Genomic DNA, 57,103 nt, shown 5'->3' with positions numbered 1-57,103 from the left:
CCGCACGTCCTGGAAGGCCAGCATGACGGCCCACAGCAGCGGCAGCACGACCACGACCAGGGTGATGACCAGGGTGGGCGAGATCAACGCCAGCCCCGCCCGTCCCTCCTGTTTTTGAAGGGTGAGGCTCACTGGCGGATCCCGCGCTTGATGGTCTCGACGTCCTTCTTGGCCTGGGCGGCGGCCTGCTCGGGCGTCAGCGAGCCGTCCACGACCTGGCTGAGCGCCTTCGGCACCGGCAGCTCGCCCATCGTGGCGCCCACCAGCTTGCCCTGGCCCTGCGTGATGCCCCAGCGGGCGAAGCTGTCGGGGCCGGCGCGCAGCGCGTCCAGCACGGCGGCCGGGTAGACCTCGGCCAGCGGCTTCTTCGTGTCGACGCCGGCGGGCAGCTTGTTCCAGGCGGCGGCGTAGCTCTTGCGGGTGGGGAACTTGCCCTCCGGCGCCATCCCGATCCACCGCTCGTAGCCCTCGTTCATGGCGTACGCGACGAACTTGGCGGCGGGGTCCTTGGCCGCGTCGCGGGTGACGACCCACGAGACGATCTCCCCGTACTGGGCGGGCGCGCTGCCGTCCGGCCCCTTCAGGGCGGTGACGACGCCCGTGTTCTTCGCCAGCCATCCCGGGTCGTCCTTGCACTGCGCGCAGCTCGGCAGCGCGTCCTTGCGCAGCCCCGCCAGCTCGTCGAGGATGAACGACGACCAGATGACCATGGCCGCCTTGCCGGAGAAGTAGGTGGCGCGGGTCGAGTCGACGTCCTGCTTGCCCTTGACCGAGTAGTTCTTGACCAGCCCGGCGTAGAAGCCGAACGCCTTCACGCACTGCGGCGAGTCGAGCGTGACGTTGCCGGAGGCGTCCACGAGCTGGCAGCCGTTGGCCAGGGCCACGTGCTCGAAGCTCTGCGCGGTGAAGGAGTCCTTGGGCGCGATGGCCAGCGTGATGCCGGCGACGCCGCCGGTGTTGAGCTTGCGCGCCGCCGCCTCCAGCGCCTCGTACGTGTCGGGCGGCGCCAGGCCCGCCTTGTCGAACAGGTCCTTGCGGTAGAGGACGAGCTGGGCCCAGCCGTCGCTGGGCACGGCCAGCAGCTTCCCGCCGGAGCTGTCGAGGTCGAGGGCGCGCCGCGAGAACGAGTCGCGGCCGAGCTGGTCGACGACCTTGGCCGGGGTGTCGGTGTCGAGCAGGTCGTCGGCCTCCAGCTCGCGCACCGACGACAGCGGGAGGGCCCCGATGACGTCGGGCAGCTTGCCGGCGGCCGCGGCCGAGGTGACGATCTGGCTGAACTGGTCCTCGGCCACTCCGACCAGGTTCACCTTGATCCCGGTCTTCTTGGTGAAGTCGGCGGCGATCCGCTGCTGCACGGCCATCCGGTCCGGGAGGTTCTCCTCGGTCCAGACGGTGATCTCGTTGGCCGCCCTCTCGTTCCCGCCGCCGCACGCGGTCAGCGTGGCGGCGGCCATCAGGGTGACACTCGTGGCGGCAGCCATCAGGGTGACACTGAGGACGGCGGTGGTGCTCTTCGGCATGGCGCGCTCCTCGTCCACGGGGATATGCCGCCCTTACCCCCGCACAAGGTGACGCAACGTCCGGTACGCGATACCGAGACCGCTCTGTACCCTCTCCGTGCTGCCGGTCCACTCGGGGTCCTCGTGCTCGACCGAGACCACCCCGTCGTAGCCGCCCCGGCGCAGCGCGCCGATCACCTCGCCCCACTGGATCTGCCCCAGCCCCGGCACCCGGAAGCGGTACCAGCCCTTCTCGCCGCTGATCGGGCCGTAGTAGCCGAAGCGGTTGATGGTGCCCGGCAGCAGCTCGACGTCCTTGGCCTGCACGTGCGCGATCTGCGACACGTACGGCATGGCCGCCGCGACGGGGTCGATGCCGAGCGCCACCAGGTGCGAGGGGTCGTAGTTGAGCCGCAGCCCGAGCGTGAACATCCACTCCCACAGCTCGGGGGAGTAGGCCAGGTTGCCCGGGTAGCCGTCGGGATGCCAGCTCTTCATCAGGCAGTTCTCGATGACCAGGTCCACGCCGTGGTCGCGGGCGTAGGCGACGAGGGGGCGGAAGACGCCGTCGGCGCGTTCGAGGTTGTCGCGGACCGACAGGCCGGGGTCGCGGCCGACGAACGTGCCGACCGTGGGGCAGCCGAGCGCCGCGGCGGCGTCCACGCAGCGGCGCACGTGCGCGTTCACCTCCGCCCCTGCGCGAGGGTGCAGATTGTTCTCGTAATAGGCGATCGAGGAAAGGGTGAGTCCGGTCTCTGCGAAGATTCGCCCGACCCGCTCGCATTCGGCGCCGTCGAAACGGTCCACTCTGATGTGATTTCGGGTATCCGTCGACGGCCATCCGGCGACTTCGAGCGCCTCGTAACCCTGCTCGACGGCCCACCGGGCGACATCCACGAGATCGAGCTCGGGAAGACAGGCGGTCAGGAAACCCAATTTCATTCTTACCTCCTAACGAAGTCCTAGACTTAAGAGTGCTATCCGCTCAACTATGGTCTGCATGTTCGTACTAATTCCTTGACTTCCGTTTGATCAATAATCGTAAGCGTGGGGGAATGCGCGTCATCACGTTTGAAGGGCCGGGCCGTGTCCTTGTCGGCTCCGAGCCGCCCGCCGCTCTCGACCCGGGCTCCGTCCGGGTCCGCACGCTCTACTCCGGGGTTTCGGCCGGTACCGAACTCACCGCCTACCGCGGGACCAACCCGTACCTCACCCGCCGCTGGGACGTCGGGCGCCGGCTCTTCGTGGACGGCCGCACCCACGCCTACCCCCTCACGGGCTGGGGCTACCAGGAGGTCGGCGAGGTCGTCGAGGCCGCGCCCGACGTCGCCGACCCGCCCGTCGGCAGCCTCGTGTGGGGCATCTGGGGCCACCGGGCCGAGGCCGTCGTGCCCGCCGAGCGGCTGGCCGGTCACGTGCTGCCGCCCTCCGCCGACCCGCTGACCGGCGTGTTCGCCCGCGTCGGCGCCATCGCGCTCAACGCCGTCCACGCCGCCGACGTCCATCTCGGCGACCAGCTCGCCGTCTTCGGACAGGGCGTCATCGGCCTGCTCGCCACCCGGCTGGCCGTGCTCAGCGGCGCCCGGGTCGTCGCGGCCGACGCCATCCCCGCCCGGCTGGAGCTGGCCCGCGCCTTCGGCGCCGCCGAGACCTTCGACGTACGCGCCGGCTCGGTCGCCGAGCTGGTCCGCAAGCGCGTCGAGGGCGCCGACGCCGCCATCGAGCTGAGCGGCAGCCACCTGGGCCTGCACGAGGCCATCCGGACCGTGCGCAGGGGCGGCCGGGTCGTCGCCGCCGGCTTCTACCAGGGCGACGCGACCGGCCTGCGGCTCGGCGAGGAGTTCCACCACAACCAGGTGCAGCTCGTCTCCTCGCAGATCGGCGGCGTCGCCTCCTGGCTGTCGCACCGCTGGGACGTCGAGCGGCTCCAGCGCACGTTCATGGAGCTCGTCCACCGGGCCGAGGTGGGCGTGCTCGGGCTGGTCAGCCACGTGGTCCCGGCCGGCGACGCCGCCGCGGCCTTCGAGCTGCTCGACCACCGGCAGGCGGACGTCCTCCAGCTCGTCTTCCGATTCGAGGAGTGAGACAGTGCAGCTTTCCGTCCAGGAGCAGCTTCTGCCCGGCCGCACCCTGCAGGAGAAGTTCGCCTTCGCGCTCGACGCCGGCTTCGACGCCATCGAGCTGCGCGGCAAGGGCGACTTCCACTTCGCCACCCGCCTCACCGAGCTCAAGCGGGCCCGCGCCGACGGCGTCGTGATGCCGACCGTGTGCGTGGACATGCCGCACTTCATCGGCGACTTCGACCCGGTCCTGCGCAAGGACGCCATCCAGCAGCTCAGGTCCCAGCTCACCGTGATCGCCGAGCTGGGCGGCATCGGCGTCATGACCCCGGCCTCCTGGGGGCAGTTCTCGCGCCGGCTGCCGCCGTTCGAGCCGCCCCGCGGCCCCGACGAGGACCGCGAGGTGCTGGCCGAGGCGCTGGCCACGCTGGGCGAGCACGCCCAGCGCAACGGCGTGCTCATCATGCTGGAGCCGCTCAACCGGTACGAGAACCACATGGTGAACACGCTGGCCGAGGCGGTGTCGTACTGTTCGATGGACACGATCCGGGTGGCAGGTGACACGTACCACATGAACATCGAGGAGGACGATCCCTGCCGCTCGATCCTGGAGGCCGCCCCCTACCTCGCGCACATGCAGGTCAGCGAGTCCAACCGCAACCAGCCCGGCACCGGCCACCTCGACTGGGCGGCGCAGCTCGCCGCCCTCGACGCCGCCGGCTACGACGGCTATCTCGCGCTGGAATGCCGCCTTCGGGGTGAGCCGGAGATCGTCCTTCCCCAGACCGCCTCCTTCATCAGGAAATTCCTATGATCCTCCGCGACGCCGTCCGCGTGCTCGTCGCCAACTGGGACGGCAGCTACACGGTCCCCTCCCGCACCCTCTACCCCCACCAGTGGAGCTGGGACTCCGCCTTCATCGCGATCGGCAACGCCCGGTGGTCGCCGCGCCGGGCCCGCTCGGAGCTGCTGACGCTGTTCGGCGCGCAGTGGCGCGACGGCCGGGTGCCGCACATCGTGTTCAACCCGGCGGTGCCCGAGGGCGCCTACTTCCCCGGCCCGGAGTTCTGGCAGGTCAGCGCCCCGTCCGGGGTCAGGACCTCGGGGATCGTGCAGCCGCCCGTCCACGCGCTGGCCGCCTGGCGCGTCCACCTGGCCGAGCCCGACCCGGCCTTCCTGCGGCGGATCTATCCGCGCCTGGTCGCCCAGCAGGAGTTCCTGCGCTCGGCCCGGCGCTCGCCCGAGGGGCTGATCTCGATCGTGCACCCCTGGGAGTCGGGCATGGACAACAGCCCGGCCTGGGACCTGCCACTGGCCGTCGTCGAGCCCGAGCCGTCCGCGTTCGTGCGCCGCGACACCACCCACGTCAGCGTGGAGGAGCGGCCCACCGACCGCGACTACGCGCGCTACACCTCCCTCGCCCGCGCCTACCGCGACACCGGCTACCGCCGCTCCGACGCCTTCCGGGTGGAGGACCCGCTGTTCAACGCCGCGTACGGTGTGGCGGAGGTGGCGCTGGGGCGGATCGCGCGGGTGATCGGGCTCGACCCCGAGCCGCACGCCCGGGAGGCCGCCGCCGTCACCTCCGCGATGGCCGAGCACCTCTACGACGACGGCCTCTTCCACGCCCGCGACGTGCTCACCGGCTGCCTCGTGCGCTCCAACAGCGCCGCCGGACTGACCCCGCTCATGCTGCCCGGCCTGCCCCGTGAGCTGGTCAACGAGCTGATCGGCACCGGGCTCGACCGGTTCGGGCTCAAGGACGGCGTCGTGCCCAGCTTCGCCCCGGCCGCGCCCGAGTTCGACCCGGTGCGCTACTGGCGGGGCCCCGCCTGGATCAACCTCACCTGGCTGATCTGGCGGGGCCTGCGGCGACGCCGGCCCGACCTGGCCGCGCCGCTGGCCGAGGGCATGGTCAGGGCCGTCACCGCGTCCGGGTTCCGCGAGTACTTCGACCCGTTCACGCTGGAAGGGCACGGCTGCCACGACTTCAGCTGGTCAGCCGCCCTCATCCTGGACGTCGCCGCGCAGGACGGCCTGGACGGAGTGACGCCGGCGGGCGGCCAGATCCGCGAGGAGGCGCGGCGCCTCGGCGAAGCCGGCGACCTCGGTGACGAGGTGCTCGCGTAGCGCCGCACCACGCCGTTCGAGCAGGGCGACCGTCTCGTACGACAGCCGCTCCCGGTCCCAGGCGTGGGCGAGCCCGCGCGGCACCCGGCCGATCTGCGCGCACCGCAGCGACAGCCCGTTGTGGTGGAACTCCTCGCCGAGCCGCACCTCGTCCGCCCCCTGGGTGTAGAAGGCGAGGTCCACGACCGTGCCCTGCGGGCGCAGCATCCGCAGGGCCAGCGCGAGCGCCCTGGCCTGCCCGCGGCACTGGAACACCACGTCGGCGCCCCGGTCGTCGGGGCCGTGCCGCCAGCGGCGCTTCAGCTCCGCCGCCGGGTCGCCGTCGCCCGCGTTCACGGCCAGCGGGCGGGCGCCCAGGGCTTCGGCGATCAGCAGCCGCTCGGGCGTCTCGTCGGCCACCACGACCTCCGCCGCGCCGTGCTCCAGCGCGAACGAGGCCGTCAGCAGCCCCACCACGCCCGCCCCGACGACGGCCACGCGCCGCCCGCGCACGCCGTCCCCCAGGTCACGCACGGCCGGCCCGTGCAGATCGGCGGCGGCGTGCAGCAGCCCGTTGGCGCAGATCGGCCCCATGTGGGCGACGTAGACGCCGAGCACCGGGTCGAGGCCGGGCGGCAGCTCCACGAAGCGGTCCGCCAGCGGGTCGGCCACGTAGCCGGTGCGGTGGCCGTAGGCCATGGCCACCAGCGCGCCCTCGCGCACGGCCCCGGTGCGGGTCTCGGCCACCCGGCCGACCTGCATGTACCCGATGCCGCGCACGGGATAGGCGAGCGCCGGGGCGCCCGGCCGGAACAGGCCGAGCGCCCGGTCCCACGAGGCGGCCAGGTACGGGTTGGTGCCCTTGACGTAGGTCAGCTCGGTGCCGGCGGAGATCCCGCTGTAGACGGTCTCCACCCGGAAGCCGCCCTCGGGCACCGCGGGCAGCTCCTCCTCGACCAGCGTGACCTCGCCGGGCGCCGCCACACAGAGCACGCTGCTGCGGACTGTCGCATCGGTCGCTTGGGTCGCTTGGGTCGCTTCCGTCGGGTCGGTCGCGGGGTCAGCCATCGAGCGTCACCGGCCTTCCCAGCGTCGCCGACCGGGCCAGCGCGAGCGCCAGCCGGTGGGTGCGCAGCGCCTCGTCGTACGGCACCCGCACGTCGCCCTCCCCGTCGCGCACGGCGTCGATGAACGCCCGGTCGACCAGCGTCTTCGCCCGGCCCGCGTCCTCGACCACCTCGGTGCCGTTGACGGTCAGCGAGGTCTCGGTCAGCTCCAGGGCGACGCCGTCCGCGTACACCTCCAGGCCGGCCCGGTGCTTGTGGCGCAGCAGGCTCGTCGTGGCCAGCGTGCCCGTGGCGCCGTCCGCGAAGCGCAGCACGGCGGCCACGGCCCGATCCACCTCCCCGTCGGCGGGACCGTCGCCCGCGGCGGGCACGGAGTGCACCATGGCGACCTCGCCGACCAGGACCCGGGCCAGATCCAGGACGTGGACCGCCTGCTCCACGACCTGGCCGCCCGAGCGGGCCGGATCCAGCCACCAGCCGACCGGGGGCACCTTGTCGAGCCAGTGGCCGAGCGCCAGCCGTACCGGCCGGTCGGCCAGCAGATCCCGCGCCCGGTCGAGAACGTCCAGGTAGCGCCAGTGATGGCCGACCGCCGACGGCAGGCCGCGCCGCCGAATTTCGGACGCGATGTTTTCCGCGGTCTCCAGGTCGAGTGCGAGGGGTTTTTCGACAAAAATCGGGAGATTGCACGACAGGACATCTTGCTCGGGCTTACCGTGCGCGAATGGGGGCACACAGACGTATACTGCGTCGAGTCCGCCCGCCTCCAACAGCCCGGCGTGGCCGTCAAAAGCCGGGACTCCATGACGCTCCGCGAGCGCCTCGGCCTTCAGGGGATCGACGTCGGCGATTCCGGTGATCACCACGTCGGGAAAACCTGACAGCACGTCCGCGTGACGCGCAGCGACATTTCCGGCACCGATGATGCCTACACGGGTGATTGAGGACACATCTCGCATATCCCACTTTTACGCAAAATCAAACAACACGTTCAAACTCCCGGCAATAGGGAACATATGCGCGACCGTGACCCCCTAAACAGAACGGGGCTGAGTGCATGGAGACAGATCTGCGGGCCTTGGCCAGGGCTCGGGAATGGTACGGTCCCCACTCGAGCACCGCGGCCGAGTGGGCTCCCGATGCCCTGCTCCTCGCCAAGGGAACGACCACGGTCAGCGTCGTCCTGCCGGCGCGCGACGAGGAGCCGACAGTCGGCGACATCGTCACCGTGATCCGCCGCGAACTCGTCGAGCGGATCCCGCTCGTGGACGAGATTCTCGTGGTCGACTCCAACTCCACCGACGCGACGGCCGAGCGGGCCGCCGCGGCGGGAGCCCGCGTCGTGGCGCAGAACGCGGTGCTCTCCCACCTGCCGCCCCTCACCGGGAAGGGCGAGGCCCTCTGGAAGGGACTGGCGGCCTCCAGCGGGGACATCGTCGTCTTCGTCGACGCCGACCTGCGTGACTTCGGCGCGCACTTCGTCACCGGCCTGCTCGGGCCGCTGCTGACCGACCCCGGCATCCAGTTCGTCAAGGGCGCCTTCGAGCGGCCGTTCACCGGAGCCGACGGGGTGAGGCTGCGGGGAGGCGGCGGACGGGTCACCGAGCTGGTGGCCCGCCCGATCCTCAACATGTTCTGGCCCGAGCTGGCCGGGTTCCACCAGCCGCTCGGCGGTGAGTACGCCGCTCGGCGCGAGACCCTGGAGCAGGTCCCGTTCGTCACCGAGTACGGCGTCGAGCTGGGACTCCTGGTGGACCTGCTGGAGCTCGTCGGCCTCGACGCCATGGCCCAGGTCGACCTGGGCGTGCGCGTCCACTCCCACCAGTCCACCGCCGCGCTCGGCCGCATGTCCGGGCAGATCCTGCACACCGCCTGGACCCGGCTCGAACGTCAGGGACGGGTCGTGGCCGCCCAGCCCCCGGCCCGCACGCTCCTGCAGTTCGGGCTCGACGGGCAGGCATCGCTCATGAACGTCGTCGTGGCCGAGCGTCCCCCGCTCGCCTCGCTGCTCGCCGAGGAGGACGTCGCATGAACGTGCTGGTCAACACGGGCCCGTGGCTGCCGGTGCCGCCCCCCGGCTACGGCGGCATCGAGAACGTCGTGGCCACGCTCGTGCCCGCGCTGCGCGAGCGCGGGGTGCGGGTCGTCCTCGCCTCCGTCGGGTCGAGCACGCTGGAGGTGGACGAGCTGGTCAGCGTCTACGACGCCGGCCAGTTCGCGGAGCTGCAGAAACCGTACAACCAGGTCATGGGCGTCGCGCACGCCCACCAGGCGATGGTGGCGCGCGAGGTGCGGCGCCGCGACGACGTGGACCTCGTCCACGACCACCTGGAGGTGGTCGGCCCGGCCGTCCTCTCCGCCCTCGGCGGTCCGCCCGTGCTGCACACCCTCCACTGGGACCTGCGCAAGCACCCCGCGTTCTACGGCGCCTTCCCCAGCTCGATCGCGGTCAACGGCGTGTCGGAGTCGCAGCTCCGCCTCGCGCCGGCCGCCCTGCGCTCGGCGGCGCTCGGCGCGGTCCACCTGGCCACCCCACTCGCCGGGGCCGCCCCCCGGGCCGAGCCCGGCGAGCACCTGGTGGTCATGGGGCGGGTCTGCCGGCTCAAGGGGCAGCACATCGCGGCCCGGATCTGCCAGAAGCTCGGCCTGCCGCTCGTGCTCGCCGGGCCGGTGAGCGGCCTCGGCACGGCGGCCGAGCTCGACGCCGTCGCCCAGGACCCGTACCACCCGCTGCACGGCCACCCGGACGTCCGCTACCACCTGGAGGCGGTCGGCCCCTACCTCGACGGCGACCTGGTCCGCTGGGTGGGGACCGTCGAGGGCCGGTTACGCGACGAGCTGTACGGCTCGGCGCGGGCCGCCCTGTTCCCCGTCCAGTGGGACGAGCCGGGCGGCACCGCCGTGGTCGAGGCGCTGGCGCTCGGCGTGCCCGTCGTGGGGCTGCGCCGGGGCTGCCTGGCCGAGCTGATCGACCACGGCCGCACCGGATGGCTCGCCGACACCGAGGAGGAACTGGCCGAGTACGTGCTGCGGGTGGACGAGATCGACCCGGAGGAGTGCCGCGCGGAGGCGGCCCGCCGCTTCACGCCCGGCGTCATGGCCGAGCGCTACCTGGAGCTGTACGAGGCGACGATGAGGAGGTGGCGCCTCGGCGTCTGATCCCGGCCTCCCACGGACGCGGCCCGCGGTCACGGCGGGCGCGGGCCGCGTCCGGTGGGGATCCGTCAGTCGAAGCCGCGGGGCAGCACGGTGACCGGGCACGGCGCCGCCCGCAGCACCTTCATGGCCAGCTCCCCGAGGAAGACCCGGTGCGGCTGCGCGTCCTCGCTCGCCGCGCACACCAGCAGCTCGCCCGGCTCCCACTCCAGCGTCGCCAGCGCCTCCGCCACGTCGTGCCCCTCGGCGATCTCCGCCCCGGCCTCGATGCCGGTGGTCTCCCACGCCAGCCGTACGGCGAGGGCCAGGTCGTCGCGGAGCCGGCCGGGATCGTCCGTGCGCAGGTCGAGCGTGATGAGCCGCAGCGGCACGCCCAGCCGCAGCGCCGTTTGCGCCACCCGTTCGACGGCCGCGTCGCACTGGGGCCGGTGGACGTAGGCGAGCGTCAGCCGGCCCGCCTCCTCGGGCGGGCGGTAGCCGGCGGGCGCCAGCATCACCGCCTCCGGTGACAGGTGCAGCAGGTGGTCCGAGGTGGAGCCGATCCCGATGCGCCCCCGCTGCCCGCCGTCCGCCGAACCGGCCACGATGAGGTCGGCGCGGATGCGGCTGGCCAGCACCGACAGCCCGCGTCCCACGCCCCGGCTCTCGTAGGTGACGTACTCGGCGGGCAGGCCGTTCAGCTCCTCGGCCGCGTGCGCCAGGTTCGCCTGCGCCTCCACGGCCTCGCCGGGACTGCCGGGCGGGTAGATCGTCGCCACGGTCAGCTCGCCGCCGGTGACCCGCGAGATCGCGGCGCCGAGGGCGAGAGCGTCACGTCCACCGGCGTCGGCGGTGTAGCCGACGATCACGTGCTCTCCGATCACGCATGCCTCTCTACCCGGCCCGTCCTCGCCCTACCCCGCCCATCCGGCGGGTCGGCCGATCGGACGAGGGCGGCACCAGGGAATCGGCCGGGAGTCCGACGCGAGCACCGATGATCTTCCGTAAGGTCGTGTCACTGCTCGTTCACCGATTGGACACGTGTGTACCGCGACATCGTCGACTTCGCTCTCAGCACGCCCGGATGGCTGCACGGCCTCGCCGAGGTCGGCACCGACGCCGGCCTGTTCCTGTTCGCGGCGTTGTTCGTCCTGTGCTGGTGGCGGGCCCGCAACGGGCCCGCGCGCGACCTGGCGATCGCGATCGCCGGACCGGCCGGTGTGGTGTGCGCGTACGTCTTCAGCGAGGTCCTCAAGACCGTCGTCAGGGAGGACCGGCCGTGCCGGGGCGGGATCGCGACGATCGCCGCGTGCCCGCCGCCGGACGACTGGTCGTTCCCCAGCAACCACTCCGTGATCGCCGCCGGCGCCGCGGGCGCGCTCGTGCTGGCCTGGCGCTCCCTCGCCTGGGTGGTGCTGCCGCTGGCGGCGGTCATGGCGTTCTCACGCGTGTTCGTCGGCGTCCACTACCCGCACGACGTGGCGGGGGGCTTCCTCATCGGGGTGACGCTGGCTCCGCTGTGCACGCTGCTGCTGGTCGGCGCGGTCACGCCGATGGTACGCCTCGCGCGAAGCCGTCTGTCGCCGCGATGAGCCGGTCCACGATGCCCGGCTCGGTGGCGGCGTGCCCCGCGTCCGCCACCACGTGGAACTCCGCCTCGGGCCAGGCCCGGTGCAGGTCCCAGGCCGTGGCCATGGGCGTGCAGGCGTCGTAGCGGCCCTGCACGATGACGGCCGGGATGTGGCGGATCTTGCCGACGTCGCGGATGAGCTGCTCGGGCTCGAACCAGCCCAGGTGGGCGAAGTAGTGGTTCTCGATCCGGGAGAAGGCCACCGCCATGCGCTCCTCGCCGAACTCCGCGACGAGCTGCTCGTCCGGCAGCAGCGTGATCGTGGACGCCTCCCACTGGGCCCACGCCCGGGCCGCCGCCAGCCGCTGCTCGGGGTCGTCGCCCTCCAGGCGGCGGCGGAAGGCGGCCATGAGGTCGCCCCGCTCCTCCTCGGGGATCGGCGCCAGGTACGTCTCCCACCGGTCGGGGAACAGGAAGGAGGCCCCCTCCTGGTAGAACCAGCGCAGCTCGTGGGGGCGCAGCGTGAAGATGCCGCGCAGCACCAGCTCGGTCGTCCGCTCGGGGTGGGTCTGGGCGTACGCCAGGGCGAGCGCGCTGCCCCACGACCCGCCGAACACCTGCCAGGCCTCGATGCCGAGGTGCTCGCGCAGGCGTTCCATGTCGGCGACGAGGTGCCAGGTGGTGTTGTGCTCCAGCGACGTGGCGGCGTCGGCGGCGTGGGGACGGCTGCGCCCGCAGTTGCGCTGGTCGAACAGCACGACCTTGTACAGGTCGGGGTTCCACTGCCGGCGGTGCTTGGCGGTGCAGCCGCCGCCGGGGCCGCCGTGCAGCATGACCGCGGGCTTGCCGTCCGGGTTGCCGACGACCTCCCAGTAGATCTCGTTGCCGTCGCCCACGTCGAGGAAGCCGGAGTCGTAGGGCTCGATGGGCGGGTAATGGGTTCTCATCCCGCCGATCCTGCCACCGCCACGCGCCGCCGCGACCGGTGAGGAGGTCACGAAGACCAGTCGTGACGCGTGAGGAAGGCGCGCTCGCCCGTGGCGTACTCGTGGAAGGCCTGTCGCACGTCGTCGAGGCGCGGCATCAGCGTCCGCACCATGTGCCCTTCCTTGTACTCCACCTCGTAGCCGGCCGGCGCGGTGGGTTCGGCGGGCTCGGCCGGCTCGGCCGGTGAGACCTGGATGAAGTGGTGCCCGAACGTCACCAGCGCGGCGAACGGGTTCTGCGCCGACAGGGTGGCCAGGACGTCGTGGACCAGCCCCAGGTCGGGATCATGGACGATCATGCCGTCACCGGTGTGGAGCTGCATGCCCTGGTACACGCCGAGCGGCCCGACGTTGTGGACGAGGTCGCGCTGCGGGTCGTAGCAGACCAGCCCGTGGGCCCGGGCGATGGCGAACACCTGGGCGGACATCTCGTCCATCGACTCCGGGTCCATCGTCACCAGCACGTGCCCGGGGAACACCGTGACCAGCCCCGGCAGCTCCTTGGCCACCTGCGGCAGCTCGCCCTGGACCGGCCTGCCCTTCTTCGCGGCCAGGTACGCGGCCCGCGCCTCGTCCCTGGAGATCGGCACGGGCTCGTCCCAGACCATCAACTCAACGCTCACCCGCCCATCTTGCCCAACCGGCGGCACCCTTGAAGCCCACAACCTGCCAAAACCCCACAGCCCATGCGTACTGGGCACCCCGGTGACTTCCGCCCTCCTGTGCCCCGATCTGTGCCCTGTTCGCCCCAAGCCTCGCCCAATGCCGGGGATGTTCTTCCCAGACTCCGGCGGCTACCGCGGGTCGGCGATCGCGGGCTTCTCGGAGTCGGGCACCAGCACGACGGTGCAGTGCGCGCACCGGCGCGCCTCGGCCAGGATGTCGCTCAGGCACTCCGGGCACTGCTTGGTCGTCGCCTCCTTGTGATGGTCGAACAGGCTGACCAGCCGGGTCATGGGCAGGACCACGAGCCAGTACACGACGGCCGCGATGATGAGGAAGCTGATGAGGTGGTTGAGGAAGTCGCCGTACTTGAACTGGCTGCCGTTGACCGTGAAGGAGAAGTCGGCGAAGTCGGGCTGCCGCCCGCCGGTCACGGCGCCGATCAGCGGGGTGATGAGGTCGGCGACCAGCGCCTGCACGAGCCCGCTGAACGTGGCCCCCACGATCACCGCGACGGCCAGCTCCACGATGTTGCCCCGTAAGAGGAACTTCTTGAATCCACCCATGGAACGCCTACATGACCCGGGAGCGGGCGGTCAAACGCTTCACCTGCTCCTCGCGCGAAGCGGCAGGTGAAAGCGGGCCCAAACCGGTGCCCGGCGGCGGGCTAAGGCCGCGATCTGTGGGAAGGACCTGATCCGTCCACGGGGACCGCGCCCGGCCGGTGGCGCTCGCCGGATGGCGCCGGTCCGGTGGTGCTTGTCCGGCAGGGCGGGGGAACGCAACATGGGGAAGAGCCGCAAGGGAGCCTTGATGATCGAAGTCTGGCCGGGAGACCCCTATCCGCTCGGGGCCACCTACGACGGCGCGGGCACCAACTTCTCGCTCTACACCGAGGCCGCCGACAAGGTGGAGCTGTGCCTGTTCGACGAGCAGGGGCAGGAGACCCGCGTGGCGCTGCCGGAGGTGGACGGCTTCATCTGGCACGGTTACCTGCCCGGGGTGAATCCCGGCCAGCGTTACGGCTACCGCGTGCACGGCCCGTACGACCCGGCCAAGGGGCTGCGGTGCAACCCGGCCAAGCTGCTGCTCGACCCGTACGCGATGGCCATCGAGGGCGACGTGAAGTGGAACGAGGCGGTGTACGGCTATCGGTTCGGCCAGCCCGACTCGCGCAACGACATGGACTCCGCCCCGTACATGCCGCGCTCCATCGTGATCAACCCGTTCTTCGGGTGGGGCCACGACCGGCCGCCCGCCACGCCGTACCACGACACCGTGATCTACGAGGCGCACGTGCGCGGGCTCACCGTGCGGCACCCGAAGATCCCCGAGCACCTGCGCGGCACGTACGCGGCCCTGGGCCACCCCGAGATCCTGGACCACCTGACCAAGCTCGGCGTGACGGCCGTCGAGCTGATGCCGGTCCACCAGTTCGTCACCGACCACGTGCTGGAGGAGCGCGGGCTGGCGAACTACTGGGGCTACAACTCGATCGGCTTCTTCGCCCCGCACAACCGCTACTCCAGCCAGGGGCAGCGCGGCGGGCAGGTCCTGGAGTTCAAGGCCATGGTGCGCGCCCTGCACGAGGCGGGCATCGAGGTCATCCTGGACGTCGTCTACAACCACACGGCCGAGGGCAACCACCTGGGGCCCACACTGGGGTTCAAGGGGATCGACAACCCCAACTACTACCGGCTCGTCGACGGCGACCCGCGCTACTACATGGACACCACGGGCACCGGCAACAGCCTGCTCATGCGCTCACCGCACGTCCTTCAGATGATCATGGACTCGCTCCGCTACTGGGTGACGGAGATGCACGTCGACGGCTTCCGCTTCGACCTCGCCTCGACGCTGGCGCGCGAGCTGCACGAGGTGGACCGGCTGAGCGCCTTCTTCGACCTGGTGCAGCAGGACCCGGTGCTCTCGCAGGTCAAGCTCATCGCCGAGCCGTGGGACGTCGGCCCCGGCGGCTACCAGGTGGGCAACTTCCCCTCGCGCTGGACCGAGTGGAACGGCCGCTACCGCGACACCATCCGCGACCTGTGGCGCGGCCAGCCGGCGACGCTGCCCGAGTTCGCCTCCCGGCTCACCGGCTCCAGCGACCTCTACCAGGACGACAGCCGCCGCCCCGCCGCCTCCATCAACTTCGTCACCTGCCACGACGGCTTCACCCTGCAGGACCTCGTCTCCTACGACCACAAGCACAACGAGGCCAACAAGGAGGGCAACCGCGACGGCAGCGACGACAACCGGTCCTGGAACTGCGGCGCCGAGGGCCCGGCCGACCTGGCCGTCGAGTCGCTGCGCGAGCAGCAGAAGCGCAACTTCCTGACCACGCTGTTCCTGTCGCAGGGCGTGCCGATGCTGTCGCACGGCGACGAACTGGGGCGCACGCAGCGGGGCAACAACAACGGCTACTGCCAGGACAACGAGCTGACCTGGGTCGACTGGTCCGACGTGCGGGAGAACTGGCTGCTGCTGGAGTTCACGCAGAGCCTGGCCGCGCTGCGCAAGAAACACCCGGTGTTCCGGCGCAGGAGGTTCTTCTACGGCCGGCCGGTGCGCGGTCTGAGCGACATCGCCTGGCTCACCCCGGCCGGGGAGGAGATGATCGACGCAGACTGGAACGTCGGATACGCCAAGTCGCTGGCCGTGTTCCTGAACGGCGACGCCATCACCGAGCCCGACCGGCGCGGCCGGCCCATCCGCGACGACTCGTTCCTGCTGCTGTTCAACGCCCACCACGAGCCCATCAGGTTCACGATCCCCAAGGACTACGGAGAGATGTGGCAGACCGAGATCGACACGGCGATGCCGATCAGCCTGGACATCCGGATCTGCCGGGCCGGTGAGAGCGTGGACGTCCCCGGCCGCAGCGTGAGGGTGCTGCGCCGTGTCTAGGCCCCTGTCGACCTACCGCGTCCAGCTCACCCCCGACTTCGGGTTCGCCCAGGTGGGGGAGATCGCCGGCTACCTGCGCGACCTGGGGGTCACCCACGTCTACCTGTCGCCGATCCTGCAGGCGACGCCCGGCTCGCTGCACGGCTACGACGTCACCGACCACTCGCGCATCCGCGAGGAGTTCGGCGGCGCCAAGGGCTTCCGGGAGATGGCCGAACGGCTCGCCGCCCACGACCTGGGCATCGTCGTGGACATCGTGCCCAACCACATGAACACCGTCAACGCCGCGTTCTGGTCGGTGCTGCGCGACGGCGCAGCCTCGCCGTACGCGCGCTGGTTCGACATCGAGTGGGACGACGACGGGAAGGTGGCGCTCCCGGTCCTGGGCGACGACACCGAGCCCGTCGTGGACGGCGACGTGCTGCGCTACCACGAGCACGCGTTCCCGTACCCCGGCCACTACCGGCTGGTCGACTGGCGCGAGGGGCCGGGATACCGGCGCTTCTTCGACGTCTCCACGCTGATCGGGCTGCGCGTCGAGGACCCCGAGGTGCTCTTCGCCACCCACGAGGTGATCTTCTGGCTGCTCGACGAGGGACTCGTCGACGGGCTGCGCGTCGACCACCCCGACGGGCTCGCCGATCCCCGCGGCTATCTCGAACGGCTGCGCGCCAGGACCGGCGACACGTGGACCGTCGTGGAGAAGATCCTCATCGGCCACGAGCGGCTGCCGGACGACTGGCCGTGCGACGGCACCACCGGCTACGAGGTGCTCAACCGCGTCAACGGCCTGTTCGTGGATCCGGCGGGCAGGCAGCCGCTGCTGGAGCTGTTCACGCGCCTGACCGGGCAGCCGGCCGACTACGGGGAGGTGGTGGCGCGCTCCAAGCGCGAGGTGCTGGACCTCTTCTTCGGCGCCGAGGTCAGGCGCCTGGCCGCGGCGACCGGTTCCGAGCCGGAGACCGTGGCCGAACTGCTGGCCGCGATGCCGGTCTACCGGGCGTACGTGGTGCCGGGGGAGCCGGTGCCGCCCGAGTCGGCCGAGATCGTCGAGACGGCCGCCGCGGCCTGCGCGCCCGCCGCGCGGCGGCTCGCCCACGAGGTCCTGCACGGCACGCCCGAGGTCGTCGTCCGCTTCCAGCAGGCGTGCGGGCCGGTCATGGCCAAGGGCGTCGAGGACACCGCGCTGTACCGGTGGTTCCCGCTGTCGTGCCTGAACGAGGTGGGCGGCGAGCCGGACGTGTTCGGGGTTCCGGTCGAGGAGTTCCACGCGTACTGCGCGGACATGCGGCCGCACGCGATGACCACGCTGTCCACCCACGACACCAAGCGCTCGGAGGACGTGCGGGCCCGCCTGTCGGTGCTGTCGGAGCTGCCCGCCGAGTGGGAGGAGGCGGTCGCCGCCTGGTCGTCGGCGGTGTCCCACGACCCCCACCTCGACTACCTGGCCTGGCAGAACCTCATGGCCTCCTGGCCCATCTCCGCCGAGCGCTTCGCCGGCTACCTGCTCAAGGCCGCCCGCGAGGCCAAGACCGCGATCTCGTGGGTGAATCCCGATCCCGGCTACGAGCAGCGGCTGCGCGACTTCGCCGAGGCCGCCGTGAAGCTGCCGGTCGGGGAGTTCACCGAGCGGATCGATCGCTACGCGGTGTCCAACTCGCTGGGCGCCAAGCTGGTGCAGCTCATGATGCCGGGCGTCCCCGACGTCTACCAGGGCAACGAGACGACCGACTTCTCCCTGGTGGACCCGGACAACCGGCGGCCCGTGAGCTACCCGCGCGCCCCGGCCTCCGAGTGGGACGCGGCCAAGCTGCTGGTCACCACGCAGGCGCTCCGGCTGCGCCGCCGGCTGGGCGCCGACGCCGCGTACACGCCGCTCGCGGCCGACGGCGAGGCGGCCGAGCATGTGATCGCGTTCGCGCGGGGCGGCGGCGCGTTCGCCGGCCCGGTCACCGGCGGCGCGGTCACGGCGGGCGGCCCCGCGGCGGCGGGCGGAACCGGCGCCCCGGGCGACGAGGGCCGGGCCCGGGCCGTCGCGATCGCCACCCGTCTGCCGGTGGGCCTGGAACGGCGCGGCGGCTGGGGCGCCACGTCGCTGACGCTGCCCGCCGGATCCTGGCGCGATCTGCTCACCGGCGCGGTCCACACGGGCCGCGTCCCTCTGGCGCATCTGCTCAACCGGCATCCCGTCGCACTTCTGGAGAGACATGATCTTTGAGGTCTGGGCACCGAAGGCCACGGCTGTCGAGGTCGACGTCCTCGGCGGCCGGCGTCCCATGGAGCAGCGGCCGGGCGGCTGGTGGAGGGCCGACGTGCCGGAGGCCGGCCACGGGACGCGGTACGCGTACGTGGTGGACGGCGGCGGGCCGTACCCCGACCCGCGCTCGCGGCGGCAGCCCGAGGGCATCTTCGGCCCGAGCGCCGTCTACGATCACGGCCACTTCACCTGGTCCGACGAGCGGTGGACCGGCCGTGACCTGCGCGGATCGGTCATCTACGAGCTGCACGTCGGCACGTTCACCCAGGAGGGGACGTTCGAGGCGGCCATCGAGCGGCTCGGCCACCTGTCGGAGCTGTGCGTCGACTTCGTGGAGATCATGCCGGTCGCGCCGGTCCCGGGCGGGCGCAACTGGGGGTACGACGGGGTCGACCTGTACGCGGTCAACGAGACGTACGGCGGGCCCGACGGGCTCAAGTCGTTCGTCGACGCCTGCCACCGGGAGGGCATCGGGGTCATCCTCGACGTGGTCTACAACCACCTGGGCCCGTCGGGGAACTTCCTGCACCCGTTCGGCCCGTACTTCGGCGGCTTCGAGGGCAGCTACTGGGGCGAGGCGGTCAACCTCGACGGACCCGGCTCCGACGAGGTGCGCCGCTACTTCATCGAGAACGCGCTGCAGTGGCTGCGCGACTACCACATCGACGGCCTGCGCCTCGACGCCGTCCACGCCCTGCACGACAAGCGGGCCACGCACCTGCTGGCCGAGCTGTCGGCCGAGGTGGACACGCTGGCCTGCGCCGTGGGCCGGCCGCTGTCGCTCATCGCCGAGTCCGACCTCAACGACCCGCGCATGGTGCGCTCGCTCGACGCCGGCGGCCTCGGCATGACCGCGCAGTGGAACGACGACGTCCACCACGCCCTGCACACCGCGGTCAGCGGCGAGACCCACGGCTACTACGAGGACTTCTCCGGCCTGCGGGCCCTGGCCAAGGTGCTGACGCATGGCGTCTTCCACGACGGGGGCCATTCCACGTTCCGGGAACGCGCGCACGGCAGCCCGTACACGGGGGTGCCCGGCCACCGGCTCGTGGCCTGCGTCCAGAACCACGACCAGGTCGGCAACCGCCCGGCGGGCGACCGGCTGCCCATGCCCGCGCTCAAGCTCGGGGCGGGCCTGCTGCTGACCTCGCCGTTCACGCCCATGCTGTTCATGGGGGAGGAGTGGGGGGCGCGCACGCCGTTCCCGTTCTTCTCCGACCACGTGGAGCCGGAGCTGCGCGACACGGAGGGCGGGCGCAGGGAGAAGGAGTTCGACGGGTTCGGCTACGCGTGGGAGGCGCCCAACCCGTCGGACGAGCAGACGTTCCTGAACGCCAAGCTGGACTGGGGGGAGCTGAAGGAGGAGGCGCACTGGTCGCTGCTGTGCTGGTACCGCGACCTGATCGCGCTGCGCAAGGCGCTGCCCGAGCTGTCGGACCCGCGCTTCGACCGGGTGCGGGTGACGTACGACCGGGAGGGCGGCGACTGGCTCGTCATGTGGCGGGGCGAGTCGGTGTGCGTGGCGGTCAACTTCAGCGGGGAGACGGTGACGCTGCCGGTACGGGTGAGCACGGTCCTGCTGGCGGCGGACGACAACGTGACGGCGGGCCCCGACGGGCTGCGACTGCCACCCCAGAGCCTCGCCATCTGCCGCGCCACCCAAGACCCGGACACATGACCGGAGACTCCCGGGACGCCTGACCGGGACTCCCAGGACATCCGACCAGGACTCCCAGGCGACCAGGACTCCCAGGACATCCGACCAGGACTCCCAGGACGCCCGCGCGACTCCCGGGATGCGCGGGACTCCCGGGACGCGCCCGGGGCTCCTGGGACAAGGAGTCATCCACGGACGCCGGGGCCTGCATCCACAGACCCCGGCGAGACAATCCCCACCCTCCACAGACCTCTGTGAGAGAGCCCCCACCATCCACGGAACCCGGCCAGAGAACCCCCACCATCCACAGATCCCGGCCAGAGAACCCCCACCATCCACAGATCCCGGCCAGAGAACCCCCACCATCCACAGAACCGCGCTCGGCACCCCTGCCCCTCCCACCCCTTCGCCAAGCTGAGGGCCTCACCCACCCCGGAGGCCCTCATGAAGATCCCCCTGCCGCTGCCCGTGGCTCTGACGAGCCGGTTCGTCGTCGCCATCGAGCGCCTGCCGTGCCCGATCCCCGACCTGGTGCCGTGGCGGGTCGCCAAGCCGTACCGCAAGGCCGCCATGACCGCCTACGGCACGCCCGGCCTGGAGGTCACGCACCACCCGACCCCGTGGAGAGGCGTCACCACCCCACCGGGGAGCAGAGCGCCCCGGCGGCCGACCCCACCGCCGCACAGAGCCGGCTCGCCCCACCCCGACGCACGCCAGAGTGGGTCGTATGCCGGACGGCGGATCCCGGGCGCCGACGAACGCCAGGCCGCTCACCACCCCGCTCACCACCCCGAGCACCGAATCCCCGGCGCCGACCCACGGTTCCCCCTGCCCCAAGAGCACGGAACGCCGCACCCTGACGAGCGTCGGAGCGGACACCCTGACGAGGACGGACGCTGGCACCCGAACAAGGGCCGCCTCTCGCACCACGACGAGGGCCGGCTCCCAAACCACGACGAGCGCTGGATCTCGCACCACGACGGATGCCGCTTCCTGCACCACGACGAACGCCGGCTGCTGCGGCGCGCCAAACAGCACCTCGTCGTCTCCTCGACCGCGCCCCCGCACCAGCTCCCCGGCAGCGCCCAGACCGCCCGCGCCACGGCCCGTGCCCTGGCCCGGCAGTGCGGCGGCCTGGTCGTCGACCCGCTGACGGGGTCGACGGTGCCGAGCTGTGACCGGTGCCCCGACGAGCCCGTGGTCTTCCGGCTCGCCGACGACTGGCTGGGCTGGGACGTCCAGGTCCACGACGACGCCACCTGCCCGCCGTGGGACCCGGCGGACACGGCGGCGTGCGACTGCCTGCGGGTCACCTCGCGAGGGCTGCGCCGCTTCGCGCTGCCGGAGATCACCATCGACGGCGCCGCCTGCGCCCACACGCTGTGCGCCACCAACCTTCTGCGTACGGTGGCGCACCATCTGCTGGCCGACCACATGGCGTTCCTCGCGACACACCCGAGAGCCGACGTCCGTCTGATCGACGACCACCTGCACATCAGCCCGCCAGGCGACCCCATGGCGTGGAGCGAACCGCCCGAGACGACCGACCCGGCGGCGACATCGTCACACCGCCAAGCCCCGTGGACCGCAGGAGTCTCCTCCGCCATCACCGCCTCGCGGTCCGCCACCTCGTCCGCCCTCGCCGGGCCGTCGTTCGACGTACGCCTGACGCCCTGCGAAACGGAGCCCCCCGCCATGGGCAGACCGGGAAGCGTCCGCCGCCTCAAAGTCGCCCCGGTCTCAGGAACAGGCCAGGCGACCTGCCTCAAGCTCGGCCCGCCTTCGGGCTTCACCGGCTCACTGAACGACTGGCTCTGCGCCACCCAGGAGGCAAGCCCACCCCGGCCCGGCACCACCCCGTACCCCCTCGCAGCCTGACCCGCCACGCGGCGCGGTCCGCCACGCGGCGCAGCTCGCTCTGCGTCGCTGGCTCACCGTGGATCCCCGTGGGGTGTTGCTTACCGGCGCCAGAGCATTACGCGGCGACTTGAGCTGCCCACCTTGTGGCGCCAGCTCACCTTGGCTGCTCATCTGGTGGCGCGAGCTCACCACGAGGGGCCGGCCCACCTGAGCAGAGGCCACATGTCCTGGGCGCAGGCCCTAACTCTGAGGAGGAGCCCCAGCATGAACAAGGCCCCGGCATGAGCGCACCAGGATGCGGGGCCGCGTCAAGATGCGAGCGGGCTGCGCCAAGGTGTGAGCGGGCTGCGCCAAGGCGCGAGGGGGCCGGCGCGCCCGGCAGGCTGGCCAAGGTGCGAGAAAGGCACCCTTCCTGATTCGCCCACGATCTGCCCGGTGACGCCCCCACGACCTCCTCGATGATGAGATGAGCCCCCGAGACAGTGTGGAGAAGACGTGGCAGAAGACATCGTGCGGGGCGCGGAAGAGGACGACATGCCCGCCGTGCGGGCGGTGGCCAAGCGGTTCGGGCTGCTACGGGGCTGGCCCTCGGCCCCGGACTTCCTCGACGCCGAACGGGCCTTCGGCAAGCTCGTCCTCGCCCCCACGGCGAACGGGCAGGCCCGGGGTTTCGGCGGCACGCTGCGCCGCGGCGCCGTCACGCACCTGGGCGACCTGTTCGTGCTGCCCGAGCACCAGTCGTCCGGCGTGGGGCGCAGCCTCCTCGCGGAGCTGCTGGGAGGAGACGGACCGAAAGTCACCTTCGCCTCCTCGGACCCCCGCGCCATGAGCCTGTACATCCGGTACGGCCTGCGCCCCTGGTGCCCACTGCTCTACCTGACCGGCCCTGCCTCAGGATTGCCCGGTCCCGCCTCAGGGCTGATCGGTCCCGCCTCAGGGCTGATCGGTCCCGCCTCAGGGCTGATCGGTCCCGCCTCAGGGCTGATCGGCCCTTCCTCGGGGCTGCCCGGTTCCGCCTCAGGGCTGCCTGGCCCTGTCTCAGGAGTGTCCGGCTCCGCCTCAGGATTGTCCGGCCCTGCCTCAGGGCTGCCCAGCTCCGCCTCAGGACCGCCCAGCTCGGCCTCTGGACTCGTTGGCCTGCCGGTCGAGGAGGCGCGCCCGGAGGACGTCGCGGAGCTCGACGCGCGCGCCGGAGGCGGGTCGCGGACGGGCACACTCGCCTGGTATGCCTCCATACCGGGCGTCACCCTCTACACGACCGGCCACGGGTACGCCTTCGTCAGGGTGAGCGGCGGCGACGTCGAGATCGGCCCGGCCGGCGGTGCGACGCCACGAGACTGCACGGAGGCGGTGCTCGGCGCGCTCGCCGCGACGGCCCTGGCGAGCAGTGCTGAGAGGGCGCCAAAAGTGGCCCGGATCGAAGAGACGCCGGAAGTGGCTCGCGCCGGAGGGGCGTCGCAAGTGGCTCGGGGCGAAGGGACGCCACAACCGGCCCCGGCCGAAGGGGCGCCACAACAGGCCCGGATCGCGGTGCCGGGCGTGCACCCGCTCGTGTCGCTGCTGGTCGAGGCCGGGTGGAGGATCGGCGACCTGGACACGTTCATGGCCGACGACGGCGCCCTCTCCCTGATCCGTCCCGACCGTTACGTCCCTCATCCCGACCTCGGCTGAAGCTCGATCGCCGGCATGCGTTCCCGCAGGGCGTCGACGAGCGCGCTGAGGGCGCCGCCATAGGCGTGTTCGGCTGGGGTCGCGTAGCCGATGACGATGGCGAGCGGGGACTGCTCCGGCCGCTGGTAGAAGGGCGAGATGCCTTCGACATGGATGCCGCGTGCGGCCAGGTGGCCGAGAAGCGGGCCCTCGTGGTCCGACCCGGCGGGGAGGCGGAGGACGGCGTGCAGGCCGGCGGCGATGCCGGAGAGACGTCCGTGCGGCAGGTGCCGGGCGACGGCCTGGCCGAGGAGGTCGCGTCGCCGGCGGTAGCGGGCTCGGCAGCGGCGCACGTGCCGGTCGAGTTCGCCCGTCTGGACGAGCCGCGCGAGCACGAGCTGGTCGATGACGTTGACCGAGGACTCGTCCCAGCGCGTCGCCTCCCGCAGCGCGCCGAGCAGGCCGCCGGGCAGGACGAGCCAGGCCAGGCGCAGGCCCGGGGCGATGGTCTTGCTGGCGGTTCCGGCGTAGATGACCCGGTCGGGCGCCATGCCCTGAAGCGCGCCGACGGGCTGGCGATCGTAACGGAACTCGCCGTCGTAGTCGTCCTCCACGATGAACGCGCCGGTTCGCCTGGCCCAGGACACCAGCTCGACGCGGCGGGCGGGGCTCAGCGTGACCCCGAGCGGGTACTGGTGGGCTGGGGTGACAACGACGGCGCTCTCGTCCGTGAGCCCCTCGACGATCAGCCCGTCCCGGTCGACGGGGATGCGCCGCGCCCGGTGTCCCAGCTGTTCGACGAGCGCGGGGTGGTCGGGCTCGGTGGGGTCCTCGAAGGCGAACGCGCCCGCGGAGCCGCCGTGATGATGCCGGAGGACCTGACACACCAGGCGCAACGCGTGGGCGTAACCGGCGCACACCACGATGTGGTCGGGCGTGGTGCTGACGCCACGGGCCCGGCCGAGGTACTCGGCCAGCGCCTGCCGCAGCTCGACGGCGCCCGCTCGCTCGCGGTAGCCGAACGCGGTGTTGGGGGCGGTCTGCAGGATGTGCCGGGTGGCGGCGAGCCACTCGCGTCGCGGGAACGCGGCGAGGTCCGGAAAGCCGGAGCGGAGATCGATCCCCCGTACGGGCCGCAGGGTGGCGTGGGACGGGGGCGCGATCTCCGCGGGCGGCGCGGCGGGCTGGGGAGCGACGCGGATGCCCGAGCGCGGCTTCGACTCCAGATATCCCTCGGCGACGAGCTGGTCCAGTGCCTGGGTGACGGTGCCGCGGGCGATCCCGAGGTCGCGGGCCAGCGCCCGCGACGACGGCAGCCGTGTTCCCGAGCGGAGCCGGCCGCTGCGCACGGCGTCACGCAGGGCGTGTTCGAGCCCGGTGCGCAGACCGTGCCCTGTGCCGGGCCGGAGATGGACGTGGAGATCCAGCCCCCATCTGGACCACTCATCTTCCATGGATCTGGACTATATCCCTGAGCCAGATGTTCTCTACGTTCTCAGGAATGAGACATCTCGCCGCGGCCATCGGGCTCACGAACTATCTCCTCGGGCAGGCTCCGTGCCCGGATCGAGCAGGGGACGAGCGGCCGTGGGGGATCGCGCGGTGGGTCGGAGGCGCGACCGCACGGCCCACCGACCCGACTGATCCGGGCACGGATGACATGAGCGTTTCGGGCGCGGGTGATGCGACTGGTCCGGGTGCGGGTGGTGCGAGCGTTTCGGGCGCGGGTGACACGACTGCTTCGGGCACGGCTGACACGACTGATTCGGGTGATTCGGGCATGGTGACACGACTGGTCCGGGCGTGGTCGGAACGTGTGAAGCGACCCGTTGACGGAGGGGGGCCGGTCAGCGGCTGAGGACCTGGCGCAGGACGCGCTCCAGCGTGGCCGCCGGCGCGGGGTCCGGCTCCGGGGAGCGCCAGGCCACGTATCCGTCAGGCCGCACCAGTACGACGCCGCCCTCGCCCACGCCGTACCTCTTGCCGAAGGCCCCCTCCACGTCCGTCAGCTCGTCGCCCACCACGACCCGCGTGAGCTGGATCCCGAGCTGTTCCTGCACCCGGCGCCCGGCGTCCGTCCAGGCCCGCCCCTTCGGCCCGGCCAGCAGCACGAACCCCGACGCGAACAGGTCGATCGTGGAGATCCGCTGCCCGTCCCAGTCGAGGGCGACGTGCGGGGCCCTGCCGCCGGGCCGGCCGGTGGGCACGCGCGGGTCCTCCAGCAGCGAGCCGTCGTCGCCGGGCTCCGTCACGACGGCCGTCGAGTGGTAGCGGTAGCCGATCAGGGCCGGGACGTAGTCCTCCAGCGGCTCCGGGTAGTCGACGCGCTGGGAGGGCGGCATCCGCACCCCGAGGTTGGCGAGCTGCGCGTCGGCGGTCAGGGTGCCGATGGGGCGGCGCTCCGCGTCGTACGTGTCGAGGAAGCCGGGCCCGGCCTGGCCGGTGAGGACCAGCCAGAGCCGCCAGGCGATGTCGCAGCCGTCCTGCAGCGCCGTGCTGCCGCCCTGCCCGCCCGTGGGCGGCATGGTGTGGGCCGCGTCGCCGGCCAGGAACACCCGGCCGTGCCGGTACCGCTCGGCCAGGATGTGCGCCAGGGTGAAGGAGGCCGTGTCCAGGATCCGCACGTCGAGGTCCGGCACGCCGGTGGCGACGCGCACCAGCTCCACGCACCGCTCGGGGGTGAAGTCGGCCGCGCTCTCGCCCTTGTCGGGGTCGTAGTTGATGCCCACGACGTGCGCGCCGACGCCGGTGCCGGTGACGATCACGCCGGTGAACACGTCGTTCTGCAGGTACCACAGCGTGACCTCGCGCTCGCGGACGAGCCCGCTCAGGTCCGCGTCGAACATGATCGAGAACATGTGCCCGAGCGAGCCCTTGCCCGCGGTGGGGATGCCGAGCGCCTGGCGCAGTGGGCTGCGGTAGCCGTCGGCGGCCACCACGTAGTCGGCCCGGACCATGCTGTCGACGCCGTCCGACCGGATGACCGCCGTCACGCCTTCGCCGTCCTGGTCGAGCGTGACCAGCTCCGTGGAGAAGCGCAGGTCGGCGCCCAGTTCCTCGGCCTTGGCGCGCAGCACGCGCTCGATCTCGGCCTGCGGGGCACCCACCTGGATCGCGGGGGTGATCTCGGAGAGGAAGCCCAGTTCGTCGTCCTCGCTCGACATGATCATTTGGGGGTTCGGGGAGCTGAGGCTGGGGGCGATGGCGATGCGCATGTCGTCGCCGATGCCCTCCCAGATCTGGCCGAGGGCGTGCTCGACGCCGGGCACGGGACGCAGCAGCTCGACGGCTCGCGGGCCGACTCCGAACGCCTTGGGCTGGATCGAGGTGCCGGGGTGCCGCTCGACGAGCATGACGGGGATCTGCCGCCACGCGAGCAGCATGGCCGCGCTCAGCCCGGCGTAGCCGCCGCCGACGATCAGGACGGGCACTCGCTCGTGCTTCATGTCCACCTCTCAGGGGATGCGCGAAGGTCGAGGGACGCGTAATATCGCGTTCGCGTCGTCAAGAGACACGATATGTCGCGTTGGCGTGGGCGGTCAAGACATATCGCGTTTCCGTGCGGAGGTCCCCCGTAGGCCCAGGAGGTTCACCCATCTGCGAGACCTGCGCGTCCGCCTGTGAGTACGTGCCCGCCCGCGAGAGGTGCCTGGGCCCACAGTGCCGGGCACGCGGTCTCCCAGGCACAGGCAGTGGCTCTCGGGCGGGCAGGCTCGGGTCGCTCCCAGGAAGGCAGGCAGGCTCTGAGTGAGAGTGGAGACTCCCGGGAAGCGTCTCAGGCGCTGCAGGGAAGGTGCCAAGACCTCCTCGAAGGAGGCAGGGCTCGCGCGATGGTGTCAGGGTTCCCGCGAGGGACCGAGGCTCTTGGGAAGGCCCCGGGATGTGGCCAGGGCCTTCGGGAAGTGGCTAGGAAAGGTGGCGTTCCAGGGATTCGAGCTTGCTCGTCATCCCGTCCGTGACGCCCTCGCGCAGGTCGGCCTTCAGGACGAGGCTGACCCGGGGCGCGACCTCCGCCACCGCGTCCACGGCGCGCTTGACGACGGCCATCACCTCGTCCCACTCGCCCTCGATCGTGGTGAACATGGCGTCCGTGCGGTTCGGCAGCCCACTCTCCCTGACCACCTTGACGGCGCGCGCCACCGGCTCGGCGACCCCTTCGCCGACGCCCAGCGGGGTGATGGAGAACGCGACGATCACAGCGTGCCCTCTCGTGCGGGCGGGCACGGACGACCCCGTGCCCGGACTCTTCGCCGGCCTGACGGCCGGTCACGGCGCGCCTCAGCGCCGTGACCGGCTGCCGATGTCAGGCGTGCGCATGCTCCTCGTCGTCCTCGTCGTCCTCGGGCGCTTCGGACGGCTCGACACCCAGCATGGCCTCGCGGGGCTCGATCTCGTCGATGTGGTCCACGAGCTGGAGCACGTGGTCGGGCTCGATGAGCCACTGCAGCGCGGAGGCGCCGGTCTCGTCGGAGGAGACCAGCTCGGCCTGCTCGGCCCGCTCCTCGTCGGACAGGTCGGCGTCCGGATGCCGGATCTCGGCGAGCGCGGCGGCCTGCAGCGCGTTGACGTCGAGCACCTCGACGGTCAGCTCGACCGTGAGACGCAGGAATTTCTCGTTATCGCTCATGGCGACGATGCTAGGGCAGCTTCCACTCGACCGGGGTCGCGCCTTGCTGGATGAGCAGCTCGTTGGCCCGGCTGAACGGCCGCGACCCGAAGAAACCGTTGCGCGCCGACAGCGGCGACGGGTGGGCCGACTCGATGCGCGGCACCTGGCCGAGCATGGGCGCCAGGTTGCGGGCGTCACGGCCCCACAGGATCGCGACCATCGGCTTGTCGCGGGCCACGAGGGCGCGGATGGCCTGCTCGGTGACCTCCTCCCAGCCCTTGCCGCGGTGGGAGGCGGGCTTGCCGGGCATCACGGTGAGCACCCTGTTGAGCAGCAGGACGCCCTGCTCGGCCCACGGGGTGAGGTCGCCGTTCGCGGGACGTGGGAGCCCCAGGTCGGTCTCCATCTCCTTGTAGATGTTGACCAGGCTGCCCGGGATGGGCCGCACGTCGGGGGCGACGGAGAAGGACAGCCCGATGGGATGCCCGGGCGTGGGGTAGGGGTCCTGCCCGACGATCAGCACCTTGACCTCGTCGAAGGGCTGGCTGAAGGCGCGCAGCACGTGGGCCCCGGAGGGGAGGTACTGCCGGCCTTCGTTGATCTCGTTGCGCAGGAACTCGCCCATGTGGGCGATCTGCTCGGCGACGGGCTCCAGTGCCTGGGCCCATCCGGCTTCGACGACTTCGTTCAGGGGACGACCTGCCATGGCCGATCAGCCTATCCAGGTCTGGTGCGGCCCGTGCCCGAATCGGGCGCTCCGGCCGTACCGGAATGATCACAGAGCACGACGGAGCGGGCGCCCGCAGCCCCTGTGAGATGCGAGCGCCCGCTTTCGAAGGACCGGCTACTTGACGGAGCCGGCCATCATGCCCTGGACGAAGTACCGCTGGAAGGCGAAGAACAGGATCAGCGGGACGATCAGCGACAGGAACGCCCCCGAGGACAGGATGTCCACGTTGGATCCGAACTGCCGCATCTGCGACTGCAGGGCCTTGGTCATCGGCTGGCTGTCGGTGTTCGCGAAGACCAGCGCGATGAGCATGTCGTTCCACACCCACAGGAACTGGAAGATGCCCAGCGAGGCGATCGCCGGCTTGCCCAGCGGGAACACCACCGACACGAAGATCTTCCACTCCGGCGCGCCGTCCATCCGGGCCGCCTCCAGCAGCGAGGCCGGGATGCCGACGAAGAAGTTGCGGAGCAGGAAGATCGCGAATGGCAGGCCGAAGGCCGTGTGGAACAGCACCACGCCGGGGATCGAGCCGAAGATCCCCATGTCGCCGTACATCTTGGCGATCGGGATGAGCGCGATCTGGATCGGCACGATGAGCAGCCCGACCACGATGAGGAACAGCGTGTCGCGGCCCCTGAACTCCATCCACGCGAACGCGTAGGCCGCCATGGCCGCGATGCCGATCACCAGGATCGTGGTCGGCACCGTGATCGCCACGGTGTTCCAGAACGACGAGGTGAAGCCGCTGGCCAGCAGGTCGCTGTAGTTCTTGATGGTCAGCTCGGCCGGCTTGGTGAAGACCGTCCACCAGCCCTCGGCGTTGTTGACGTCCACCGTGCGCAGCGAGACGACGAACAGGCCGATCGTGGGCACCAGCCAGAACAGGCCGAGCAGCACCATGACGACCTGGATCACGCCGCTGCCGAGGCGGTCCACGATCTTGCTGACCAGGCCCCTGCGGGGGGCACCCGCGTGCAGGCCGGCGGGAGCGGCCGTGGCTGTCGCGGTCGTCATGCGTTCTCCCTCCTGAACCTGCGGATGTTCATGATCATGAAAGGCAGGACCAGAATGAGCAGGAAGATCGCCAGCGCGCTGCCGAGCCCCTGGTTGTTGCCGCCGCCGAAGGCCACCCGCCACATCTCCAGCGCGACCACGTTCGCCTGCGGCTGGACCGAGGACGGCGCGATGATGAAGACGAGGTCGAAGACCTTCAGCGTATTGATGATCATGGTGACGAAGACGACCAGCAGCACCGGCGACAGCAGCGGGATCGTGATCCGGCGGAACACCTGCCACTCCGTCGCGCCGTCGATGCGGGCCGCCTCCAGCGCGTCACGCGGGATGGCCGCCAGGCCCGCCGCGATGAGCACCATCGCGAACCCGGCCCACACCCAGACGAACGCGCCGATGATCGCCGGTGTGATGAGCGTCGGGCCGAGCCAGGTCAGGCCGTTGTAGGCGGCCTTGAAGTTGTCCTGCGGCAGCCGCACCACGTACGAGCCGGCGGGCAGTCCCTCGAAGCGGAACGAGCCGTCCTCGGCCGTCGTGGCGGTGCCGGCCACCTTGCCGTCCTTGACCGCCTCCACGGTCATGCCGGGCAGGCCCTTCTCGCCCGAGTCGACCTGGTTCGGTGCGCCCCCGCCGCCGGGGGTGAAGTCGAACCACACCGTGCCGGCCAGGCCGCCGCCGCCCGTGACCGCCTTGGCGGGCCGGGCGTTCCCGGGCATGGTCGCGGGCTTGACGCCCACGATCGGGATCAGCACCGGCTGTCCCGCCTGCGCGGGCTGCTTGGTGACGACTCCGCCGTCCTGCGCGGCCACCGCCGACTGGGCGCCCTCGCGGGGACGCGCCTCCGGGTAGCCCTGCGAGGAGGAGAACGTGTCGTGCACGGTCGTGAGGATGGCGTTGGCCACGCCTCTGTCCGGGGCCTCGTCGTACACCAGGCGGAAGATCACGCCGGCGGCCATGAGCGAGACCGCCATCGGCATGAACACGATGAGCTTGAACGCCGTCGCCCACCGGATCCGCTCGGTGAGCACCGCGAAGATCAGCCCGAGCGTGGTGACCACGATCGGCGCCACGACCACCCAGATCAGGTTGTTCCTGATCGTGGTGAGCATGCTGCCGTCGGTGAAGATCGTGGCGTAGTTCCCCAGCCCCACGAACCCCGAGCCCGAGGCGTCGAAGAGGCTGCGGAACAGGGAGTAGACGATCGGGTAGACCACCCAGACGCCCAGCAGCAGGGCCGCCGGGAGGAGGAAGGCGATGGCGACCGCCGGGGAGGGGCCGAGGCGTAGCTTGGTGCTGGGGGTGTCAGCCGGTCCTGAGGCGCCGCCGCGCGAGGTCTCCTCCTCGCGCGGCACCGCCGGGGCCGGGCCGTCCAACCGTTCGGTCACGGCCTTACCTCTTTACTTCCAGGCCTTCTTGGCCTCTGCCTCCAGCGCGGCCTGCGCGCCCTTGACGTCCGTGGGCTTGCGCAGGAAGTCCTGCAGGATCTTCCACTCGCCCTTGCCGTCGGTGCCGCCGAACGCGCTCGGCGCCAAGTCCGACATGTCGTAGCGGACGGCGTCGCCGGCCGAGACGATCGTCTGGCCGAGCTGCTTGGTCAGCGCGTCGGGGTAGTTGTCGGGGGAGACGTTCTTGTTGGGCGACAGGTAGCCGGGCAGCTTGGCCCAGATCTCGCCGCCCTCCTTGGAGGCGAGGAACTCCAGCAGCGCCATGGCGCCGGGGGAGTCCTTCATCGCGACCGCGACGTCGCCGCCGAGGACGACCGGGGCGGTGTCGCCGGCCTTCGGGAACGGGATGGCCTTGGCGTCCTCGCCGACCTTGCCCTTGGCCTGGGCGACGGAGGTGGCCACGAAGTCGGCCTCGATCACCATGGCGGACTTCTTGTTGGCGAAGACCTTGTTGGCGCAGGTCGGGAAGTCGGTCTGCATGGTGCCGGACGTCCCGTCGACCATGAACTCCTGCTTGCCGGCGATCTGCGCGATCTTCTCCAGCGCGGTGGCCACGCTCGGGTCGGTCCACGGGATCTCGTGCTTGGAGAGCTGGTCGTACTTCTCGGGGCCGGCCGTCGAGAGGTAGATGTTCTCGAACAGGTCGGTCAGGGTCCAGGCGGACGCGCCGCAGAGGGAGAACGGCGCGGTGCCGGAGTCGGCGATGGTCTGCGCGGCCTTCATCAGGTCGTCCCAGGTGGCCGGCTCCTGGACGCCGGCGTCCTGGAACGCCTGCGTGCGGTACCAGACCAGCGACTTGTGCGCCGCCTTGATCAGCACGCCGTACACCTTGCCGTCGGCGGAGCCGAGGTCCTTCCAGTACGGGGTGTAGTTGGTGTCGATCTCCTTGGTCACCGCGTCGGTCAGCGGCTTGAGCGCGCCCTGCTTGGCGTACTGCTGCACCAGGCCGGGCTGCGGGAGGATGGCCACGTCGGGCGGGCTGCCGCCCTGGATGCGCGGGCCGAGGTAGGCGCCGGTGTCCTCACCGGTGGAGGCGTAGGTGACCTTGGCGCCGGTCTTCTCGGTGAAGGCCTTGAGCACCTGCTCGAAGTTCTTCTGCTCGTCACCGGTCCACTTGGCGGCCACCTCGAGCTTGACGCCTTCGAGGGTCTTGCCGCCGCCGCCTGTGCTCGCCGAGCTCGCAGAGCTGGAGGCCGCGGGCCCGCTCGTCGTCGGCGCGTTGCCGCAGGCGGCGACGGCTACCGCGAGCCCGGCCAGGATGACTGCTGCGCTGGCTTTTGCCATGACTTCCTCACTGGGTTCTGATGATCTCTTCAAGTTCGGATCTCATCGAGGCCGCGACGTCGTCGGCGGACTCGGTGAAGGGAGGGCTGATGGCCTTGGCGACCGAGCTGGCGATCACCAGGCTCAGCTGGTTGTAGGTGGGACTCGCCGGCCGGAGCTTGGCGGCGAGGATGCTCTCCTTGAGCACGGGCAGGTACGGGAAGCGCCTGATCAGCTCGGGATCGTCGTACAGCTCGGTCCACACCGGCGGGAAGGACCCCTCGGTGAGGACCCGGCGCTCGTTGTCCAGGCCCGTGAAGTAACGGATGAACTCCTGTGCCGTCTGCTGGTGCTTGGAGGAGGCGCTGACGGCCAGGTTGGCGCCGCCGAGCGTGCTGGATCCGGGCCCGTCCAGGCCCGGCAGCCGCGTGACGCCGACCTTGCCGCCGATCCGCCCGATGGCCGGCCCGTAGGCGTGCGGCCAGTTGCGGGCGAAGGCGAGCCTGCCCTCCTGGAAGGCCAGGCGGGTCTCCTCCTCCTTGTAGGTGAGCGACTCCTTGGGGATCCAGCCCTCGCGCAGCCCCCGCTGGAGGAACTCCAGCGCGGTTTTCGCCTTGGCCGGGTCGAGCGTCACCTTCGTGCCGTCGGGGCTGACGACCTGCCCGCCCGCTGACTGCACGGCCTCGGTGAAGTTGACGGTCAGCCCCTCGTACGCAAGGAACTGCCCGGCATAACCCTCAATGTCATGCTTTTTCGTGACTGATAGCGCCTGTTCGCGAAGCTCCGCCCAGGTTCTGGGCGGCTTCTTCACGAGATCGGTGCGGTAGTAGAGCAGCCCCGCGTTGGTCGTGTACGGCACCGCCCAGAGCTTGTCCTTGTAGACCGCGGTCTCGACGGCCGTCGGCAGGAACCTGTCGAGCGGGAAGAGCCCGCGCTCCAGGGGGATGATCCAGCCGTTGTCCGCGAACTCCGCGGTCCACACAACATCCAGTCCGAGCACGTCGTACCGGCTGCTGCGGGCCTGGAGGTTGGCCACCATCTGAGCGCGCTGCTCGTCGGCGGCCTCGGGCAGTTCGAGGAGCGTCACCTTCTCGGCCGGGTGGGCCTGGTTCCAGCGGTCCAGCAGGGGTTGCAGGTACGCCGTGGTGTCGCGCCCGGTGGCGAACGTGATGGGACCCGTGCCGCCGGTCCCGGTGTCGCCACCGCCCTCGTCGCCCGTCCCGGCGCATCCGGCCGCCAGAAGGAAGGCCAGCACGATCGGAACGGGGCGAAGCACCCTGTTACCTCCACGTTTCTCGGGATTACATACGTGTTAGGTAGATGCATTCATGTTATGCATACGAGTAATGTGGAGGTCAACGGATGGGCACGTAACGCTCACGTAACGGGGAAGGGGGTGAGGCGTGCGGCCTCACCTGCTGGCCCTGCTGGCGAAGGAGCCGGCTCACGGCTACGAGCTGAAGCAGGCACTGGAGCAGACCTTCGGATCGGCCTACCCTTCCCCCAACATCGGCCAGATATACGTGACGCTCGGCCGGCTGGAGAAGGACGGGCTGGTCAGGGCCGTCGACGTCGAGCAGTCCAACCGGCCCAACAAGAAGGTCTACTACCTGACCGCCAAGGGCCGCGAGTCGCTGACCGCATGGGTCGAGGAGCCCACCGAAGGGCCGCGGGTGCGCGACGAGTTCTTCATGAAGCTCGTCCTCGCCCCCCTCACCGGCATCGCCGACCGCATGGCTCTCATCAGCCGCCAGCGGCGGCACTATCTTTCCCTCATGGCGGATTTGAACGACCTGCTCTCCCGCACCGACCCCCGCGACCGGGTGGCCGGGCTCCTCATCGAGGGCGCCATGCTGCACCTGCAGGCCGACCTCGACTGGCTGGAGCGCTGCCAGGAGGACCTCGCATGAGCGCCGTCCTCAAGGCGGTCAACCTGGTCAGGATCTACTCCGGCGGCGCCCTGCCGGTCCCGGCCGTCCGGGGGGTCGACCTGGAGGTGGAGGAGGGCGAGTTCGTCGCCATCATGGGCCCCTCCGGCTCCGGCAAGTCCACGCTCGTCCACATGCTCGGCGGCCTCGACACCCGCACCAGCGGCGAGATCTGGCTCGACGGCAAGCGCGTCGACACGCTGTCGGAGAGCGCCTGGGCGATGCTGCGCCGCGAGAAGGTCGGCTTCGTCTTCCAGTTCTTCAACCTCGTGGCCAACATGACCGTGGCCGACAACGTCGAGCTGCCGGCCCTGCTGGCCGGGATCTCGCCCAAGGAGGCCCGCGAGCGGCGTGAGAGCCTGCTCGCCGCCCTCAACCTGGCCGACCGGGCCGACGCGGCGCCCGCCCAGCTCTCCGGCGGCGAGCAACAGCGGGTCGCCCTCGCCCGGGCGCTGGCCAACAAGCCCAGCGTGCTGCTGGCCGACGAGCCCACGGGCAACCTCGACAGCCGCAACACCCGCGACGTGCTGCGCCTGCTCGGCGAGGTCCACAAGCAGGGCCAGACCATCGTCATGGTCACCCACGACGCCCGGGTGGCGAGCCTGGCCGACCGCCTGGTGTCGCTGTTCGACGGGCAGATCGTGGACGACGGCCGCATCGCGCGCCGCCGCACCGGCACCGCGGGCGAGGTCATCGACCTGCGATGACCACCCTGGAAGCCCGCGCCGAGCGCCCGGAAGCGCGCGTGATGACCACCGGCATGAGCACCGTGCGCGCCGGGAGACGGTGGATCGCGGCCGACCTGCGGGCCAGGAAGGGCCAGGCGGTCCTGACCGTGCTGCTCGTGGCCGGCATCGTGGCCGCCCTCATCGCCGCCGTCACCCTCCTGGAGGACGGCACCAACCCGTGGCGCAGCCTGTTCGCCCAGACCAACGGCGCCCACGTGTGGCTCTACACCAAGGACCGCCCGCCGGACGAGATCGGCGCCATCGACGGCGTCACCAGCGTCGCCGGGCCGTACCGGTCGGCGCCCGTCACCGTCGCGCTCGGCGGCAAGAAGGAGCCCGCGGGGCTGCGCGCGCTGCCCTCGCAGGCCCCGCAGGTCGCCCGGCCCGTCGTCACCGAGGGCAAATGGCTCGACGCGTCCCAGCTCGACGGCGTCGTGGTCGAGCGCTCGTTCGCGACCGCGCTGCGCCTGCGCACCGGCTCGTCGTTCACGGTCATCGCGCTCAGCGGCGAGCGCCACACCCTGTACGTACGCGGCATCGCCGACTCGGCCGACCAGGGCTTCTACCCCGAGTGGACGCCCGGCCTCGCCTGGGTGCTGCCGTCCATGCTCGACCGGATCGAGCCGATGCTCGGCCGCAGCGAATGGGTGACCGGGCTGCGCCTGTCCGACCCGGAGGCCGCGCAGATCGTCTCGCAGCGCGTCGTCGTGACGCTGGAGGACCAGCTCCAGCGCGTCTACACCTGGCGCGAGGTGCGGGCGGCCATGGAGCTCGACAACCGGCTGCTGGGCACGCTGCTCGCGCTGTTCGGCGTGGTCGGCATGGTCGCCGCGGCGCTCGCCCTGGCCAACGCGGCCGGCGGCCGGGTGCTCGGCCAGCTCCGCGACCTGGCCACGCTCAAGTCCATGGGCTTCACCGGCGGCCAGGTGACGCTGCTGCTGCTCGCCGAGCACGGGGCGCTCGCCCTGCTGGGCATCGCGCTCGGCGCCGTGGCCGGCTGGGCGGGCACGGTCGCCGTGCTCGGCACCACCTCCGTCGCCCCCATACCGGTGCTCGCCATCGTCGGCGGCACCGCGCTCGTCGTGCTGGCCGCCGTGGGGCTGCCCGCCTGGCGCGGCGGGCGCACGCCGCCCATCCCCGACGTCCCGGCCGCCCCGCCGCGCGGTCACCTGTCGCGGCTGGCCCGCCTGGCCCTGCTCGTACGGCTGCCGCCCGCCCTGGTCCTCGGCACCCGCGACGCCTTCACCCGGCGGCTGCCCGCGTTCCTGACCGCGTTCGGGCTGGCCGTGCCGATGATGATGATCACGATCGGGCTGGGCGTGTGGTCCACGCTCGACAACTTCCTCAGCCATCCCGAGCAGGTCGGCCAGCACGCCTCCCTGTACGTCCGCCCCGGCAAGCTGGAGTCGTCGCAGGCCGCGCGCATCGCGTCCCGCGACCCCGGCGTGCGCGCCGTCTACCCGGGCACCGACGTCAACGCCCTGGCGCCCGGCGAGGCCCGCTCCGTGCGGGTGCGGGCGCTCGGCAGCACCATCGCGCCGTACCCGTTCCCCGTGGTCGAGGGCCGCATGTTCGCCAGGCCCGGCGAGGCACTGGCCGGGCAGGGGCTGCTCGACCTGCTGGGCGTGCGGATCGGCGACCGCGTGCGGCTCACCGTGGGCGGCTCGCCGCTCATCGTGCGCATCGTCGGCCGCGCCGTCGAGCCCGACCTCGACGGCGAGGTGCTGTCGGTGGGGCTCGACAGCCTGGCCGACAAGGACGCGGTGCCGCCGGAGTACTACGCGCTGGCGCTGCGCCCCGGCGCCGACCCGGCCGAGGTGCGCACGCGGCTGCTGGCCGCCTCGGGGGAGAGCCTGGAGGTGCAGCGGGTGGTCAACCCGGCCGACCGGCTCTCGGTGATCCGGGTGGTGATCGTGGCCCTGATCGTCGTGCTCGCGCTGATCGGCCTGGCCAACCTGCTCACCGCCAGCGCGCTCGGCCTGCGCGACCACGCCTTCGACCTGGCCGTGCTCAAGGCCATGGGGCTGACGCCCCGGCAGGTCATGGCCACGCTCGTCACGGGCACCGGCCTGCTCGTCGTCGTGGGCGTCGCCGTGGGCGCGGCGGCCGGGGTGTCGATGGTGGCGGGCCTGATCGACCTGCAGGGGCACACGAGCGGGGTGGGGGCCGGCATCGGCCGTACCCCGTCGGCGCTGACGATGACGCTGACCGTGCTCGTGGCCGTCGGGGCCTCGCTCGCGGTGGCCCTCATCCCGGCCCGGCGGGCCGCACGCGCGCAGGTGCCGGTCACCTCGCGGTGACCGGCACCTGTCCCCTCCTCGCGGTACGCGCCGCCGTCTACTTCAGCGCGAACCAGTAGAAGCCGTGGCCCGGCAGGGTGAGCATGTACGGGGTCTCACCGATCACGGGGAACGGCACCCCGCCCCGCGCCTCCACCGGCGTCAGCCCGGCGAAGCGGCGCAGGTCGAGCTCCACCGGCTGGGGGAACTTCGACAGGTTGTTCACGCACAGCATCACGTCCTCGCCCTCCTCGCGGACGAACGTGAGCACGCACGTGTTGGACGACCACATCTCGGTGTAGGAGCCGGTGCCGAACACCGGGTGGTCGCGGCGGATCTCCAGCATGGTGCGCGTGAAGTGCAGCAGCGAGCTGGGGTTGCGCTGCTGGGCCTCGACGTTGACCGCCTGGTAGCCGTAGATCGGGTCCATGACGGCGGGCAGGTAGAGGCGGCCGGGGTCGGCCGTGGAGAACCCGGCGTTGCGGTCGGGGCTCCACTGCATCGGGGTGCGGACCGCGTCGCGGTCCTCCAGCCAGATGTTGTCGCCCATGCCGATCTCGTCGCCGTAGTACATGACCGGCGAGCCCGGCAGGCTCAGCAGCAGCGCCGTGAACAGCTCGATGCGGTCGCGGTCGTTGTCGAGCAGCGGCGCGAGGCGGCGGCGGATGCCGAGGTAGGCCCGCATGCGCGGGTCCTTGGCGTACTCGGCGTGCATGTAGTCGCGCTCCTCCTCCGTCACCGTCTCGAGCGTCAGCTCGTCGTGGTTGCGGAGGAAGATGCCCCACTGGGCCTTGTCGGGCAGCTTCGGCGTGCGCGACATGATCTCGGAGATCGGCTCGCGCGTCTGCTTCTTGACCGCCATGTAGATGCGCGGCATCAGCGGGAAGTGGAAGGCCATGTGGCACTCGTCGCCGCCCGTGGTGGGGTCGCCGAAGTACTCGACGACGTCCTCGGGCCAGCCGTTGGCCTCGGCCAGCAGCACCCGGTCCGGGTAGAGGCGGTCGACCTCGGCGCGAACCTTCTTCAGGTACGCGTGCGTCTCCTGCAGACCGGAGCAGGCCGTGCCCTCGCGCTCGAACAGGTACGGCACGGCGTCCAGGCGGAAGCCGTCGATGCCGAGGTCCAGCCAGAACCTCAGCACCTCCAGCATGGCCTCCTGCACCGCCGGGTTGTCGTAGTTGAGGTCCGGCTGGTGGTGGAAGAACCGGTGCCAGTAGTACTGCTTGCGCACCGGGTCGTAGGTCCAGTTGGACTCCTCGGCCCCGATGAAGATGATCGGCGCGTCGGGGTAGCCCGTCGGCTCGTCGGCCCAGACGTAGAAGTCGCCGTAGGGACCCTCGGGGTCGTGCCGGGACGCCTGGAACCACGGGTGCCGATCGCTCGTGTGGTTCATCACGAGGTCGGTGATGATGCGCAGGCCGCGCTCATGGGCCGACTCGATGAGCTGGACGAAGTCTCCCAGGTCCCCGAAGTCGGGGAGGATCTTCATGTAGTCCGAGATGTCGTAGCCGCCGTCGCGCAGCGGGGACTCGTACAGCGGCAGCAGCCACAGACAGTCCACGCCGAGCCATTCGAGGTAGTCCAGTTTCTCGACGAGACCGCGCAGGTCGCCTGTGCCGTCGCCGTTGGAGTCCTTGAACCCCCGGACGAGAACCTCGTAGAACACCGCCCGCTTGTACCAGAGAGGATCTTCCGAGACGAACGTCTCGTGAATCGGCTCCGGCGATGGGGATGCGTTGATCATGTGTCGCTCACAGAAGGAGATGTGGGCAGGACGGAGTCACCGGTTCCCCGGCGTTGTCATAGGTGACCGCGCCGCCTGGGGTCGTCATCCCTGCGAACCCCATGCCCTCGACGGGACCGGATTTGTGATCCGGTGCCCGCTTGTGCGGCGCTTACGGGCCGAACACTACCAGCCCCTCGGCTTTCCGGAACCCGGTTGTGCTGTGATCTCGTTCTACCCCTGGAGATCGAGATGTAATCGTCCTGTTACCGGGCGTTCATCTGGTAAGCGTGACGCCTAGAAAGGTGGCGCCAGCTCGCCCAGATCGTTCTCGAAGTCGTTCAGCCAGAGGCCCAGCAGCACCAGCCCGCGCACCCAGAACCGGTCGTTCCAGCCGCCGAAGCGCGTGAGCGCGTCGGGGCCGCCCCACACCACCTCGTGCAGCTCCTCCGACAGCAGCGCCGGCACCCGCTCGGCGACCGTCTGCAGCATCTGGTGCGCGTAGGCCCGCGCGGGGGCGGCCGTGGAGCGCAGCGGGACCCGCTGCAGCGGCTGCTTGACCACGTTCGTGGACGGCAGCGCCGCGACGCGCGGGTTGGCCGCGTGCAGCAGCTCGCGGTAGAAGCGGCCCTTGTCCTTGCGGGCCACGCCCACCGACAGCGCCGCGTCGAAGAAGTCGGGATGGATGAACGGGGCCGCGAACGACGCCTCCGGCCCGACCAGGTTGACCGCCGAGCGCGCGATGCCGCGCACGGTGCGCGTGTGCAGCACCGACAGCGGCAGCTCGGCCCGGTGCCCGTGGAGCATCGAGGTCGCGGCGGCGAACTGCTCCCGGACCGTCTCCTCGATCCACTCGTGTGCCCGCTCCGACAGGAACGGCCGCGACGGCTCGCCCAGGCTCAGCGAGCGCAGGATCGCGGCCGAGCGCTCGGCCTGCGACGTCGCCTCCAGCGCGGCGCCGCTGACCATGAAGTTCTTCAGCAGCGGGCCGCCCGCCAGGCCGTCGACCAGCACCCGTCCGGCCCCGTGGACCTCCTTGGCGAACGGCGCGTACCAGGCGTGGTGCGGCGTCAGGTACTCCAGCCGGCGCGCGACCTCGCGGGCGTCGCCGGGGTAGGAGGCCGCGTCCTGCGTGATCACCCGGTGCGGGACGCGCAGCTCGCGCGTGATCGCCCGCGCGAACGCGATGTCGGTGTCGGTCCCGTCGTCCGGGCTCGTCGTCCACGACTCCACGTCGGCGCCGCGCGCCACGGCCACCGCGCACAGCAGCCGCGAGTCGTAGCCGCCGCTGACCGGCACGAGCAGCCTGCGGCCCTCGTAGTCCTTGTAGACCTCGTGCAGGATCTCCAGCAGCTCGCCGGCGCTGATCCACGTCTCGTACGGCTCGCCGCGCAGCCAGCGCGGCAGCCGCCGCTCCGTGGCCAGCCGCCCCTGGTCCCAGACCAGCGCGCTCGACCCGGGCAGCCGCCTGATCCCCGCGAACGGCGTGGCCTCGCCCAGCGGGAACGTCACCTGGATGATCGACGCCCACGCCTCCCAGTCGATCTCCACCGGCACCAGCGCCAGCAGCGGCTGGATCAGCGACGAGAAGTAGACGGCCTCGCCGAGCCGCACGTAGTAGACGTCGACCAGGCCCAGCGCCCCGGCGTGCAGCGTGACCCGCTCGCCCGCGCCGATCAGGCCCGGCGTCTCGTACGTCTCCGCCACGGCCATCCAGCCGGCCTCGGGGGCGCCGGACGGCCTGCGCTCGCCCCAGGCGAACGCGAACGAGCCCTCACCGCGGTGGTACGGCGGCAGCGGCGCCGAGCTGAACAGCGCGGCCCCGTCGGCCTGCAGGGCCGGCCGCACCCGCGGCCCGGCCCCTGTGAGCTTGCCCAGCACGACGGGGTCGATCCGGCCGAGAGCGCCGCAGACGTAGGGCCGCACGTTGAACTGCACCGGATCTCATCCCTTCGAGACGCTTCCGCAGAAGAGTATCCTTTGCCCGGCTGGCAAACGGAGGTCTGGTGAGCACTGAGCTGGAGAGCACGAGGCGCGCGCTGCGTGACGCGATCGCCCAGGCGGAGCACGCGGCCGAGCTGGCCCGCCTGCTCGACGCGGCCCAGGCGCGCCTGGCCGAGGCCGAGCGGAGCACCGAGGAGGTCAAGGCGCTGGCCGACCGGCTGGCCGAGGCCGAGGAGCTGCTGGCCGACGAGCGGGCCGCCGCCGAGAAGCTGCGCAAGGACCTCGCCGAGCAGCGCTACCAGGCCGAGGTGGCCAACTGGAAGCTCTCCTCCATCAAGGTCGCCCGCTGGAACCGGCTCGGCGACGCCATCCGGAGCGGCAAGAGCAACCCCGTCCTGCTGGCCAAGGGCCTCAAGGGCGCGGCCAAGCCGGTCAAGCGGCCCACCGCGCCCAAGCGCCGGCCGGTCGCCGTCCAGCGGGCCAAGGACGAGCGGCCCGGCGCCGCCTACCAGGCCACCTCCTCCACCCGCACGCTCGGCGGCCACTCCTTCAAGCTCAAGCCGTACCGGATACCGACCGGCCCCAACACCCGCCCCCACCTCACCGCGGCGGTGATCGCCGACCCGCACGCCGAGGCGCTGCTGCGCTACGAGTGGCGGCAGACGACCGGCTTCACCCCGCGCGACTTCGCCCGCGTCCTCCCACAGGAGGTGCCGCACCTGCTCGTCGTCGAGTCGGTCAAGGGCGGCCCGTGGGCCGAGGAGATCACCGGCGAGCCCGGCGAGGGCCTGCGGGCGCTGCTCGCCTGGTGCGCCGAGCGGGGCATCCGCACGGTGTTCTGGCACACGGGCGGCGACGTGGCCCCTTATCGGGCCGCCGCCGCGCTGTTCGAGCACCGCTTCAGCGCCGACCCCGCCAGCGGCTGGCCCCGCCTGTCCTTCGGCGTCCAGCCGCGGGTGCACAACCCCATCCCGCTGTCCGGCGGGCGCATCGACCGGGTGCTCACGCTGGAGCAGCTCCTGCCCGGCCACCTGGCCTACCCCGACGTGCTCACCTCCTACCGCTGGCCCGCCGCCGTGGACTGCCCGCCCGGCACCCCGCCGTGGCGGCTGGCGGAGATCGCCGCCTGCGGCACCCCCATCGGCGACGAGGCCGACACCCGCCGCGCCCACGTCGCCCTGCGCCGCGCCTACGACGGCGGCACCATGACCGAGCGCGTCGACGACCTGCTGGAGCGGATCGGCCTGCCCAGCGCCCGGGCCACGCTGGAGGTCTCGCTCCTGCTGCCGATCCTCGACCGCTTCCTGATGGAGCACGCGCTCGCCCAGGTCGCCCGGCAGTCGGTACGGCCGGCGCAGCTCATCGTGTTCGGGCCGCCCGAGGCCGAGCAGCGCGCCGCCGACGTCGTGCCCGACGTCGAGGTCGTCTTCCGCCACCTCGACCCGTCGCTGTCGGCGGGGGCGATGCTCGGGCGCGGCCTCGACCTGTGCGAGGCCGACCTCGTGGGCGTCATGGACCCGCGCGACGTCTACGGCACGCACTACCTCGCCGACCTGCGCCGCGCGTTCCTGTTCAGCACGGCCGACATCGTCGGCAAGGCCGCCTACTACACCCACCTGCGCAAGCCGCAGGCCACGCTGCTCAAGCAGCCCGAGGCCGAGTACACCTACCTGCCGGAGGTGGCCGGCGCCACGCTGCTGGCCCGCCGCAACACCCTGCGCCAGCTCGGCTTCGCCGACCTCACGGACGGCTGGGACGACGTGCTCATGCGCCGGTGCCGCGCCGACGGGGTCAAGGTCTTCTCGGCCGACCGCTTCGGGTACGTACGGGTGCGCGACGAGGACCGCTGGCTGCTGGGCGCCGCCCACCTCGTCGAGTACGGCTCGGCCGAGCCGCACGCGCTCATCTGAGCCTCCGGGCTCGGGGTGTGACCGCGCCTCCTAGGCTTGGGACGTGACGCCTGAGCAGCGGCTCGTCGAGGTGCTCGGGGAGCCGCCGGCCCCCGAGGGCACCTGGGAGCGCGAGGCCGCCTACCTGTCGGCCGCCGCCCGCAGGCTCGGCGTGCCCGCCCACGGGCTGGCCGCGCGGGTGCGCGCCGTCGAAGGCGTGGCGGCCGTGGAGGAGCGTCCGAACGGGTTCCTGCGGATCGTCGTCGAGGTGCCCGGCCGGCTGGTCGAGACGGTCGGGCCGCTGTCCCTGCCCGACCCGTGGCCCGACTTCCCGCGTACCTGGGACAACCCCGGCTTCGCCGTGCGTTACGCCCACGCGCGGGCCGTGGCGGTGCGGCGCCGGGCACGCGACCTCGGGGTGCCGGAGGAGGGGTTCCGGCCGGAGCTGCTGCGCGATCCGCGTGACCGGGCGGTGCTGCGGGTCCTCGCCGAGCTGCCCGGGCGGCTGGCCAAGGGGGAACGGGCGGAACGCGCGTGGTCGGCGTACGCGGTGCGGCTGGCGACGGCGTACCACGACGCGTACGAGCTGGCGCCGGCCCTGCCGGTGGGGGACGAGGAGCCGTCGCCGCTGCACACGGCGCGCGTGCGGCTGGCGCGGGCGGTGGAGGACGTCCTGCCGGGCCCGGACCGCCTGTGACCTGATCACTCTGGACCGATCACAAGATATTCGGCCAAATGACGAAAAATCGTAAAAATATCCCTTAAGGAGGGTGATCGCGTCTCGATACGTGGTCAGCGGGTCCTGGGGGCTGGACTGTTCCGATAGCCTCGATCGGGTGAGTCGATTCGCCCATCCCGCAGGGGACCGGCACGCCGAGATGCTGCCGCACGAGCGCCCGCCGCTCCCGCCCGCCGACCTCAACCGGATCAACCCCGCGATCTGGCCGCGAACGTCCGGGCGGACCGACGGCACGCTCACGATCGGTCACGTCGACGTCCGCGACCTCGCCCGCGAGCACGGCACGCCGCTGTTCGTCCTGGACGAGCACGACGTGCGCTCGCGCATGCGCGACTACGTCACCGCGTTCGCCGGCTCCGACGTCCACTACGCGGGCAAGGCGTTCCTGTGCAAGGAGATCGTCCGCTGGCTGCACGACGAGGGCCTCGGCCTCGACGTGGCCAGCGGCGGCGAGCTGGCCGTGGCGCTCAGCGTGGGCTTCCCGCCCGAGCGGATCACCATGCACGGCAACAACAAGTCCGTCGCCGAGCTGACCCGCGCCCTGGAGGTGGGCGTCGGCCGCATCGTGGTCGACTCCTTCGAGGAGATCGCCCGGCTCGGATACCTGGCCGAGCGGCACGGCAAGCGGCCCAAGGTGATGATCCGCGTCACCACGGGCGTCGAGGCCCACACCCACGAGTTCATCGCCACGGCCCACGACGACCAGAAGTTCGGCCTGTCGCTGAGCGCCGGGGCCGCCGCCGAGGCCGTGCGCCGCATCCTCGCGCTGCCGTCGCTGGAGCTCGTCGGCCTGCACTCGCACATCGGCTCGCAGATCGTCGACACGGCCGGCTTCGAGGTGGCCGCCCGCCGCCTGGCCGGCCTGCTCGTGCAGATCAAGGACGAGCACGACGTGGTCCTGCCCGAGCTCGACCTCGGCGGCGGCTACGGCATCGCGTACGTCGAGGACGACGAGGCGCCCGACGTCAAGGAGATCGCCGACGGCCTGCGCGAGATCGTCGCCAAGGTGTGCGAGGACGCCGGCCTGCCCGTGCCCCGCCTCACGGTCGAGCCCGGCCGGGCGATCGTCGGTCCCGGCGGCGTCACCCTCTACGAGGTCGGCACCGTCAAGGACGTCGAGGGCCTGCGCACGTACGTCAGCGTCGACGGCGGCATGAGCGACAACGTCCGCACCGCCCTGTACGGCGCCGACTACACGGTCACCCTCGCCAGCCGTGCGAGCACGGCCGAGCCCATGCTCAGCCGCGTCGTCGGCAAGCACTGCGAGAGCGGCGACATCATCGTCCGCGACTGCTTCCTGCCGTCCGACCTCGCGCCGGGCGACCTGCTGGCCGTCGCCGCGACCGGCGCCTACTGCCGCTCGCTGGCCAGCAACTACAACTACCTGCCCAAGCCCGCCGTGGTCGCCGTCGCCGACGGCGCGGCCCGCGTGATCATGCGGGGCGAGACCGAGGACGACCTGTTGAGGGGGCAGCTGTGAAACGTGAGGGTGCGGCCGTGAAACCGCTGAAAGTCGCGTTGCTGGGCTGCGGCGTCGTCGGCTCCCAGGTCATCCGCCTGCTGCACGAGCAGGACGGCGACCTGGCCGCCCGCGTCGGCGCCCCGCTGGAGCTGGCCGGGGTCGCCGTGCGCCGCCTGGGCCGCAAGCGCGACGTGGACGTCGCCCCCGAGCTGCTCACCACCGACGCCGAGGCGCTGGTCACCCGCGACGACATCGACATCGTCGTCGAGGTGATCGGCGGCATCGAGCCGGCCCGCTCGCTCATCGTGGCGGCGCTCAACCGCGGCAAGTCCGTGGTCACCGCCAACAAGGCGCTGCTCGCCGAGGACGGCGCCACCCTGCACGAGGCGGCCCGCGCCGGCAACGGCGACCTGTACTTCGAGGCCAGCGTCGCCGGGGCCATCCCGCTGCTGCGCCCGCTGCGCGAGTCGCTGGCCGGCGACCGGGTGCGGCGCGTGCTCGGCATCGTCAACGGCACCACCAACTACATCCTCGACAAGATGGACTCCACCGGAGCGTCCTTCACCGACGCCCTGGAGGAGGCCCAGACGCTCGGCTACGCCGAGGCCGACCCCACGGCCGACGTCGAGGGCTTCGACGCCGCCGCCAAGGCCGCCATCCTGGCCGGGCTCGCCTTCCACAGCCGCGTCACGGCCGCCGACGTGCACCGCGAGGGCATCACCGAGATCACCGCCACCGACGTCGCCTCGGCCAAGGCCATGGGCTACGTCATCAAGCTGCTGGCCATCTGCGCCCGCTCCGACGACGGCCGCTCCGTCGGCGTGCGCGTCCACCCGGCGATGATCCCGCGCAGCCACCCGCTGGCGGGGGTGCGCGAGGCGTACAACGCGGTGTTCGTGGAGGCGGAGTCGGCCGGGCAGCTCATGTTCTACGGCAAGGGCGCCGGTGGCGCGCCGACGGCCTCGGCCGTGCTCGGTGACCTGGTGGCCGTGGCCCGCAACCGCCTGGCCGGCACCCGCGGGGCGGAGGAGTCCACGTACGCCTCGCTCAGCGTCCACCCGATGGGCGAGACGGTCACGCGCTGCCACGTGGCGCTCGACGTCGCCGACAAGCCGGGCGTGCTCGCGCGCGTCGCGGAGCTGTTCGCCGCCCACGACGTCTCCATCCAGACCGTACGCCAGGAGGGCCACGGCGACGACGCCCAGCTCGTCATCGTCACCCACCGGGCGACGGACGCGGCGCTGACGGCGACGATGAAGGCACTGCGCGACCTCGACATCGTCCGTGCGGTGGCCAGTGTGATGCGCGTCGAGGGCGACGACTAGGACCGGCTCCAGATTTGGGTTTGGGGCTCACAGGCAAGGTCCTCGCAAGGGCCGCGCTTCGCGCGACGCGGCTCGGGCTGTGACAGTGGGGGAGCCGAGCTCCCCCACACCCCCTTGGCAAGGGGCCTCCCGGCCCCCCGCACCCCCGAGCGTTGCCCACGCACGTCCAGGACATGGGACCGCGGCTCAGGCGGAAAGGACTTCCCCGACGCGGGGCTGCCTGGCGAGCTTCTCGTCCAGGTCGGCGCAGTCGAAGCCGACGACCGAGCAGCGTCCACCCGCCTGGTGTTCGACGGAGGTCAGGCGGTGCCTCCTCCAAGCCGCGACGCCGACGTAGAGCGGCATGAACTCCCGCTTGTCGCCGTACTTCTCCAGGAGTTCCGTCAGAGTCATCGCGGCTTCAGCCGGTGCGCTCAGCGGCCGGCACGGAGGAAACCCCGCTGGCAAGCGTTTGGCAGGCATGCGCGATCTCCCTTATGGCTGGGGCCATGTTCGCGGTGGGTTTCTTCTCGCGCCAGTACGGGCATTGCTCAGAGCAATAGAGTCATAGAGGCGAGATTGCTCTCAGCTATACGCTCATGTCGTGGACATTCGTGCGCTCCCCGACGCCCTTAAAGCGATCATGGCGCAGAGACGATGGACGCAGGCCGATCTTGCTCAACACCTGGGCGTGTCGCAGGCATGGGTCAGTCAGGTGTCCAGTGGTGTCAGAGATACCCGAATGGGCCGAGCAATAGAGTTGCTCGGTCGCGTTGGCTGGGAAGTGCGGATGTCTCCAGCAACGGAGGAGCCCGTGGAACGCCGGGAATTCCTGGCAGCCGCTGCATTGGTTTTCGTGCCGTCTGCCAGTAGGAATCCTTATCAGGACCCTCACTATGTGAACAAGCTCGCCGACAGCCTTGCCCGGAATCGCTATGAATGTGGCGGCATACCGCTCACCGCCCGTGCTCTGAACCATGTCACACACGTAGGTGCGGTGGCAGACATCTCCGGCCGCCGGCTTCAGCAGGCCGTATCAGAACTGCTGTACCAAGCGACTCTGGTGCTCTACGACGCGGCGAAGCTGGTTCAGGCTGAGCGTACTGGGATGCTCGCCCTGGAACTCGCTCGCAAGGCCGCGGACGCCAAGGCGGAGGCGCGGGCCATCGAGAGCCTGAGCCGCGTCGCCCTCTATCGTGGCGACACCGCCAGGGCGATCATGTACGCCCGCCGAGGACTGGCCATTCCCGAGCTCCCCGCCGGCCGCATCGCCTCTCTCGCCATGCGATTGGGGCGCTCGCTGGCCCGCGTACCCGAGCACGGCGACGCGGCGAGAGAGACCCTCGAAAGGGCGTTGCAGGTCGATGGCTTGTCGCGGTTCGCCCAGGCGGCCACGGCGGGAGATGTCGCGATCGGCCTGAGCCGGCTCGGCCGCTACGAGGAGGCGGGCGCTCTTCTCCGGCGGGCGGCGGACGAGATCGGCGAGTACTCCCCGCTCTTCCGTGCCCAGTACATCGGTCGGCAGGTGCAGACGGCGATCGGGGCTGCCGCCCCGGGCCTTGCTGCTGATCGCATGACGTTGCTCACACGGGCAGTGCCCTTCGTCTCATCGGCCCGGGTGAATCAGCGCGTTCAGGAGATCATGCGCGGAACAGCTCAATGGCGGAACGTGCCGGACGTCTCATCAGGCGCCGGCCTGGTCAGCCGGAACCGCTCGGTCCGGGAGTGCCGATCCAGCGGGCGGCTGCGTCGAAGGTGTCGGTCGGGGTGCTGTTGAACGCGATCGCCGCGTCCGGAGCGTGTCGTCGGACGAGGTTGACGACCTGCTCGAACAACTCAAGCTGATCCTCGGCCTTCCGCACGCCGCCGCCGATGACGACGCATTCCCAAGGCCGCGCGCTCAGGGCATGGGTGACGATCGTTTCCACGTCGTCGCCGCCGTCGAGGCCGAACAGACAGGTCTCGACGCCGACACCGTGCTCGGCGAAGCGGGCGAGGCCGACCTCGATCGCATCGGCCACCGGCTTCGGGTCCCAGGAGCCGGGAACCCGATACGGGTCGAGGCCGATCACGAGGACGCGGGGTGCTGGGGATGTCGGGTCCACACCCGAGACCCTACGCCGCGGGGGCTGCCGCGCGTGCGACCGATTCTGACGCGTGGTCACCTTCTGAGCGGGCGCAGTGCAGTGCTCCAGGAGACGACCTGGTCGAGCAGTCTGCCCAGCATGTCCTCCTGGTGGGCGGCGGGCTTGAACGTGGTGAAGCCCTCGAAATCGGCGTGCATCAGCAGCTCCACGCCCGCCTGCACGTCGGCCACCCTGACCTGGCCGAGCACCTGCCGCAGGTGCTCGGCCGCCCGTACCCCGCCGCTGACGCCGTATCCGACCACGCCCGCGGCCTTGTCGTGCCACTCGGCGAACAGGAAGTCGATGGCGGTCTTGAGCGCGCCGCTGATCGAGTGGTTGTACTCGGGCGTCACGAAGACGAAGCCGTCGAAGCCGTCGATGGTGTCGGACCACGTCCTGGTGTGCGGGTGCTCGTACACCCCGGTGGCCGCGGCGAGCGGCTCGTCCAGATGGGGCAGGTCGAAGTCCTTCAGGTCGACCAGCTCGTAGTGCGCGTCGCCGCGCTTGACCGCGTGCTCGTGGACCCAGCGCGCGACGGCCTCGCCGTTGCGTCCCGGCCGCGTGCTGCCGAGGATGATGCCGATCCTGATCACCTTTCCACCTCCACGACGACCTTTCCGCGGATCGCGCCGCGCTCGGCGGCCCGGTGCAGGTCCGCCAGGGACTCCAGCGGCCGGACTTCCGCCGTGACGTCCACCACCCCCTTGTCGATCAGCGCCACGAGCTCGGTCAGCCGGCTCGGGTCGTTGCGGGCCACGAACTGGACGGCGCGAGGGTGCTCGATCGGCTGGCTGATCGAGACGAACTCCTCGGCCAGCGCCGTCACCGAGGCGGGCACGGCGGCCACCAGGTTGATCAGCACGTCGTTGCCACCCGGCAGGGGAGTGGTGGTGTAATCCACGACCTCGTCGGCGCCCAGCGCCCGCACGGCGGCGGCGCTGCGCGGGGCGGCGGTCGCCACCACGTACGCGCCCGCGTGCTTGGCCAGCTGCACGGCGAACAGCCCCACGCCGCCGCCGGCCCCGTTGATCAGCACCCGGCTGCCGGGCCCGATGCGGGCGTGCTCGAAGACCGCCTGCCACGCGGTGAGCCCGGCCACCGGCACGGCGGCCGCGACCGCCAGCGGGATCCGCTCCGGCGCCCTGGCCAGCATGCTCGCCCGGGCGACCGCGTACTCGGCCGCAGCCCCGTCGACGAGCCCGATCACCCGGTCGCCGGGGACTAGGTCACCCGCTCCGGTGACCACGGTGCCCGCGACGTCCCAGCCGAGCGTGAGCGGCAGCGTGACGCCGAGCACGTCGTGCAGCAGGCCCATCCGCAGGCCGACCTCCGACGGGTTGAACGACGTCGCGGCCACCTTGATGAGCACCTCGCCCGGGCCGGGCGCCGGCACCGGCACCTCCTCCAGCGAGATCACCGAGGCGTCGCCGTACGCGTGGACGCGGGCGGCCCGCATGGTGCCGAGGAAGTCCGCGGCGTGCTCGCCCGCCCACGTCTCGAACGTGCTCGCGGGCGCTCCGGTGACCTCCTCCACGGTCGCGGTGGCCGGGCCGGGCTCGGCGAGAGCGCGCAGCATCCCGTCCACGGCCGGCTCGGGCCATCCCAGGCCGAGCAGTCGTAATCTGGCCTCCTCCGGGGGCTCCTCCTCCCACCGCACCGGCCGGCCGATCGCGGCGCCGATCGCCCGCGCCTGCTCCCGCCGGGTCAGCGGCCGGGGACCGGTCAGCGTGTGGATCGCGCCGTGGTGCCCTTCGTCGAGCAGCGCCCGCACCGCGACGGCCGCGACGTCCCGCTCGTGGACGGGGGACAGGACCGCGTCGCCGTACGGCTGCCGGACGACGCCCGCGCGGATCTGCTCGGCCCACCGCAGGGTGTTGGCCGCGAACGCGTGCGGGCGCAGCACCGTCCACTCCCGGGCGGTCTCGGCGATCAAGCGCTCGATCTCGACCTCGTACGGGCGGGCGGCGGCCGAGGACAGGTAGACCACCCGCCTGGCCCCGACCAGCTCCAGCACCTCGCGGGCGCCCTCGGCCGAGGCGAACGGCCACAGCAGGAACACCGCGTCGACACCGTCGAGGGCCGCCTTCAGCGCGACCGGGTCGGTCAGCTGCCTCGTCACCGTGCGGACGTCGGCGCCCGCGTCGTTCAGTTGGTTCACCAGGGGACGGCCGATCGTGCCGGTCGCCCCGCTGACCAGGACTCTTGTCATGACGTCGACCTTAGAAGTCCTGGAAGAGGCATCCAATGCGTTTCTGTCTGCGATTCATACGCCATCGTCTTTCGCACTAGACTCAGGTCGTGGATGTGCTGAGCGACGTGGTCGCCTCCATGCGGATGGGCGTGCCGCGCTCGGCGCGGGTCGCGTGGCCCGCGCCCTGGGGGCAGCGGTTCCCGGCGGCGCCCGGCTCGGCGGGCTTCCAGGTGGTCCTGCAGGGCTCGTGCTGGGCGATCCCGCCGGAGGGCGAGCCGATCCCGGTGGGGCCGGGCGACGTGCTGTTCTTCCCCCACGGGCACGGCTACGCGCTGGCCGACTCGCTCACCAGCCCCGTCGCGGCGCCCGAATGCGATCCGCATGCCGACGCCGAGCTGTTCGCCTCGGCCTCCATCGAGGGCGCGGGGCCTGTCACGGTGACGCTCTGTGGCGGCTACCGGCTCGACTCCAGCCGGGCGCATCCGCTGCTCAGAGGGCTGCCCGAGATGATCCACCTGCCCGCCAGGCTGGGGCACAACACCGAGCTGCGTGCCGCCGTCGAGCTGCTCGGCAAGGAGATCGAGAACCCGCGGCCGGGCGCGGACATGGTGGTGTCGGCGCTGCTGGACATGCTGCTGCTGTACATCCTGCGTGCCTGGTTCGACGTCTCGGCGGAGCACTGCGAGGTCGGCGGCTGGGCCGCCGCGCTGGCCGACCCGGCCATCGCCGCCGCGCTCGACGGCATCCACCGCGACCCCGCCCATCCGTGGACGGTGGAGTCGCTCGGCCGCCGCGCCGGGCTGTCCCGCGCGGCGTTCTCCCGCCGGTTCACCCAGTTCGTCGGGCAGCCGCCGCTGACCTATCTGACCTGGTGGCGGCTGGGCACGGCCGCGCGCATGCTGCGCGACTCCGACGCCGCGCTGAGCGAGATCGCCGCCGCGGTGGGCTACGGCTCGGAGTTCGCCTTCGCCAATGCCTTCAAGCGCGAGTACGGCATGGCGCCCGGCCGATATCGCCGCCTGGGCTGCCCGCCCGCGGTGCGCGCGACGACAGGCGCCGCCCCGGCCGGCTAGGCCGAAGTGGCGCCGCCCTCCCGCAGGGCCGTGACGAGCGCGTCGAACTGCCCGCGGACCCGGGCGGCGGTGACGTGGTCGAAATAGTCGCGGGAGCTGACGATCTCGCCGTCGCGCACCCGGAGCACGAAGATGCCGGGCAGCGTGAAGGGCTCCCCGGTCTCCTCGACCGTTCCCTGGTACGCGAACTCGGCGACGATGACCTCGGGGTCGGTCGTCTCGTGGATCGTGATGTCGGTCGCCCGGCGCCGCAGCCGGGGGCCTTCGCCGGTCGGCCTGAAGTGTTCGCGCAGTTCGTCGCGGGTGCGGAGCGCGGCGACGCGCAGCGGGTGGAACGGGTGCGTGACATGGGTCCGCTCCGCGTACAGGTCGGGCAGTTCGTTCCAACGGCCCTCCGCGACGCCGTTCACGAGCGCGAGGAAGACCTCTCGGGGGGTGGGGACCTGGGACATGGCACTCTCCTGTCGTCCGCGCCGACGTGCGGTCGTGTCGAAGTACTATCCGAAGTGCGGACTCCGATTATACGGAGTCGCGACTTCGGATAGCGGCGACTGCGAGGGAAAGCGCGATGAGCACCCCACGTGACCGGGAGGCGGGCGGCAGAGGGCCGCAACGCGCCGACGCGCGATCCAATCGGGAGCGGATCCTGACCATCGCCGAAGAGGTCTTCGGCAGCGACGGCCCGTCCGCGTCCACCGAGGAGGTGGCTCGCCGGGCCGACGTCGGCATCGCCACGGTCTTCCGGCACTTCCCCACCAAGGCGGCGTTGCTGGAGGCCGTCCTCACGCAGCGCTTCGATCGCCTGCGCGAGCAGGCCGAAGCGCTGTTCGAGGCCACGGACCCGGGTGCGGCGTTCTTCGGCTTCTTCAGCCACCTCGTCGCCGACGCGCCCGGCAAGATCGCCATAGGCGAGGCCCTGCTCGACGCCGGTGGTGACGGCGGCGGCGACGCCGCTCAGGCGTCGGAGGGGCTGCGTCGTGCCGTCGGCACGCTGCTGCGGCATGCCCAACGCGCCGGCGCCGTCCGGGACGACATCGAACTGCCCGAGGTGTACGCCTTGCTCGTCGCCACCTCACGAGCCTCCGTGCAGGGCCGCCTCCAGGAGGAGGTGCGGGAGCGGATGCTCGCCATCGTCTTCGACGGCCTCGCGCCGCTGCGGACCTCGCGGTCACGGACGAAGGTCTGAGCTGGGGGGATGCCGGTCAAGCGATCGCCGAGTGCGCTCGCACCGCCTTGGCGGCGTCGGGGGCCTGTCCTACGCCCGCCTGATAGGCCGGTCCCCAGGCGGCGCGGTCGTTCAGGTCCGGGCCGAACGCCTCGATCGCCTCGGCGTCCGGAACCAGCCGTACGACCACCCCTCGTTCGCCTGCCGCGCCATCGCTCGTGCCGTACAGGTGCGCCATCGGCTCAGCCACGATCAGCACGCTCGCGCCGTCGGCCAGATCGAGGTTGGTGCCGTCCCTGAGCGCGCCGTCGAGGTAACGCCGCCCGTCGATGGTGATCGGCGGCGCGGTCGCGGGGAACGCGGTGCCGGCCGCTACGGCCTCGGGCAGCGAGGCGGAGCCGTGCCGGTCCCACACCACCGCCTCGCCCGTCCCGGCGTCCACCGCCGGGATCAGGAGCGGCCGGTCCGGCCACTCCGCCGCGCCGATCAGGGACCGCATCCGGGCGACGGCGGCGCCCTCGTCGCCGGTCGAGGCGGCCAGGGCGAGCCGGCCGACGCGGCGCAGGGCCTCGGTCCGGTCGAGCCCGGTGTCGCCGAGCGTCGCGAACACCTCCGCGAGTCTCCGCGGGTCGGGACGTACGCCGCCGGCTCCGGGATCGGTCGGCGCGGGCAGGACGGCCAGCCGCTCGAGGTCTCCTCCGACGGCCAGGATCGCCCCCACGATGGCGCCGGCCGACGTCCCCACGATCAGATCGGCCGCCCCCAGGTCCACGCCCTCCCGCCGCAGCCCCGCCGCCAGCCCGGCCAGCCACGCCGTCCCGACCGGTCCGCCGGGTCCGAGGACGACCGCGGTCCCCGTCTTCTTCGCAAAGGTCAACGTCATGGCCAGAGCCTAGGGAACCTCAGCCGCACCGGCATCGGCACATAGCCCTGCCGTCACTGCGCCGATCGGCCTAGGTCTCGTCCCAGCCGCATGATCGCGGGCCGGTGCGGCTCGCACGCGGCCCGTGCGACGGCCTCAAGCGATCCGGACGACGCTCTTGCCGCGGGTGGTGCCACCGGCCAGATGGGCGATGGCGGTCTCGACGTCGGCCGGCTCGTACTCGGCGGTGATGTCGACGCGTACCGAGCCGGCGGCCACCAGTGCCAGGGCACGGGTGGCGCTGGCGGCCAACCGGCCAGGGGCGGTCCGGGGCCAGCCGGGCCAGGCTGGCGATGCGGTCGCCCCGCCGATCGGGTCGAGGATCGCGTCGAACCGTTCCTCGCCGAGGGCGTCGGGGAACTCCTCCCGGGTCAGAGTCATCGTGCTCGTACGCGCCCTGACCGATCGCTTCGCCCCCCGGCGAGCACCAGCAGTTCTGCCGGTTCCTCGACCGCGCCATCGCGACGCTCGTCGAGCAGACCCCGCAAGCGGGCTGAATGGCCGGTCCCCGTGATCAGCCGATCAGGCTTCTGATCGCCGCGATGACGGCGTCCGGCTGGGTCTCCGGCAGGAAGTGCCCGCCGGGAAGCGTCAGGGTGCGGACATCGGCCGCCCAGCCGTGCCAGATCGCCGAGGGGTCGAACGGCAGCACCATGTCGCCGGGGTCCTGCCAGATCGCCAGGGTCGGGGCCTTGATCCGCCGGCCGGCCTGCCGGTCCTCGCCGTCGTGGGCCGCGTCGACGAAGGCGCTGGCCCGGTAGTCCTGGCAGATGGCGTGGATCGTCTCCGGATCGCGCGTCGCGGCCAGGTACGTCTCACGGATCTCGGCGTCGTACGTGCCGGCCTCGGCCCAGGTGTCGAGGAAGTGGCCGAAGAACGTGTCGGGGTCGGCGCCGATCATCCGTTCGGGCAGGTCGTTGAGCTGGGCGAGGAAATACAGGTGGAAACCGAAGACGCCGCCCACGCCCGCCAGCGACTCCCACATGTCGACGGTGGGAATGACGTCGATCACGCCGAGGTGGTCGACGGCGTCGGGGTGGTCCAGCGCCGCGCGGAAGGCGACCAGCGCTCCACGGTCATGGCCGACCAGGCTGAACCGGTCGTGGCCGAGCTGCCGCATCAGCGCCACCATGGTCGCCGCGGTCACCCGCTTGGCGTAGTGCTCGTGGCCGTCACCTGGCTTGGCGCTGGCCCCGTAGCCGGGCAGGTCGGGGCATATGACGCGGAAGCGGTCGGCCAACGCGGGGGCGACGTGCCGCCAGGCCAGATGGGTCTGCGGGAAGCCGTGCAGCAACAGCAACGGCGGCCCCTCGCCGCCTGAAGCCACGTGGAGGTCGAGACCGTCCACCCGGACCGTACGTTCGTCGAAGCCTGAGATCGTCGTGGGCATCGGCCCAGACTGTCATGAGCGACCGACACTTTCTTCGATGATCACGACTGCGTCTCAGGTCGCTCCCCGGCCGGCCCCGACGGGGTGGAACGCCGCGATACTGGCGCTTTCCCGCACCCCCCAGGAGTTCCCGTGCATCCAGCAAGCCCCACCGGGCCGCCGCCGATGTCCTTCCCGCCGCCTCCCATGCCCGTGCGCCCGATCCGCGGGCTGGGCACCGCGTTCCTCGCCCTGCTGGCCGCCGACGTCGTCGTCGAGGTCGTGGCCGGACTCATCGGCGTGGGTTACATCGACCTCCTCGACCGGCTCATCGCCGACCCCCTGGCGGTCGAGGACGCCGAGATCGAGCGCGGCGACCTGCTCTATTCCCTGTCGGGCCTGGCGGAGTTCGCCGCCGCGGTGACCTGCGGCGTCGTGTTCCTGGTATGGCTGTTCCGCGCCCGGGCCAACGCCGAGGCGCTGTCCCCGTGGCCGCACCGGCGCGCCAAGCCGTGGCTGGTCTTCGGCTGGTTCGTCCCGATCGTCGGCTGGTGGATCCCCAAGCAGATCGTGGACGACATCTGGAACGCCTCCTTGCCCGGCGCCGCCGACCAGCCGTTGACCGTGGCTCCCCGCCCGGGCCTGGTCCGCGGATGGTGGGCCGCCTGGCTCGCCGGCTCCTGGATCTCCCATGTGGCGGCGCGGCTGCTGCGCAAGGACGACCTGGAGTCGCTGCGCTCCGGAGCGTGGTTCGACCTGGTCGGCATCGGCCTGTGGATCATCGCGGCGGCGCTGGTGGCCGTCGTCGTCCGGCGGATCACCCGTTCCCAGGAGGAGCGGCTGCGGGCCCCGGCCGCTCACCCGTACCCGGCGGCCTAGCGAGCCCTCAGGTGTCGGCGGGCGAGGTGAGGCCGCGGACGCGGCGCACGGCCCGGCGCAGCACCGTGCGCTCCCGTGAGCGGGACAGGGTCACGGCCTTGCGGCGCCACTCCTCGGCCTTCTGCCGCCAGCGCGCCGCGTCCCTGGTCGCCTTGCCGGCCAGCCTGCGCTGCTCCGCCAGCTCCGTCCGGAGCGCGGCCGCGCGCTTGCGCAGCAGCAGGATCTCCTTGTCGCGCTGGGCGAGCTGGACGACGTGCTCGGGCACCGGCCGCCGGCGGGGCGGGTAGACCGCCGGGCGGCGGGAGAAGCCCCACGCGCGGCCGTCCAGCCACTCCAGGCCGAACACCTCGTCCAGGACGTCGTCCAGGTGCTCCCCGGGCCCGGCGACCAGGGCGGCGCGCGACAGGGCCGCCGTCCGCTCCAGGCGGGCGACCACCACGCCGTCCTCGGTCTCGTCCAGCGCCAGGCACAGGACGCCGCCGTCGGTCTCCTCCAGCCGCTGCACCAGCCGCTCCACGGCGTCCTGGGACGGCACCCACCCGGGCGGCACGAGCAGCCGGAACGGCGGCACGACCGGCGGCGATCCCGGTGCCGCCTCCCGCGCGGGCTCCCGACCGGACTCCCGCGCGGGCTCCCGCGCGAGCCCGGGATCGGCGGCGGGCCAGCCCGGGGGAGGGGCGAGCCGGACCCGCGGGTCGTGGGCGAACTGCGCCCGGATCAGCCGCAGGTCGAGGTCGGGGTCGCGGAGCGGGGAGCGGCGCTCCTCGCCGAGGGACGTCCACGGGCCCTCGACGGTGACCCGGACGTCGGGCAGGCTCGCGCCGAGCAGCCCGTCCACGCTCGCCCGCACGTCCTCGTAGGTCCCGGCCGGCACGTACGCGTCCACGTACGGCACGAG

Annotated in this window: 50 protein-coding genes and 1 pseudogene (2 of these 51 running past the window's edge); 22 read left to right on the top strand and 29 right to left on the bottom strand. The window is 71.7% G+C overall.

Going from position 1 to position 57,103, the window contains the following annotated elements; translation table 11 throughout:
* The 3 genes in view from HTZ77_RS35510 to HTZ77_RS35500 are tightly spaced (at most 33 nt apart) and all read right to left on the bottom strand, a layout consistent with a single transcriptional unit that may run on beyond the window.
* Nucleotides 1–132, bottom strand: the 5' portion of a protein-coding gene (locus tag HTZ77_RS35510; RefSeq protein ID WP_175594124.1) for a carbohydrate ABC transporter permease. It extends 780 nt beyond the left edge of the window; 132 of the gene's 912 nt are visible here — the first part of the coding sequence; the start codon lies at nt 130–132; its stop codon lies beyond the left edge, outside the window.
* Nucleotides 129–1,520 (bottom strand): ABC transporter substrate-binding protein, encoded by a 1,392-nt coding sequence (locus HTZ77_RS35505; protein WP_175594123.1) that lies wholly within the window; start codon nt 1,518–1,520, stop codon nt 129–131. Before HTZ77_RS35505 ends, HTZ77_RS35510 begins: the two co-directional genes overlap by 4 nt.
* Nucleotides 1,521–1,553: 33 nt before the next feature.
* Complete coding sequence (locus tag HTZ77_RS35500; protein ID WP_175594122.1) at nt 1,554–2,441, bottom strand: sugar phosphate isomerase/epimerase family protein; 888 nt, start codon at nt 2,439–2,441, stop codon at nt 1,554–1,556.
* Nucleotides 2,442–2,554: 113 nt separating this feature from the next.
* Between HTZ77_RS35500 and HTZ77_RS35495 the strand changes: the two genes are divergently transcribed.
* From HTZ77_RS35495 to HTZ77_RS48870, 3 genes and pseudogenes are all read left to right on the top strand, one after another.
* Nucleotides 2,555–3,583 (top strand): zinc-binding dehydrogenase, encoded by a 1,029-nt coding sequence (locus tag HTZ77_RS35495; protein ID WP_175594121.1) that lies wholly within the window; start codon nt 2,555–2,557, stop codon nt 3,581–3,583.
* 4 nt (nt 3,584–3,587) lie between these two features.
* Nucleotides 3,588–4,373, top strand: coding sequence for a sugar phosphate isomerase/epimerase family protein (locus HTZ77_RS35490; protein WP_175594120.1), 786 nt, complete (start codon nt 3,588–3,590; stop codon nt 4,371–4,373).
* Nucleotides 4,370–5,548, top strand: a pseudogene (locus HTZ77_RS48870) (MGH1-like glycoside hydrolase domain-containing protein); the annotation flags it as partial. The gene HTZ77_RS35490 and the pseudogene HTZ77_RS48870, both read left to right, overlap by 4 nt.
* 9 nt (nt 5,549–5,557) lie before the next feature.
* Here the strand turns inward: HTZ77_RS48870 and HTZ77_RS35480 are convergent.
* Together HTZ77_RS35480 and HTZ77_RS35475 are read right to left on the bottom strand one after the other, a co-directional pair.
* A complete protein-coding gene (locus HTZ77_RS35480; protein ID WP_328808956.1) occupies nt 5,558–6,652 on the bottom strand; it encodes a zinc-binding dehydrogenase in 1,095 nt (364 codons plus the stop codon).
* 76 nt (nt 6,653–6,728) lie between these two features.
* Nucleotides 6,729–7,694 carry a Gfo/Idh/MocA family protein gene (locus HTZ77_RS35475; protein ID WP_175594118.1) on the bottom strand — a complete coding sequence of 322 codons (966 nt, stop codon included), beginning with the start codon at nt 7,692–7,694 and terminating at the stop codon, nt 6,729–6,731.
* Nucleotides 7,695–7,792: 98 nt separating this feature from the next.
* Between HTZ77_RS35475 and HTZ77_RS35470 the strand changes: the two genes are divergently transcribed.
* Nucleotides 7,793–8,767 (top strand): glucosyl-3-phosphoglycerate synthase, encoded by a 975-nt coding sequence (locus tag HTZ77_RS35470; RefSeq protein WP_175594117.1) that lies wholly within the window; start codon nt 7,793–7,795, stop codon nt 8,765–8,767.
* Nucleotides 8,764–9,894: a glycosyltransferase gene (locus HTZ77_RS35465; protein ID WP_175594116.1), complete on the top strand. Its 1,131-nt coding sequence runs from the start codon at nt 8,764–8,766 to the stop codon at nt 9,892–9,894. The genes HTZ77_RS35470 and HTZ77_RS35465 overlap by 4 nt, the downstream gene beginning before the upstream one ends.
* Before the next feature lie 65 nt (nt 9,895–9,959).
* On the opposite strand, the gene HTZ77_RS48485 is transcribed toward HTZ77_RS35465, so the two are convergent.
* Entirely contained in the window at nt 9,960–10,754 is a 795-nt protein-coding gene (locus HTZ77_RS48485) for a universal stress protein (protein ID WP_328808955.1), read from the bottom strand.
* 159 nt (nt 10,755–10,913) lie between these two features.
* Here HTZ77_RS48485 and HTZ77_RS35455 point away from each other — a divergent pair, with 159 nt between their 5' ends.
* Nucleotides 10,914–11,462: a phosphatase PAP2 family protein gene (locus HTZ77_RS35455; RefSeq protein WP_175594115.1), complete on the top strand. Its 549-nt coding sequence runs from the start codon at nt 10,914–10,916 to the stop codon at nt 11,460–11,462.
* Here the strand turns inward: HTZ77_RS35455 and pip are convergent.
* From pip to mscL, 3 genes are all read right to left on the bottom strand, one after another.
* A complete protein-coding gene (gene pip / locus HTZ77_RS35450; RefSeq protein ID WP_175594114.1) occupies nt 11,416–12,387 on the bottom strand; it encodes a prolyl aminopeptidase in 972 nt (323 codons plus the stop codon). The two genes, HTZ77_RS35455 and pip, sit on opposite strands and share 47 nt — an antisense overlap.
* Before the next feature lie 47 nt (nt 12,388–12,434).
* Nucleotides 12,435–13,049, bottom strand: coding sequence for a hypothetical protein (locus HTZ77_RS35445; RefSeq protein ID WP_328808954.1), 615 nt, complete (start codon nt 13,047–13,049; stop codon nt 12,435–12,437).
* 171 nt (nt 13,050–13,220) lie between these two features.
* Nucleotides 13,221–13,655 (bottom strand): large conductance mechanosensitive channel protein MscL, encoded by a 435-nt coding sequence (gene mscL / locus HTZ77_RS35440; protein ID WP_175594113.1) that lies wholly within the window; start codon nt 13,653–13,655, stop codon nt 13,221–13,223.
* A gap of 247 nt (nt 13,656–13,902) precedes the next feature.
* On the opposite strand from mscL, the gene glgX reads away from it, so the two are divergent.
* The 5 genes from glgX to HTZ77_RS35415 all read left to right on the top strand — a co-directional run bounded on the left by glgX (nt 13,903) and on the right by HTZ77_RS35415 (nt 23,444).
* Nucleotides 13,903–15,996 carry a glycogen debranching protein GlgX gene (glgX, locus tag HTZ77_RS35435; protein WP_175594112.1) on the top strand — a complete coding sequence of 698 codons (2,094 nt, stop codon included), beginning with the start codon at nt 13,903–13,905 and terminating at the stop codon, nt 15,994–15,996.
* The gene (gene treY, locus HTZ77_RS35430) at nt 15,989–18,214 is read left to right on the top strand and encodes a malto-oligosyltrehalose synthase (RefSeq protein ID WP_175594111.1); all 2,226 of its coding nucleotides are present in this window, start codon (nt 15,989–15,991) and stop codon (nt 18,212–18,214) included. Before glgX ends, treY begins: the two co-directional genes overlap by 8 nt.
* Entirely contained in the window at nt 18,204–19,934 is a 1,731-nt protein-coding gene (gene treZ / locus HTZ77_RS35425) for a malto-oligosyltrehalose trehalohydrolase (protein WP_175594110.1), read from the top strand. Before treY ends, treZ begins: the two co-directional genes overlap by 11 nt.
* 423 nt (nt 19,935–20,357) lie before the next feature.
* Nucleotides 20,358–21,791, top strand: coding sequence for a hypothetical protein (locus HTZ77_RS35420; RefSeq protein WP_175594109.1), 1,434 nt, complete (start codon nt 20,358–20,360; stop codon nt 21,789–21,791).
* Between the two features lie 477 nt (nt 21,792–22,268).
* Nucleotides 22,269–23,444, top strand: coding sequence for a GNAT family N-acetyltransferase (locus HTZ77_RS35415; RefSeq protein ID WP_175594108.1), 1,176 nt, complete (start codon nt 22,269–22,271; stop codon nt 23,442–23,444).
* Here the strand turns inward: HTZ77_RS35415 and pdxR are convergent.
* The 9 genes from pdxR to HTZ77_RS35370 all read right to left on the bottom strand — a co-directional run bounded on the left by pdxR (nt 23,426) and on the right by HTZ77_RS35370 (nt 33,760).
* Entirely contained in the window at nt 23,426–24,877 is a 1,452-nt protein-coding gene (gene pdxR, locus HTZ77_RS35410) for a MocR-like pyridoxine biosynthesis transcription factor PdxR (protein WP_175594107.1), read from the bottom strand. The two genes, HTZ77_RS35415 and pdxR, sit on opposite strands and share 19 nt — an antisense overlap.
* Before the next feature lie 393 nt (nt 24,878–25,270).
* Nucleotides 25,271–26,869 (bottom strand): FAD-dependent monooxygenase, encoded by a 1,599-nt coding sequence (locus HTZ77_RS35405; protein WP_175594106.1) that lies wholly within the window; start codon nt 26,867–26,869, stop codon nt 25,271–25,273.
* A gap of 460 nt (nt 26,870–27,329) precedes the next feature.
* Nucleotides 27,330–27,620, bottom strand: coding sequence for an MTH1187 family thiamine-binding protein (locus HTZ77_RS35400; protein WP_175594105.1), 291 nt, complete (start codon nt 27,618–27,620; stop codon nt 27,330–27,332).
* 106 nt (nt 27,621–27,726) lie between these two features.
* Nucleotides 27,727–28,050: a hypothetical protein gene (locus tag HTZ77_RS35395; protein WP_175594104.1), complete on the bottom strand. Its 324-nt coding sequence runs from the start codon at nt 28,048–28,050 to the stop codon at nt 27,727–27,729.
* A gap of 10 nt (nt 28,051–28,060) precedes the next feature.
* Entirely contained in the window at nt 28,061–28,738 is a 678-nt protein-coding gene (locus HTZ77_RS35390; RefSeq protein ID WP_175594103.1) for a uracil-DNA glycosylase, read from the bottom strand.
* Between the two features lie 138 nt (nt 28,739–28,876).
* Entirely contained in the window at nt 28,877–29,779 is a 903-nt protein-coding gene (locus HTZ77_RS35385) for a carbohydrate ABC transporter permease (protein ID WP_175594102.1), read from the bottom strand.
* Nucleotides 29,776–31,161 (bottom strand): ABC transporter permease, encoded by a 1,386-nt coding sequence (locus HTZ77_RS35380; protein ID WP_175594101.1) that lies wholly within the window; start codon nt 31,159–31,161, stop codon nt 29,776–29,778. The genes HTZ77_RS35385 and HTZ77_RS35380 overlap by 4 nt, the downstream gene beginning before the upstream one ends.
* Nucleotides 31,162–31,173: 12 nt before the next feature.
* Nucleotides 31,174–32,505 carry an ABC transporter substrate-binding protein gene (locus tag HTZ77_RS35375; RefSeq protein WP_175594100.1) on the bottom strand — a complete coding sequence of 444 codons (1,332 nt, stop codon included), beginning with the start codon at nt 32,503–32,505 and terminating at the stop codon, nt 31,174–31,176.
* 7 nt (nt 32,506–32,512) lie between these two features.
* The gene (locus HTZ77_RS35370) at nt 32,513–33,760 is read right to left on the bottom strand and encodes an ABC transporter substrate-binding protein (protein ID WP_328808953.1); all 1,248 of its coding nucleotides are present in this window, start codon (nt 33,758–33,760) and stop codon (nt 32,513–32,515) included.
* A 127-nt stretch (nt 33,761–33,887) separates the two neighbouring features.
* Between HTZ77_RS35370 and HTZ77_RS35365 the strand changes: the two genes are divergently transcribed.
* The 3 genes from HTZ77_RS35365 to HTZ77_RS35355 are packed head-to-tail and all read left to right on the top strand — an operon-like array spanning nt 33,888 to nt 37,440.
* On the top strand, nt 33,888–34,394 hold the full coding sequence (locus tag HTZ77_RS35365; protein WP_175594099.1) for a PadR family transcriptional regulator: 507 nt from the start codon (nt 33,888–33,890) through the stop codon (nt 34,392–34,394).
* The gene (locus tag HTZ77_RS35360) at nt 34,391–35,119 is read left to right on the top strand and encodes an ABC transporter ATP-binding protein (protein ID WP_175594098.1); all 729 of its coding nucleotides are present in this window, start codon (nt 34,391–34,393) and stop codon (nt 35,117–35,119) included. The genes HTZ77_RS35365 and HTZ77_RS35360 overlap by 4 nt, the downstream gene beginning before the upstream one ends.
* On the top strand, nt 35,116–37,440 hold the full coding sequence (locus HTZ77_RS35355) for an ABC transporter permease (RefSeq protein WP_235995624.1): 2,325 nt from the start codon (nt 35,116–35,118) through the stop codon (nt 37,438–37,440). Before HTZ77_RS35360 ends, HTZ77_RS35355 begins: the two co-directional genes overlap by 4 nt.
* 37 nt (nt 37,441–37,477) lie before the next feature.
* Here HTZ77_RS35355 and treS read toward each other — a convergent pair whose 3' ends face one another.
* Together treS and HTZ77_RS35345 are read right to left on the bottom strand one after the other, a co-directional pair.
* Nucleotides 37,478–39,163, bottom strand: coding sequence for a maltose alpha-D-glucosyltransferase (treS, locus tag HTZ77_RS35350; RefSeq protein WP_175594097.1), 1,686 nt, complete (start codon nt 39,161–39,163; stop codon nt 37,478–37,480).
* 276 nt (nt 39,164–39,439) lie between these two features.
* On the bottom strand, nt 39,440–41,080 hold the full coding sequence (locus tag HTZ77_RS35345) for an asparagine synthetase B family protein (protein ID WP_175594096.1): 1,641 nt from the start codon (nt 41,078–41,080) through the stop codon (nt 39,440–39,442).
* 68 nt (nt 41,081–41,148) lie between these two features.
* Here HTZ77_RS35345 and HTZ77_RS35340 point away from each other — a divergent pair, with 68 nt between their 5' ends.
* The 4 genes from HTZ77_RS35340 (at nt 41,149) to HTZ77_RS35325 (ending at nt 46,501) form a co-directional block, all read left to right on the top strand.
* The gene (locus tag HTZ77_RS35340; protein WP_175594095.1) at nt 41,149–42,996 is read left to right on the top strand and encodes a hypothetical protein; all 1,848 of its coding nucleotides are present in this window, start codon (nt 41,149–41,151) and stop codon (nt 42,994–42,996) included.
* A gap of 43 nt (nt 42,997–43,039) precedes the next feature.
* A complete protein-coding gene (locus HTZ77_RS48480; RefSeq protein WP_175594094.1) occupies nt 43,040–43,672 on the top strand; it encodes a DALR anticodon-binding domain-containing protein in 633 nt (210 codons plus the stop codon).
* A 139-nt stretch (nt 43,673–43,811) separates the two neighbouring features.
* On the top strand, nt 43,812–45,194 hold the full coding sequence (lysA, locus tag HTZ77_RS35330; protein WP_175594093.1) for a diaminopimelate decarboxylase: 1,383 nt from the start codon (nt 43,812–43,814) through the stop codon (nt 45,192–45,194).
* Nucleotides 45,195–45,211: 17 nt separating this feature from the next.
* The gene (locus HTZ77_RS35325; protein ID WP_328808952.1) at nt 45,212–46,501 is read left to right on the top strand and encodes a homoserine dehydrogenase; all 1,290 of its coding nucleotides are present in this window, start codon (nt 45,212–45,214) and stop codon (nt 46,499–46,501) included.
* Nucleotides 46,502–46,687: 186 nt separating this feature from the next.
* On the opposite strand, the gene HTZ77_RS35320 is transcribed toward HTZ77_RS35325, so the two are convergent.
* Nucleotides 46,688–46,894 (bottom strand): hypothetical protein, encoded by a 207-nt coding sequence (locus HTZ77_RS35320; protein WP_175594092.1) that lies wholly within the window; start codon nt 46,892–46,894, stop codon nt 46,688–46,690.
* A 190-nt stretch (nt 46,895–47,084) separates the two neighbouring features.
* Between HTZ77_RS35320 and HTZ77_RS35315 the strand changes: the two genes are divergently transcribed.
* Nucleotides 47,085–48,257, top strand: a complete 1,173-nt coding sequence (locus HTZ77_RS35315) for a helix-turn-helix domain-containing protein (RefSeq protein WP_175594091.1) — start codon at nt 47,085–47,087, stop codon at nt 48,255–48,257.
* Here HTZ77_RS35315 and HTZ77_RS35310 read toward each other — a convergent pair.
* The 3 genes from HTZ77_RS35310 to HTZ77_RS45555 form a co-directional block, all read right to left on the bottom strand.
* Entirely contained in the window at nt 48,181–48,552 is a 372-nt protein-coding gene (locus HTZ77_RS35310) for a hypothetical protein (RefSeq protein WP_205304365.1), read from the bottom strand. The genes HTZ77_RS35315 and HTZ77_RS35310 overlap by 77 nt on opposite strands.
* 89 nt (nt 48,553–48,641) lie before the next feature.
* Entirely contained in the window at nt 48,642–49,199 is a 558-nt protein-coding gene (locus HTZ77_RS35305; protein ID WP_175594089.1) for an NADPH-dependent FMN reductase, read from the bottom strand.
* A complete protein-coding gene (locus tag HTZ77_RS45555; RefSeq protein WP_205304364.1) occupies nt 49,196–50,815 on the bottom strand; it encodes an alcohol dehydrogenase catalytic domain-containing protein in 1,620 nt (539 codons plus the stop codon). The genes HTZ77_RS35305 and HTZ77_RS45555 overlap by 4 nt, the downstream gene beginning before the upstream one ends.
* A gap of 89 nt (nt 50,816–50,904) precedes the next feature.
* Between HTZ77_RS45555 and HTZ77_RS35290 the strand changes: the two genes are divergently transcribed.
* The gene (locus HTZ77_RS35290) at nt 50,905–51,870 is read left to right on the top strand and encodes an AraC family transcriptional regulator (RefSeq protein WP_175594088.1); all 966 of its coding nucleotides are present in this window, start codon (nt 50,905–50,907) and stop codon (nt 51,868–51,870) included.
* Here the strand turns inward: HTZ77_RS35290 and HTZ77_RS35285 are convergent.
* Complete coding sequence (locus tag HTZ77_RS35285) at nt 51,867–52,322, bottom strand: nuclear transport factor 2 family protein (RefSeq protein WP_175594087.1); 456 nt, start codon at nt 52,320–52,322, stop codon at nt 51,867–51,869. The genes HTZ77_RS35290 and HTZ77_RS35285 overlap by 4 nt on opposite strands.
* Nucleotides 52,323–52,438: 116 nt before the next feature.
* Between HTZ77_RS35285 and HTZ77_RS35280 the strand changes: the two genes are divergently transcribed.
* On the top strand, nt 52,439–53,056 hold the full coding sequence (locus HTZ77_RS35280; RefSeq protein WP_175594086.1) for a TetR/AcrR family transcriptional regulator: 618 nt from the start codon (nt 52,439–52,441) through the stop codon (nt 53,054–53,056).
* 16 nt (nt 53,057–53,072) lie between these two features.
* Here the strand turns inward: HTZ77_RS35280 and HTZ77_RS35275 are convergent, their stop codons facing one another.
* The 3 genes from HTZ77_RS35275 to HTZ77_RS35265 all read right to left on the bottom strand — a co-directional run bounded on the left by HTZ77_RS35275 (nt 53,073) and on the right by HTZ77_RS35265 (nt 55,347).
* Nucleotides 53,073–53,918, bottom strand: a complete 846-nt coding sequence (locus tag HTZ77_RS35275; RefSeq protein ID WP_175594085.1) for a patatin-like phospholipase family protein — start codon at nt 53,916–53,918, stop codon at nt 53,073–53,075.
* 135 nt (nt 53,919–54,053) lie between these two features.
* Nucleotides 54,054–54,338 (bottom strand): MDR/zinc-dependent alcohol dehydrogenase-like family protein, encoded by a 285-nt coding sequence (locus HTZ77_RS35270; RefSeq protein ID WP_175594084.1) that lies wholly within the window; start codon nt 54,336–54,338, stop codon nt 54,054–54,056.
* A 133-nt stretch (nt 54,339–54,471) separates the two neighbouring features.
* A complete protein-coding gene (locus HTZ77_RS35265; RefSeq protein WP_175594083.1) occupies nt 54,472–55,347 on the bottom strand; it encodes an alpha/beta fold hydrolase in 876 nt (291 codons plus the stop codon).
* Between the two features lie 132 nt (nt 55,348–55,479).
* On the opposite strand from HTZ77_RS35265, the gene HTZ77_RS35260 reads away from it, so the two are divergent.
* Nucleotides 55,480–56,205, top strand: coding sequence for a DUF4328 domain-containing protein (locus HTZ77_RS35260; protein ID WP_175594082.1), 726 nt, complete (start codon nt 55,480–55,482; stop codon nt 56,203–56,205).
* 7 nt (nt 56,206–56,212) lie between these two features.
* Here the strand turns inward: HTZ77_RS35260 and HTZ77_RS35255 are convergent, their stop codons facing one another.
* Nucleotides 56,213–57,103, bottom strand: the 3' end of a protein-coding gene (locus HTZ77_RS35255) for a glycosyltransferase (RefSeq protein ID WP_175594081.1). The gene runs 891 nt beyond the window's last position; the window shows 891 of its 1,782 coding nt (coding positions 892–1,782); its start codon lies beyond the right edge, outside the window; the stop codon is at nt 56,213–56,215.

The sequence above is a fragment of the Nonomuraea montanisoli genome, from assembly GCF_013363975.1.
In the GTDB taxonomy this organism is placed as follows: Bacteria; Actinomycetota; Actinomycetes; order Streptosporangiales; family Streptosporangiaceae; genus Nonomuraea; species Nonomuraea montanisoli.
Note: the sequence above shows the minus strand (reverse complement) of the source record. Positions and strands in the feature narration are given on the sequence as shown.

What these genes read in the sequence shown, in the direction of transcription:
- HTZ77_RS35505 (WP_175594123.1), bottom strand. Translation starts at nt 1,520, where the DNA reads ATGCCGAAGAGCACCACCGCCGTCCTCAGTGTCACCCTGATGGCTGCC.
- HTZ77_RS35500 (WP_175594122.1), bottom strand. Translation starts at nt 2,441, where the DNA reads ATGAAATTGGGTTTCCTGACCGCCTGTCTTCCCGAGCTCGATCTCGTG.
- HTZ77_RS35495 (WP_175594121.1), top strand. Translation starts at nt 2,555, where the DNA reads ATGCGCGTCATCACGTTTGAAGGGCCGGGCCGTGTCCTTGTCGGCTCC.
- HTZ77_RS35475 (WP_175594118.1), bottom strand. Translation starts at nt 7,694, where the DNA reads ATGCGAGATGTGTCCTCAATCACCCGTGTAGGCATCATCGGTGCCGGA.
- HTZ77_RS35470 (WP_175594117.1), top strand. Translation starts at nt 7,793, where the DNA reads ATGGAGACAGATCTGCGGGCCTTGGCCAGGGCTCGGGAATGGTACGGT.
- HTZ77_RS35465 (WP_175594116.1), top strand. Translation starts at nt 8,764, where the DNA reads ATGAACGTGCTGGTCAACACGGGCCCGTGGCTGCCGGTGCCGCCCCCC.
- pip (WP_175594114.1), bottom strand. Translation starts at nt 12,387, where the DNA reads ATGAGAACCCATTACCCGCCCATCGAGCCCTACGACTCCGGCTTCCTC.
- mscL (WP_175594113.1), bottom strand. Translation starts at nt 13,655, where the DNA reads ATGGGTGGATTCAAGAAGTTCCTCTTACGGGGCAACATCGTGGAGCTG.
- glgX (WP_175594112.1), top strand. Translation starts at nt 13,903, where the DNA reads ATGATCGAAGTCTGGCCGGGAGACCCCTATCCGCTCGGGGCCACCTAC.
- treZ (WP_175594110.1), top strand. Translation starts at nt 18,204, where the DNA reads ATGATCTTTGAGGTCTGGGCACCGAAGGCCACGGCTGTCGAGGTCGAC.
- HTZ77_RS35420 (WP_175594109.1), top strand. Translation starts at nt 20,358, where the DNA reads ATGAAGATCCCCCTGCCGCTGCCCGTGGCTCTGACGAGCCGGTTCGTC.
- pdxR (WP_175594107.1), bottom strand. Translation starts at nt 24,877, where the DNA reads ATGGAAGATGAGTGGTCCAGATGGGGGCTGGATCTCCACGTCCATCTC.
- HTZ77_RS35405 (WP_175594106.1), bottom strand. Translation starts at nt 26,869, where the DNA reads ATGAAGCACGAGCGAGTGCCCGTCCTGATCGTCGGCGGCGGCTACGCC.
- HTZ77_RS35395 (WP_175594104.1), bottom strand. Translation starts at nt 28,050, where the DNA reads ATGAGCGATAACGAGAAATTCCTGCGTCTCACGGTCGAGCTGACCGTC.
- HTZ77_RS35390 (WP_175594103.1), bottom strand. Translation starts at nt 28,738, where the DNA reads ATGGCAGGTCGTCCCCTGAACGAAGTCGTCGAAGCCGGATGGGCCCAG.
- HTZ77_RS35385 (WP_175594102.1), bottom strand. Translation starts at nt 29,779, where the DNA reads ATGACGACCGCGACAGCCACGGCCGCTCCCGCCGGCCTGCACGCGGGT.
- HTZ77_RS35375 (WP_175594100.1), bottom strand. Translation starts at nt 32,505, where the DNA reads ATGGCAAAAGCCAGCGCAGCAGTCATCCTGGCCGGGCTCGCGGTAGCC.
- HTZ77_RS35360 (WP_175594098.1), top strand. Translation starts at nt 34,391, where the DNA reads ATGAGCGCCGTCCTCAAGGCGGTCAACCTGGTCAGGATCTACTCCGGC.
- HTZ77_RS35355 (WP_235995624.1), top strand. Translation starts at nt 35,116, where the DNA reads ATGACCACCCTGGAAGCCCGCGCCGAGCGCCCGGAAGCGCGCGTGATG.
- treS (WP_175594097.1), bottom strand. Translation starts at nt 39,163, where the DNA reads ATGATCAACGCATCCCCATCGCCGGAGCCGATTCACGAGACGTTCGTC.
- HTZ77_RS35320 (WP_175594092.1), bottom strand. Translation starts at nt 46,894, where the DNA reads ATGACTCTGACGGAACTCCTGGAGAAGTACGGCGACAAGCGGGAGTTC.
- HTZ77_RS45555 (WP_205304364.1), bottom strand. Translation starts at nt 50,815, where the DNA reads ATGACAAGAGTCCTGGTCAGCGGGGCGACCGGCACGATCGGCCGTCCC.
- HTZ77_RS35285 (WP_175594087.1), bottom strand. Translation starts at nt 52,322, where the DNA reads ATGTCCCAGGTCCCCACCCCCCGAGAGGTCTTCCTCGCGCTCGTGAAC.
- HTZ77_RS35280 (WP_175594086.1), top strand. Translation starts at nt 52,439, where the DNA reads ATGAGCACCCCACGTGACCGGGAGGCGGGCGGCAGAGGGCCGCAACGC.
- HTZ77_RS35275 (WP_175594085.1), bottom strand. Translation starts at nt 53,918, where the DNA reads ATGACGTTGACCTTTGCGAAGAAGACGGGGACCGCGGTCGTCCTCGGA.
- HTZ77_RS35270 (WP_175594084.1), bottom strand. Translation starts at nt 54,338, where the DNA reads ATGACTCTGACCCGGGAGGAGTTCCCCGACGCCCTCGGCGAGGAACGG.
- HTZ77_RS35265 (WP_175594083.1), bottom strand. Translation starts at nt 55,347, where the DNA reads ATGCCCACGACGATCTCAGGCTTCGACGAACGTACGGTCCGGGTGGAC.